Annotated in this window: 55 protein-coding genes and 1 riboswitch; all 55 genes read left to right on the plus strand. The window is 43.4% G+C overall.

Annotated features, from left to right (window positions below; genetic code table 11):
• The first annotated feature begins 374 nt into the window (after positions 1-374).
• A complete protein-coding gene (locus PHP87_RS01830) occupies positions 375-800 on the plus strand; it encodes a hypothetical protein (protein ID WP_299917772.1) in 426 nt (141 codons plus the stop codon).
• Between the two features lie 540 nt (positions 801-1,340).
• Positions 1,341-2,141, plus strand: a complete 801-nt coding sequence (gene dapB, locus PHP87_RS01835) for a 4-hydroxy-tetrahydrodipicolinate reductase (protein WP_299917774.1) — start codon at positions 1,341-1,343, stop codon at positions 2,139-2,141.
• 258 nt (positions 2,142-2,399) lie between these two features.
• Positions 2,400-3,314 (plus strand): dipicolinate synthase subunit DpsA, encoded by a 915-nt coding sequence (gene dpsA / locus PHP87_RS01840; protein ID WP_299917775.1) that lies wholly within the window; start codon positions 2,400-2,402, stop codon positions 3,312-3,314.
• A gap of 16 nt (positions 3,315-3,330) precedes the next feature.
• Positions 3,331-3,927 carry a dipicolinate synthase subunit B gene (locus PHP87_RS01845; RefSeq protein WP_299917778.1) on the plus strand — a complete coding sequence of 199 codons (597 nt, stop codon included), beginning with the start codon at positions 3,331-3,333 and terminating at the stop codon, positions 3,925-3,927.
• A 116-nt stretch (positions 3,928-4,043) separates the two neighbouring features.
• Entirely contained in the window at positions 4,044-5,060 is a 1,017-nt protein-coding gene (locus PHP87_RS01850) for an aspartate-semialdehyde dehydrogenase (RefSeq protein WP_299917779.1), read from the plus strand.
• A 19-nt stretch (positions 5,061-5,079) separates the two neighbouring features.
• Positions 5,080-5,958: a 4-hydroxy-tetrahydrodipicolinate synthase gene (gene dapA, locus PHP87_RS01855; RefSeq protein ID WP_299917781.1), complete on the plus strand. Its 879-nt coding sequence runs from the start codon at positions 5,080-5,082 to the stop codon at positions 5,956-5,958.
• A gap of 823 nt (positions 5,959-6,781) precedes the next feature.
• Entirely contained in the window at positions 6,782-8,443 is a 1,662-nt protein-coding gene (locus tag PHP87_RS01860) for a ribonuclease J (protein ID WP_299917783.1), read from the plus strand.
• Between the two features lie 137 nt (positions 8,444-8,580).
• Positions 8,581-9,279 carry a ClpP family protease gene (locus PHP87_RS01865; RefSeq protein WP_299917786.1) on the plus strand — a complete coding sequence of 233 codons (699 nt, stop codon included), beginning with the start codon at positions 8,581-8,583 and terminating at the stop codon, positions 9,277-9,279.
• Complete coding sequence (locus tag PHP87_RS01870; RefSeq protein WP_299917787.1) at positions 9,276-9,509, plus strand: YlzJ-like family protein; 234 nt, start codon at positions 9,276-9,278, stop codon at positions 9,507-9,509. Before PHP87_RS01865 ends, PHP87_RS01870 begins: the two co-directional genes overlap by 4 nt.
• Before the next feature lie 86 nt (positions 9,510-9,595).
• A complete protein-coding gene (gene uppP, locus PHP87_RS01875) occupies positions 9,596-10,381 on the plus strand; it encodes an undecaprenyl-diphosphatase UppP (protein WP_299917789.1) in 786 nt (261 codons plus the stop codon).
• 221 nt (positions 10,382-10,602) lie between these two features.
• A complete protein-coding gene (locus PHP87_RS01880) occupies positions 10,603-12,867 on the plus strand; it encodes a DNA translocase FtsK (RefSeq protein ID WP_299917791.1) in 2,265 nt (754 codons plus the stop codon).
• A 111-nt stretch (positions 12,868-12,978) separates the two neighbouring features.
• On the plus strand, positions 12,979-13,944 hold the full coding sequence (locus PHP87_RS01885; protein WP_299917793.1) for a PfkB family carbohydrate kinase: 966 nt from the start codon (positions 12,979-12,981) through the stop codon (positions 13,942-13,944).
• A gap of 214 nt (positions 13,945-14,158) precedes the next feature.
• Positions 14,159-14,896: a RodZ domain-containing protein gene (locus PHP87_RS01890; protein ID WP_299917795.1), complete on the plus strand. Its 738-nt coding sequence runs from the start codon at positions 14,159-14,161 to the stop codon at positions 14,894-14,896.
• A 6-nt stretch (positions 14,897-14,902) separates the two neighbouring features.
• The gene (gene rimO / locus PHP87_RS01895) at positions 14,903-16,222 is read left to right on the plus strand and encodes a 30S ribosomal protein S12 methylthiotransferase RimO (RefSeq protein WP_299917798.1); all 1,320 of its coding nucleotides are present in this window, start codon (positions 14,903-14,905) and stop codon (positions 16,220-16,222) included.
• Positions 16,219-16,755: a CDP-diacylglycerol--glycerol-3-phosphate 3-phosphatidyltransferase gene (gene pgsA / locus PHP87_RS01900; protein ID WP_299917800.1), complete on the plus strand. Its 537-nt coding sequence runs from the start codon at positions 16,219-16,221 to the stop codon at positions 16,753-16,755. The genes rimO and pgsA overlap by 4 nt, the downstream gene beginning before the upstream one ends.
• A 110-nt stretch (positions 16,756-16,865) precedes the next feature.
• Positions 16,866-17,408 carry a hypothetical protein gene (locus PHP87_RS01905; RefSeq protein ID WP_299917802.1) on the plus strand — a complete coding sequence of 181 codons (543 nt, stop codon included), beginning with the start codon at positions 16,866-16,868 and terminating at the stop codon, positions 17,406-17,408.
• A 2-nt stretch (positions 17,409-17,410) separates the two neighbouring features.
• Positions 17,411-18,892 (plus strand): AAA family ATPase, encoded by a 1,482-nt coding sequence (locus PHP87_RS01910; RefSeq protein ID WP_299917803.1) that lies wholly within the window; start codon positions 17,411-17,413, stop codon positions 18,890-18,892.
• Positions 18,893-19,175: 283 nt separating this feature from the next.
• Positions 19,176-20,429 carry a competence/damage-inducible protein A gene (locus PHP87_RS01915; RefSeq protein WP_299917805.1) on the plus strand — a complete coding sequence of 418 codons (1,254 nt, stop codon included), beginning with the start codon at positions 19,176-19,178 and terminating at the stop codon, positions 20,427-20,429.
• Positions 20,430-20,431: 2 nt separating this feature from the next.
• Entirely contained in the window at positions 20,432-20,992 is a 561-nt protein-coding gene (thpR, locus tag PHP87_RS01920) for an RNA 2',3'-cyclic phosphodiesterase (RefSeq protein ID WP_299917885.1), read from the plus strand.
• Positions 20,993-21,114: 122 nt separating this feature from the next.
• A complete protein-coding gene (gene recA / locus PHP87_RS01925) occupies positions 21,115-22,149 on the plus strand; it encodes a recombinase RecA (protein WP_299917808.1) in 1,035 nt (344 codons plus the stop codon).
• A 421-nt stretch (positions 22,150-22,570) separates the two neighbouring features.
• Positions 22,571-24,118 carry a ribonuclease Y gene (gene rny, locus PHP87_RS01930; RefSeq protein ID WP_299917887.1) on the plus strand — a complete coding sequence of 516 codons (1,548 nt, stop codon included), beginning with the start codon at positions 22,571-22,573 and terminating at the stop codon, positions 24,116-24,118.
• Positions 24,119-24,320: 202 nt separating this feature from the next.
• Complete coding sequence (locus tag PHP87_RS01935) at positions 24,321-24,812, plus strand: hypothetical protein (RefSeq protein ID WP_299917811.1); 492 nt, start codon at positions 24,321-24,323, stop codon at positions 24,810-24,812.
• 14 nt (positions 24,813-24,826) lie between these two features.
• Entirely contained in the window at positions 24,827-25,612 is a 786-nt protein-coding gene (locus tag PHP87_RS01940; protein ID WP_299917813.1) for a TIGR00282 family metallophosphoesterase, read from the plus strand.
• A gap of 381 nt (positions 25,613-25,993) precedes the next feature.
• Positions 25,994-26,254: a stage V sporulation protein S gene (locus PHP87_RS01945; RefSeq protein ID WP_011640662.1), complete on the plus strand. Its 261-nt coding sequence runs from the start codon at positions 25,994-25,996 to the stop codon at positions 26,252-26,254.
• Between the two features lie 77 nt (positions 26,255-26,331).
• Positions 26,332-27,264, plus strand: coding sequence for a dipeptidase (locus tag PHP87_RS01950; RefSeq protein ID WP_299917825.1), 933 nt, complete (start codon positions 26,332-26,334; stop codon positions 27,262-27,264).
• Positions 27,254-28,108 (plus strand): PHP domain-containing protein, encoded by an 855-nt coding sequence (locus PHP87_RS01955; RefSeq protein ID WP_299917828.1) that lies wholly within the window; start codon positions 27,254-27,256, stop codon positions 28,106-28,108. Before PHP87_RS01950 ends, PHP87_RS01955 begins: the two co-directional genes overlap by 11 nt.
• A gap of 122 nt (positions 28,109-28,230) precedes the next feature.
• A complete protein-coding gene (locus tag PHP87_RS01960; RefSeq protein ID WP_299917890.1) occupies positions 28,231-28,992 on the plus strand; it encodes a C40 family peptidase in 762 nt (253 codons plus the stop codon).
• A gap of 44 nt (positions 28,993-29,036) precedes the next feature.
• Positions 29,037-29,438 carry a hypothetical protein gene (locus PHP87_RS01965; RefSeq protein ID WP_299917830.1) on the plus strand — a complete coding sequence of 134 codons (402 nt, stop codon included), beginning with the start codon at positions 29,037-29,039 and terminating at the stop codon, positions 29,436-29,438.
• Positions 29,439-29,728: 290 nt separating this feature from the next.
• Complete coding sequence (locus PHP87_RS01970) at positions 29,729-30,385, plus strand: uracil-DNA glycosylase family protein (RefSeq protein WP_299917832.1); 657 nt, start codon at positions 29,729-29,731, stop codon at positions 30,383-30,385.
• A gap of 425 nt (positions 30,386-30,810) precedes the next feature.
• The gene (locus tag PHP87_RS01975) at positions 30,811-31,158 is read left to right on the plus strand and encodes a phasin family protein (RefSeq protein ID WP_299917833.1); all 348 of its coding nucleotides are present in this window, start codon (positions 30,811-30,813) and stop codon (positions 31,156-31,158) included.
• A 95-nt stretch (positions 31,159-31,253) separates the two neighbouring features.
• Positions 31,254-31,793 (plus strand): hypothetical protein, encoded by a 540-nt coding sequence (locus tag PHP87_RS01980; protein WP_299917835.1) that lies wholly within the window; start codon positions 31,254-31,256, stop codon positions 31,791-31,793.
• A gap of 270 nt (positions 31,794-32,063) precedes the next feature.
• Complete coding sequence (locus PHP87_RS01985; RefSeq protein ID WP_299917838.1) at positions 32,064-32,492, plus strand: MaoC family dehydratase; 429 nt, start codon at positions 32,064-32,066, stop codon at positions 32,490-32,492.
• A 33-nt stretch (positions 32,493-32,525) separates the two neighbouring features.
• Entirely contained in the window at positions 32,526-33,617 is a 1,092-nt protein-coding gene (locus tag PHP87_RS01990; protein ID WP_299917840.1) for an alpha/beta fold hydrolase, read from the plus strand.
• A gap of 126 nt (positions 33,618-33,743) precedes the next feature.
• A complete protein-coding gene (locus PHP87_RS01995; RefSeq protein ID WP_299917843.1) occupies positions 33,744-36,455 on the plus strand; it encodes a calcium-translocating P-type ATPase, SERCA-type in 2,712 nt (903 codons plus the stop codon).
• Between the two features lie 51 nt (positions 36,456-36,506).
• Entirely contained in the window at positions 36,507-37,385 is an 879-nt protein-coding gene (locus PHP87_RS02000; RefSeq protein ID WP_299917846.1) for a YicC/YloC family endoribonuclease, read from the plus strand.
• A gap of 32 nt (positions 37,386-37,417) precedes the next feature.
• Positions 37,418-37,678: an extracellular matrix/biofilm regulator RemA gene (remA, locus tag PHP87_RS02005; RefSeq protein ID WP_011640650.1), complete on the plus strand. Its 261-nt coding sequence runs from the start codon at positions 37,418-37,420 to the stop codon at positions 37,676-37,678.
• Positions 37,679-37,701: 23 nt separating this feature from the next.
• Complete coding sequence (gene gmk / locus PHP87_RS02010) at positions 37,702-38,289, plus strand: guanylate kinase (RefSeq protein ID WP_299917848.1); 588 nt, start codon at positions 37,702-37,704, stop codon at positions 38,287-38,289.
• A 6-nt stretch (positions 38,290-38,295) separates the two neighbouring features.
• On the plus strand, positions 38,296-38,511 hold the full coding sequence (locus tag PHP87_RS02015; protein ID WP_299917850.1) for a DNA-directed RNA polymerase subunit omega: 216 nt from the start codon (positions 38,296-38,298) through the stop codon (positions 38,509-38,511).
• A gap of 2 nt (positions 38,512-38,513) precedes the next feature.
• The gene (coaBC, locus tag PHP87_RS02020; RefSeq protein ID WP_299917852.1) at positions 38,514-39,710 is read left to right on the plus strand and encodes a bifunctional phosphopantothenoylcysteine decarboxylase/phosphopantothenate--cysteine ligase CoaBC; all 1,197 of its coding nucleotides are present in this window, start codon (positions 38,514-38,516) and stop codon (positions 39,708-39,710) included.
• 27 nt (positions 39,711-39,737) lie between these two features.
• Positions 39,738-40,928 carry a methionine adenosyltransferase gene (gene metK / locus PHP87_RS02025; RefSeq protein ID WP_299917854.1) on the plus strand — a complete coding sequence of 397 codons (1,191 nt, stop codon included), beginning with the start codon at positions 39,738-39,740 and terminating at the stop codon, positions 40,926-40,928.
• A 111-nt stretch (positions 40,929-41,039) separates the two neighbouring features.
• Positions 41,040-43,448: a primosomal protein N' gene (gene priA, locus PHP87_RS02030; RefSeq protein WP_299917856.1), complete on the plus strand. Its 2,409-nt coding sequence runs from the start codon at positions 41,040-41,042 to the stop codon at positions 43,446-43,448.
• Between the two features lie 11 nt (positions 43,449-43,459).
• The gene (gene def, locus PHP87_RS02035) at positions 43,460-43,912 is read left to right on the plus strand and encodes a peptide deformylase (protein WP_299917857.1); all 453 of its coding nucleotides are present in this window, start codon (positions 43,460-43,462) and stop codon (positions 43,910-43,912) included.
• A 39-nt stretch (positions 43,913-43,951) separates the two neighbouring features.
• Entirely contained in the window at positions 43,952-44,896 is a 945-nt protein-coding gene (gene fmt / locus PHP87_RS02040; RefSeq protein ID WP_299917860.1) for a methionyl-tRNA formyltransferase, read from the plus strand.
• A gap of 4 nt (positions 44,897-44,900) precedes the next feature.
• The gene (locus PHP87_RS02045) at positions 44,901-45,653 is read left to right on the plus strand and encodes a DUF116 domain-containing protein (RefSeq protein WP_299917864.1); all 753 of its coding nucleotides are present in this window, start codon (positions 44,901-44,903) and stop codon (positions 45,651-45,653) included.
• Positions 45,654-45,656: 3 nt separating this feature from the next.
• Entirely contained in the window at positions 45,657-46,334 is a 678-nt protein-coding gene (locus PHP87_RS02050; RefSeq protein WP_299917866.1) for a zinc metallopeptidase, read from the plus strand.
• A gap of 173 nt (positions 46,335-46,507) precedes the next feature.
• Complete coding sequence (gene rsmB / locus PHP87_RS02055) at positions 46,508-47,881, plus strand: 16S rRNA (cytosine(967)-C(5))-methyltransferase RsmB (RefSeq protein ID WP_299917893.1); 1,374 nt, start codon at positions 46,508-46,510, stop codon at positions 47,879-47,881.
• Positions 47,882-48,955, plus strand: coding sequence for a 23S rRNA (adenine(2503)-C(2))-methyltransferase RlmN (rlmN, locus tag PHP87_RS02060; protein WP_299917868.1), 1,074 nt, complete (start codon positions 47,882-47,884; stop codon positions 48,953-48,955).
• A gap of 60 nt (positions 48,956-49,015) precedes the next feature.
• The gene (locus tag PHP87_RS02065; RefSeq protein WP_299917870.1) at positions 49,016-49,726 is read left to right on the plus strand and encodes a Stp1/IreP family PP2C-type Ser/Thr phosphatase; all 711 of its coding nucleotides are present in this window, start codon (positions 49,016-49,018) and stop codon (positions 49,724-49,726) included.
• A gap of 16 nt (positions 49,727-49,742) precedes the next feature.
• The gene (gene pknB / locus PHP87_RS02070; RefSeq protein WP_299917873.1) at positions 49,743-51,581 is read left to right on the plus strand and encodes a Stk1 family PASTA domain-containing Ser/Thr kinase; all 1,839 of its coding nucleotides are present in this window, start codon (positions 49,743-49,745) and stop codon (positions 51,579-51,581) included.
• 253 nt (positions 51,582-51,834) lie between these two features.
• Positions 51,835-52,722 (plus strand): ribosome small subunit-dependent GTPase A, encoded by an 888-nt coding sequence (gene rsgA, locus PHP87_RS02075; RefSeq protein ID WP_299917875.1) that lies wholly within the window; start codon positions 51,835-51,837, stop codon positions 52,720-52,722.
• On the plus strand, positions 52,719-53,390 hold the full coding sequence (gene rpe / locus PHP87_RS02080) for a ribulose-phosphate 3-epimerase (protein WP_299917878.1): 672 nt from the start codon (positions 52,719-52,721) through the stop codon (positions 53,388-53,390). The genes rsgA and rpe overlap by 4 nt, the downstream gene beginning before the upstream one ends.
• 28 nt (positions 53,391-53,418) lie before the next feature.
• Positions 53,419-53,536, plus strand: a riboswitch (FMN riboswitch).
• 310 nt (positions 53,537-53,846) lie between these two features.
• Complete coding sequence (ribD, locus tag PHP87_RS02085) at positions 53,847-54,950, plus strand: bifunctional diaminohydroxyphosphoribosylaminopyrimidine deaminase/5-amino-6-(5-phosphoribosylamino)uracil reductase RibD (protein WP_299917880.1); 1,104 nt, start codon at positions 53,847-53,849, stop codon at positions 54,948-54,950.
• Between the two features lie 19 nt (positions 54,951-54,969).
• Entirely contained in the window at positions 54,970-55,629 is a 660-nt protein-coding gene (locus PHP87_RS02090; protein WP_366942873.1) for a riboflavin synthase, read from the plus strand.
• A gap of 14 nt (positions 55,630-55,643) precedes the next feature.
• Positions 55,644-56,840 carry a bifunctional 3,4-dihydroxy-2-butanone-4-phosphate synthase/GTP cyclohydrolase II gene (locus PHP87_RS02095; protein ID WP_299917882.1) on the plus strand — a complete coding sequence of 399 codons (1,197 nt, stop codon included), beginning with the start codon at positions 55,644-55,646 and terminating at the stop codon, positions 56,838-56,840.
• Positions 56,841-56,885: 45 nt separating this feature from the next.
• Positions 56,886-57,368 carry a 6,7-dimethyl-8-ribityllumazine synthase gene (ribE, locus tag PHP87_RS02100; RefSeq protein WP_299917897.1) on the plus strand — a complete coding sequence of 161 codons (483 nt, stop codon included), beginning with the start codon at positions 56,886-56,888 and terminating at the stop codon, positions 57,366-57,368.
• The last annotated feature ends 303 nt before the right edge of the window (positions 57,369-57,671 follow it).

Genomic DNA, 57,671 nt, shown 5'->3' on the forward strand with positions numbered 1-57,671 from the left:
GTCGCTTTTAATGTTGCACCCTGCGGGCACTTCTGATGCTCCCTTTGGTCGCTTTTAATGTTGCACCCTGCGGGCACTTCTGATGCTCCCTTTGGTCGCTTTTAATGTTGCTGAGCGGTATATTTTATGCAAACGAATGCATATTAATAAGTTTTTGCACTAAAGGAATAATTAACTTCAAGTCGAATTAAAACTATAACAATGACCTTATTAATATCCAGCGCAATTATAGTCCAGAACATTACCGGTAATATCTGTTAATCAGGTTAATATTACTATAGTTGCCAAAAAACACTGAGCTCGCCAAACAATCAAAGCTCTTACCAGTCTCAAACGATTGGGAGAGATTTTTGTTCCGGGGGAGGGACTTTACAATGAATGAATTGTTAAAAACCCTCTACAAAGATATATTGCAGCAGGTAATGGTACTGGAATCCTGCAAAAAGGAGCTTAGCATCCAAATCCTTTTAACCAGAGACTTAACAGGCCGACTGGACTTAATATTGCGATTTTTAGGCTACGACCTGGATAAACATGAACTTTTGGAACATGCAGCCGTACTTGCCATCTCCAACCAGGAAGAATCCATAGTTGAGGATCTGGAAAAACTCTATGCTTATATTGAAGGTAATGATTTAATCCAGAAAATTAGGGATGAAATCAAATTTATGCAAAGATTTATAAAAACTATCAATAAGGCTATAAAGCATCCTAATTTGAGAACTTTTTATGAAAGACGGATGGTTCAGGAAATCAGTAAATATGTTCTAGAGCAAGCCAGGCTATATAGTGCCATTTAATTTACATTTGATTCCCCTGCAAAAAACCCTTTTTGTTGCATAAGGGTTGCATGAATATAAAAAACGCTGGTGAAGGTGAAAGCGGGCGTTCGAAGACCGCCCTTACAATGCCTTGCAGTCGCTATTAAGGTTGTTGCGCCTGATTCGGAACGACACGGGGGTCGTTCCCTAAATACCCTGCGATCGCTATAATGGTTGCACCCTGCGGGCACTTCTGGTGCTCCCTTCGGTCGCTATTAAGGTTGCTTAGCGGTATAAATATGCACACTAATGCATATTTATTACTTTTTGCAGTGACATTAAATTTAAAACTAGAGAGCAATTGCTGGGGTACTCCGGTCGAGCTCAGCTTGACTATTGTGATAAATTATAACGAGGTGAAATATGTCCCCCGCTTCTTTAAGCGGTCGGGTTCCTATTAACAAAGCAGGCGGCGGGTTTTAATCCCCCACCTCGTTGCAGCGGTGTGTTGAAATTGCTCCGCAGTTTCTTCAGATGCTTAAATATAGGATTTTTGGATAGCATGCGGGAGGTTTTATTATGAAGCAAAAGGCCAGGGTAATAGTAGCGGGGGCTCTGGGGAAAATGGGCAAGGAAACACTTAAAGCTATTGCCGGGGACGAGGAACTTGAGCTGATAGCTGCGGTGGATCTTAAGGCCAAAGGAGAAAATATTGCCGACTTAATGGGCATGGTTGGATTGGATATAAACCTGGAAAACGACCTCGACCTGGTTTTGGAAAGGTTCAGGCCAGATGTAATGGTGGACTTTACCAATCCCCAGGCGGTCTTTAATAACGCTAGAAGCGCTTTGAAAAAAGGAGTGCGCTGTGTAATTGGAACAACGGGCTTAAACGAAATAGAAATCAAAGAACTGGAGAGGCTGGCAGGAGAAAAGCAGGTGGGGGCAGCCATTATCCCTAACTTTGCTATTGGGGCCGTATTGATGATGAAGTTTGCCAGTGAAGCGGCCAAGTACTTTCCTGAGGTGGAAATTATAGAGCTGCACCATGATCAAAAAATGGATGCCCCTTCTGGTACTGCCATAAAAACCGCCGAAATGATAAATCAGAATCGACCCTTGAGGCCGCCCAGAAATGTTCGGGAATTTGAGAAAATAGCTGGTTGCCGTGGGGGAGATCTGGGCCAGGTAAGGATTCATAGTGTACGCTTACCAGGTTTAATCGCTCACCAGGAAGTGATTTTCGGAGGCGCCGGCCAGGGCCTCAAAATCAGGCACGATTCATTTGATAGAGCTGGTTTTATGCCCGGTGTAGTGATGGTAGTCAAGAAAATACTCCACTGCAAGGAACTGGTCTATGGTATGGAGAATTTTCTCTAAGTTCAGTTCTTATATCTCAAATTGTATATTAAAGTGAGTTGCGAAAAGGCTATAGTCTGCTTAGCTCAGCTGTAGCCTTCTTTCGTTTTCTGACTCTACTGCAAAAAAACTAGTGGTTGTGTCCCCCGGGCATGGGAGGTTGTTAATTCAAATCCCCTTAAACAGCCCTGGCTTATTAAGACAAGCACCACTGTTATGGCAAATACATATAATGCTATTGATTGTGGCTACAGAATTATCCCAAAGGAGGACTTAAGGGTGAGTTCGCTGCTTTCGGGAAAAAGAATTGCTGTTCTGGGTGGAGATGACCGGGAGCTAATTCTGATATCTGAACTGGTAAAAAGGGGAGCCATTTTAAAAGTTGCTGGCTTTCCCAGTTCCAAATTATGCGATGGAGCTTCTGCTGTTAATAGCGTAGAAGACGCTTGCCGGGATGCAAAAGTCGTGATATTACCTCTGCCAGGAACCAGCTTGGAAGGAATTATTCGTGCTGTCTATGCCGGGGGCGAGCTTAAGCTTAGCGAAAAGGCGGTGGCCGTTTTAGCAGATAATGCTCTGCTTATTATTGGTTCAGCCCGTCCTTTTCTCAAGGAGTGGGTAAGAAAGTATAGTCTGCGGCTCATAGAAATTACCGAGATGGATGATATCGCCATAATGAATTCCATTCCAACTGCCGAGGGAGCCATTCAGATAGCCATGGAAGAAAGCAAGATTACGATCCACGGGAGCAGGAGTTTAATTATTGGTTTTGGTCGCATTGCGATTACTCTTGCACGCACCCTCCGGGCTCTGGGTTCAGATGTTACGGTGGTGGCAAGAAATGAAGGGCAAATGGCCAGGGCCTATGAAATGGGCTGTAAAAGAGCCCATTACTCAGAATTAACCACAGCTATAAGTAATAGTAATTTTGTTTTTAACACTGTTCCCAGCATGGTGCTAAGCAAAAGTGTCTTAAGACAGGCCAATTGCGATGCCTTAATCATTGACCTGGCTACCCAGCCCGGAGGGACTGACTTCGAAGCAGCGAATGAATATGGTTTTAAAGCAATTCTAGCCCCCGGGCTTCCGGGTAAGGTGGCACCGATTTCGGCGGGTAAGATTCTGGCCGAACTGGTTCCGCGTTTAATAATAAAAGAGCTAGGTAAAATGGGGCAGAACCTGGTTTTGGAGTAAAGAGGAGGTGGCAAAAGTGCAAAAGACCCGTTTAAGGGGAGTCAGAATAGGAGTGGTTCTGACCGGTTCCCATTGTACCACTGCCGAGGTGCTCCCTCAGATCAAGAATCTTAAAGAGGAAGGAGCCGATATTTATCCGGTGTTTTCCTACACAGTAAACGAGGTGGATAATCGTTTCTATAAAGTAAATGATTTAAAAAATGAAATAAAGGAAATAACTGATCGACCTTTAATTAATAGCATTGTTGGGGCTGAACCAATCGGACCGCAAAGGTTGTTGGATATTGTGGTAGTTATGCCGGCAACGGGTAACACCATCGCCAAGCTTGCCAATGGAATTGTTGACACCCCGGCTTTAATGGCAGTGAAAGGCCAGTTAAGGAACCAGAGACCGGTGGTAATTGCTCTATCAACTAATGATGCTTTAGGTATAAATGCAAAGAATATAGGGATGCTGATCAACATGAAAAACATATTCTTTGTTCCATTCCGGCAGGATAGCCCACTGGAAAAGGTTAATTCGCTGGTTGCTTGTATGGATAAGGTGGTTGATACGATTGTCTATGCTTTACAGGGTAAACAAATACAGCCAGTTCTCCTTGGCCCGATTTGATCTTTTATAAAAACCCGATTTGCTGGTTGGCTTTATTACAATCACCCCATTGTCCTTGAGAATAGAAGAGGTATTGTGCTAAAATACAGAATAACATTTAACGGGAGGCAGGATTTGTGGCAAAGGGAGTTAGACTTGCAATTGTAGGAGCAACAGGCGCCGTAGGACAGGAAATGATGAAGATTCTGGAAGAACGAGAGTTTAAAGTGGAGGAACTAATTTGCCTGGCTGACCCTCGTGAAGAAGGAAACAAAGTGAGATTCAGAGATGAAGTTCTTACGGTAAGAGCAGTTAATGCTGAAGCATTTAAGCAGGCAGATCTGGCGTTATTTGCTGTTAATACTGATATAAGTAAGGCTCTGGCTCCACTAGCCCGGGAGAATAATTGCCTGGTAATTGATAATAGTTATGCCTTTAGGTTGGAGGAAAATGTGCCTCTGGTGGTTCCTGAGGTAAACTCGGAAGATATTGCCAAGCATCAAGGGATTATTGCTAACCCTAATTGCTCTACCACAATAATGGTTGTGGCAATTAACCCTATTCATCAGGCAGCTCGGCTGAAAAGGGTTTTGGTTTCGACCTACCAGGCAGTTTCCGGAGCGGGAAAAGCTGGAATTGACGAGCTTGATCAGCATGTTCGGGACTATTTGGCTGGAGAAGACATGGTTCCAGAGGTTTTCCAGCATCCAATAGCCTTTAACCTTATACCTCATATTGATGATTTTATGCCGGATAATTATACCCGCGAAGAAATGAAACTAGTCTGGGAGACCCGCAAGATAATGCATGCTCCAGATCTGAAGATTGCTGCTACAGCAGTTAGAGTTCCGGTATTTAGAAGCCATTCCGAATCCATTAGTGTGGAGACGGAAACTCCACTTAAGGTGGAGGATGTTAAAATGATTTTCTCCCAGGCCCCCGGAATAGTTTTGCAGGATCAACCGGAAAATAAACTTTATCCTATGCCCCTTTATACTTCTAACAAGGATGAAGTTTATGTAGGTAGGATTAGGCAGGACTTGTCTTTAGATAATGGTATTCTTTTTTGGGTGGTGGCCGACCAGATTCGAAAAGGTGCAGCTACTAATGCCATACAAATAGCGGAAATAGTGGTTAGAGATAGTCTTTATTAAATTGGATGGTGGTGAAGAAATGTCAGCTCCCCGCTTAATGACAGCCATGATTACTCCCTATGGGGATAATTTGGAGGTAAACCTTTCTCGGGCGGTTAAACTGGCTGAATACCTTTATGAAAATGGTAGTGAAGGTATTGTTGTTTGCGGTACAACCGGAGAATCCCCGGTTCTCAGTGCTGATGAAAAACTGCAGCTATTTACCGCAGTAAAAGAAAAAATGGGGGATAAGATTCCAATATGGGCAGGTACCGGGTCAAATTATACTGATTATTCGATTGATCTTAGTCGTAAGGCGGAAAAGACTGGAGTAGACGGAATCATGCTGGTTACTCCTTATTATAATAAACCCAGCCAGGAAGGCCTTTACCAGCACTTCAAAGCCATTGCCGGCAGTGTTTCCTTGCCAGTGATGCTTTACAATGTCCCGGGACGCACGAGTTGCAACCTGCTTCCAGAGACGGTTAAGAGGCTGGCGGCTATTGATAATATTGTAGCTATCAAAGAAGCCAGCGGTAATATGGATCAGGTTTCTTTATTGAAGAATCTGCTTGGAGAAGATATCTTAATATACTCCGGAGATGACTCACTTACTCTTCCGATGCTGGCTTTGGGCGCTCATGGGGTGGTTAGCATTGCTTCCCATCTGGTGGGTAAGAGAATGAAGGAAATGATTGATGCTTTTATCTGTGGCGACAACAAAGCGGCAGCGTCGATTCATGGGCAGCTCTTTCCCTTATTCAAAGCTTTATTTGTTACTACCAATCCTATACCTCTCAAGGAAGCCTTGAACATGTTGGGAATGAGGGTTGGTGGCTTTAGATTGCCTCTGACAGCTGCCGGAGAAGATGAAAAGAAGTTAATAAAAGATGTATTGCTCCAGTACCATTTATTATAAGGCTGGAATAAATTATAATTGCAGGGGCATTTTGCACTATGGATGATTACATAAATTAGCCGGTTTAGGCCATCCAGCTTGGAGCAAGTGTTTTTATTTCATCAAAATAGATTTTCAGTTGCAAACAAGGGTAGATTAATATATCTACCCTTGTTTGCAACTTCTTTTCGTTAAAGAAATTGCTGGACAAGAATCAGGCGGTACTCCTTAATTTAAGTATTTATTGATGTCACTGCAAAAAGTAATAAATATGCCTTAGTGTGCATAAATATACTGCTCAGCAACCTTAAAAGCGACCGCAAAGCATTGTAAGGGCGGTCTTCGACCGCCCGCCTTTACCTTCGCCAACGCTCGTTTTGTATATTCACGCAACCCTTATGCAACAAAAAGGGTTTTTTGCAGTGGAGTCTTTATTGAGTTGTATCAGGCACTGTAAAAGGTTATAATTAAATTGAACGATTTGGACGGTATTTTAGGTAATCTGAGCATTAGTAAGAAAAGTGAGGAGTGAGGGGTTAAGTTTTTTTACTACATCTTACTATTCAATAGCCTAAAACTCACTTTTCATCAGTAGTTGTGGCCCCCGGCCATGGGGGGGGTTAATACGAATTATCTATGGTAAATGGCATTAGGTTCGGTGCTGTTAATGCTTTTGTTAATTACATAAGGATATTTGAAGGGGTTTTAGTTAAGCCTAATTAGCTTGACGGGTTTAGATAAGATCACAAAACATTTTTAGGAAATTAAGCGATTCTAATCCTTACTGTAATTGTGCGGCTGTTGCGGAACGATTTAAAAAGTTGAATATGAAGAGGGTGTTTTGATGTCTGAAGAGTCTCGTGTTAAAATTATTCCCCTGGGCGGATTGGGGGAAATTGGGAAGAACATGACTGCCATCAGATATCAGGATAGTATTTTAGTTATTGATGCCGGGCTTATGTTCCCTGAAGAAGAATTGCTGGGTATTGATATCGTAATTCCTGATATTACTTATCTGATGGAAAACAAAGATAAGGTTGAGGCCATATTGCTTACCCACGGACATGAGGATCATGTGGGAGGGCTTCCTTATGTATTGAAAGAAATAAATGTGCCCGTATATGGAAGCAGGCTAACCCTGGGAATTGTAGAGGAAAAGCTTAAAGAACACAACCTGGGAAGTGTCCAATTGCAGACTGTTCGTCCCCGTGATCTAATATCTATTGGTCCTTATGAAGTGGAATTCATAAGAGTTAGTCATAGTATTCCCGATGCTCTGGCCATAGCCCTGCACACCCCGCTCGGAATAATACTGCATACCGGAGATATCAAGCTGGACCAGACGCCAGTCGATGGAGAAGTGGTGGATTTTCGGAAATTAGCCGAACTGGGCGAAAAAGGCGTACTGGTTATGCTGGGTGATAGCACTAATGCTGACAAAGTGGGATTTACCATGTCGGAGAAGGTAGTGGGGAATACCTTTGATGAATTGTTTGGCAAATGTGAAGGTCGCATAATTGTTACTACCTTTGCCTCCAATGTTCATCGAATTCAGCAAGTAATCTCTACAGCCCAAAAATATGGGCGTAAAGTAGCAGTGGTAGGACGCAGTATGGTTAATAATGTGCGTATATCCAGTCAACTGGGCTATATGAATATTCCCGATGGAATATTGATTGAGATGGAGGATATTGGTAAGTATCCAACGGGTGAGATCGTTATCGTAACTACTGGTTCTCAGGGTGAGCCTATGTCTGCTCTTACCCGAATAGCCACGGCGGATCATCGCTGGGTGGCTATTGAACCAGGGGATACTGTCATTATATCAGCTACTCCTATCCCCGGAAATGAAAAATTGGTGGCAAAAACGGTTGACTTGCTATTTAGGCAGGGTGCAGAAGTGATATATGAAAAGGGGGCAGGAGTACATGTCTCTGGTCATGCCTCGCAGGAAGAATTGAAAATCCTGCTGAATCTTATCCGACCCAGGTATTTTATACCCGTGCATGGTGAATACCGGCATTTGATGAAGCATGCTAAACTCGCGGAAAGCCTGGGTATACCGAGATCACGCATTTTTGTTGCCGAAAATGGCCAGATAATCGAGGTGGGAAAAAAGAAAGCCGTTACCAGTGGGAAAGTAACAGCAGGAAAAGTACTGGTAGATGGACTGGGCGTAGGAGATGTGGGTAATATTGTACTTCGCGACCGCAAACAGCTTTCCCAGGATGGTATCATGATTGTAGTGGTTACAATAAACAAAGAATCCGGTGAAGTAGTAGCGGGGCCCGACATTGTTAGCCGTGGTTTTGTTTATGTCCGCGAATCCGAGAAGTTGATTGAGAATGCTAAAGAAAAGGTCAATGAGGCCCTGGAGGTATGCTCCAAAAGGAATATAAGCGAATGGGCCGTTATAAAAGCTCAGGTTCGCGAGAAGCTGGGTAAGCATCTGTATGAAAAAACAGGTCGTCGACCCATGATATTGCCAATCATAGTAGAGGTATAAATCTGAATTAAAAAGGGGCAGGCTGGACTCTGCTTCATTAGGTCCAGCCTGCCCCTTTTGTTATTTTCATGTATTATTTTCTCCCTTGGGGTGATGCTAAGAAAAAGGAAATATACTGAAGAAGGGAGCAAGGTGTTTTGCGGCAACCCCACCATACGTCAAGCAGTGAAACTGAGCAAAAAGTAGAAAACATCAAAGAACTGGGTCAGATTGAAGTACCCAGTTTCAAGAGCGATATCCATTGTATAACCATTTCTGGTCAGGTTGAAGGCCATATGGTACTTCCCCCGCAGAATAAGACCACTAAATACGAACACATTATACCCCAACTGGTAGCAGTGGAAGAAAATCCGCAGATTAAGGGCTTGTTGGTGGCGCTTAATACTGTGGGTGGAGATGTGGAAGCTGGCCTGGCACTGGCCGAAATGATAGCCAGTCTCTCTAAACCTACCGTTTCCATAGTATTAGGGGGCGGGCATTCTATAGGCTCTACCATTGCAGTCTGTACAAATTATTCGTTTATTGCCCCTTCAGCTACTATGACGATTCACCCAATACGTTTGACTGGTTTAGTAATCGGAGTACCCCAAACCTATGAATACCTGGATAAAATGCAGGATCGGGTGGTTCGTTTTGTAGTGGAGCATTCTAATATAAGTGAAGAAAAGTTCCGGGAATTAATGTTCAGAATGGGAGATCTGGCCCGTGATATTGGTACTGTACTGGTAGGTAAGGATGCGGTTGATTGCGGTTTAATTGACCAGTTGGGCGGCATCAAGGATGCCCTGGCCAAAATACATGAATTAAAAAATGCTCCCGGGGGAATGGTACAATGATATTTTATACACCTGATCCCATGGAATACCTTGCTTACGGTCAGGAGTTAGGAGAGCCTATAATTCTGAAGCTTCCGTCAGGGGGAGTGATTAATGCGGTGAAAGATGAATCCAGGCAATTAAGAATATTAAATATTGTGAGCACTGACCCCCTGGATTATTTAAATAGCCAATACCAACCGGGAACAATTATTGCTATGCAGCCGGATTGGGAAAAATTAAAAGCTTGATGGCAGCAGGCTCAAGCATTTTGCAGACATTTATCACAGGCAATGTGATATAATCTAAAAAGTGTTTTTCAAGGGGAGAGAGGATTTTGACTTTATTTCAGGCGATAGTTTTGGGTGCGGTACAAGGATTAACCGAATTCCTTCCCGTAAGCAGTTCTGGTCATTTGGTTATTTTCCAACATATTTTTGCTATTGAAGAAGCCCCCTTAACTTTTGATGTATTGGTTCATCTTGGCACTCTAATTGCGGTATTTATAGCCTTTTGGGACGATATTTTGGGTATATTGAAGAAGCCTTTTTGCCGTTTGACATATTTGCTTATTGTGGGATGTATTCCTGCTGGATTAGCTGGTTTTCTCCTGGCTCCGTATTTCGAAAAGGCCTTTGACTCTCTTTTAGTAGTAGGAATTGCCTTGATATTTACGGGAATACTCTTAAGCTTGTCTGAAAATTTAGCTCAAAGGCATTTTGGCCTGAAACAAGAGGAAGAGACCGCCTTTTCAGATGCATTATTTATTGGCATTCTTCAGGCCCTGGCCATTGTACCGGGTTTATCTCGCTCAGGTTCTACCATAGCTGCCGGTTTGATGGCCGGTCTGGATCGGGAATTTGCAGCTCGATTCTCTTTCTTGCTTTCCATTCCGGTAATAATCGGAGCCGGTATTTTTGAATTAAGTGATGTATTTGTTACCGGAATACCTGCCAGCAACATCTTACCTTACACTTTGGGGCCGTTGACAGCAGCTCTATTCGGCTTATTTGCCATTAAAGTAGTGTTGGGTCTGGTGCGAAAAGGGAAATTGGCATATTTTTCTTACTATTGTTGGATTTTAGCGGTCATTACCCTATGTTGGTATAATATAGGTAAATAGAATACAGAGTAAACGGGGGGTAAGCCCCTGTTTTTTCATTTATGAGGAAGGATTATACCAATAATTGGCGAACACATCTATAGTATTTACTCCACTAAAAAACCCCTTTTGTTGAATAAGAGTTGTATAAATATAACAAACGGTATTGGCGAAGCATGGATGCAACACCCCGGCTAAGGTGTGCAGGCGAAAGGGCGCGCGTGACAGGATGTCGCAAGCAAATGGCTTCTTTGTATCTGGGAACAAGAGGTGAAATAATCATTCAAGATAAGGGAAAAAAGCCTAAAGCCAAATCCGAAAAAACAAAAGACAAAAGTAAAATAAGCCGGGAGCGGATAAAAAGGGAAATAATAGCACTGGTTGTCTTCATGCTGGCTATTTTTGTCTATATTAGTGTGAGCCGATTTAGCGGCAGGGTTGAAAGCACACAATTTATTGGAGTTCTGGGCACCTATATTTTAAAGGGTTTAGAGCTTTTGCTGGGTAGTGGAGCATTGTTTTTCTCTTTTTATTTGTTGTTCTGGTCTATGGTTATTGGTATTGATAGGAAAATATGGTCTATTCGCATGTGGGGAGCCAGCCTTATATTTTTATCATGTTTACTCTGGCTCAGCCTTTATGATATACCAAGCGGATTAAGTGCCTGGGAAGCAGGAACTAAAGGTATGGGCGGCGGGATTTTGGGCGGTGTTCTGGTTACCGGGGTTATTACCTTGCTTGGGAAAGTAGGAGCAACAATAATTTTAATTTTAAATATGGCAGTTGCTATTTTGCTGATAGTGGGTAAACCCATTAAGGTTATTATTGACTTTATTATTAATTCCAGCCGTGTTTTAAAGAGCAGCCTGGACAAGATAATGTATTATGAGGCTGATGATGATTTGCCGCTACCGGGAGAAAGTCGAGATCAGGTAATAATTAACCATCCAGAATCGTCACCAGGGGAGATCGGGAATGAGTGGTCGCGGGTGGAAAATGCCCCCTTGTTGCCTGAATCGGCCATTAGTCTTGATAAATCAATTTCTTATACAGATAAGAACAAAATCCGGTCGATAAGTAGTCAGCTTGATTATCAGAAGCCCCCTTTGGATTTGCTGGGTGAAGTTAGCCGGGAAAGAATTATTGATAAAAAAAATATCAAGGAAAGTATTGGAGTTCTAGAAGATACCTTTGCAAATTTTGGCATCAAGGTGAAAGTCAACCAGGTTAGCTGTGGACCAGCTGTAACCCGTTATGAACTTACGCCGGCTCCGGGGGTTAAAGTTAGCAGGATTCTAAGTCTTACTGATGATTTGCAGTTGAACCTGGCTGCACCGGGAATAAGAATAGAGGCTCCTATTCCAGGGAAATCAGCAGTGGGCATAGAAGTTCCCAACAGTAAACTCTTAAGTGTAGGTTTACGCAACCTCCTTTCTTCGCCGGCTTTCAAGAATTTAAACACTCCTCTGGCCTTTGCTTTAGGGGAGGATATCAGTGGCAATACCGTGGTGGGAAAGTTGAACGATATGCCTCATCTTTTGATTGCCGGATCCACCGGATCGGGGAAAAGTGTCTGTATCAACAGTATGATAATGATCTTCCTGTTCAATTCGACACCGGATGAATTAAAATTTGTCTTTATAGATCCTAAAATGGTTGAGCTCGCTGCTTATAATGGTATTCCTCATTTAATGACTCCAGTAGTTACCGATCCCAAGAAGGCCTCGGTGGTACTGCGCTGGATGGTTTCAGAAATGGAAAAACGCTATAAAATGTTTGCTGATCGAGGGGTAAGAGATATTCAGAGATTTAATCAGCTTAGCGAAGAAAGCTTGCCTTATATCGTAATAATCATTGATGAACTGGCTGATTTGATGATGGTTTCGCCTGTTGAGGTGGAAGATTCCATTTGCCGACTGGCGCAAATGTCCCGGGCTGCTGGGATGCATCTGATTGTCGCCACCCAAAGACCTTCAGTAGATGTGGTTACTGGTATAATTAAGGCCAATATTCCCTCGCGTATAGCTTTTGCAGTTTCTTCCCAGGCTGATTCGCGGACCATCCTGGATTCTTCTGGAGCGGAAAAACTCTTGGGGAAAGGGGACATGCTTTTTTTGCCGGTAGGAGCAGCAAAACCTTACCGGGTACAAGGGGCTTATGTTAGCGATGGAGATATCGAGAAGGTGGTCAATTATGTCAAAGAACAGCTGCCCCAGTCCGAAGAAGCCGAGGTAGCCAGCGAGATAGATATGGCTCTGGATAGATTGGAAGAGGACTATGGCGATGAACTCTTTTGGGATGCGGTAAGCGTTTTTGTAGAGAATCGTAAGGCCTCAGTATCCTTGCTGCAGAGACGCTTACGCATAGGTTATGCCCGGGCGGCACGCCTGGTTGATTTGATGGAAGATAGGGGAATAGTATCGGAATTGGATAGCAGCAAAAAGCGCGAAGTTTTAATCGATAGAGAGCAATTGGATAAACTATGCAGCAACTCTAAACTGTGTTAATATGCAGGCAGTGTAAAGTCCAGGTTGCCATTTTACTATAGCCAGGATGGGGGCGAGGTTGTAACATTTTACCAGCTTTTGCCCTGAGCCATTTTAAAAGGGAGATTGAATATGAGGTTAACCTCTAGAGAAAAGGAAATTTTTGAAGTATTGAAGAAAGAACCTCTGATTTCTCAGGAGGAACTGGCACAACGCTTAGCTATAACTCGTTCGTCAATAGCGGTCCATATATCCAACCTGATGAAAAAAGGTGTAATTCTGGGAAAGGGATATGTTTTTAACGAACAGGTCTCAGTAGTTGTTATTGGAGAAAGCTACTATTACATCAAAACCAGTGGGGCAGAAGATGATTGTTCGATTAATATTGGCTTGGGAGGATTTGCTGTCGATACAGGAAGAATTTTTGCAAACTTTGGCTTAAATGTTAAACTAATAACTATAATAGGAAATGACAATGAAGGAACAAATATTTTAAATGAACTGCAAGGTAAAGGTATCGATACAGTAAATATATTTAGACATACCAAAAAAAGAAGCTGTCGTAAAATATTCTTAAACGATAATCGGATACTGGAAGAAAATTTTAGTATGCAGGAATATGAGAAGGCAATTGATGCTAGAGAATGGGTAGTTTTCAACTGTGAATGGTTGGCAGTTGAAAGCAAGTTTCAGGAGCTTTTGCATCTTAAATCAATTGGAAAGGATGAGGAGAAACTCCCCTTCTTCTGCACCTACCGTTACTTGGATTTAATAGAAGAAATGCCACCTTATTTGTCACGCTATGCTCTGTTGGTTTTAGGGGTACAAGATGATAGTATACTGGACTATTATTCAAGCCAGGCTCAGATGTTGAGTTCTGATGGAGTGCAAAGCATTGTTCTAAGTGACGGAAACACGAGGCTGCTTTATTTTCAGCAAGGAATCGCTTATGAGTTTCCCTTACTCCCCAACCAGAGTTTTGATAGTAGAGAGGGATTACCTGCTTTATTAGCAGGGATTGTTTATGGCCTATCCAGTGGTTATTCTTTGCGACAGGCAGTTAGAATAGCTATGGGTACAGCCTCGTCTAATGATTGAGGCTTTTGCATAATTCTTCCGCGAAAATGGTTTAAATATGCAGTGTGTGTAAAAGATAACAACACTATATATTGTAGTTTTTAAAAATATCCTCACTGATATTTTGATTCTCCTGCAAAAACCCCTTTTTGTTGCATAAGGGTTGCATAAATATACAAAGAGGCTTATAAATCGATAAAATTTAGGGTCAGGATCTAATTAGGAGTGAAGTAAATTGGCATGGGGAAAGACTCTCCGTGAGAGGCGAGAACAACTTGGTTATACTCTGGAATTTGTGGAAGAGGAAACCAAGATACGAAAATACTATTTGGAAGCCCTGGAAAATGACCATTTTTCTTTGCTTCCGCCGAAAATCTATGCCAGCGGTTTTGTAAAGCAATACGCTCGAATGTTGGAGTTGGATGAAAAGCAGATAGTGGGTGAGTTTAGACGATTGGCTTATGGGGATGGTGAGGATAATGATGACATCAACCTTAAACAAACGCTATCATCTGAACCGAAAAGCTGGTTTCGTTTCAAAAACCTCTTTTTTGCCCTGGCTTTTTTGGTACTGGCAGTATGGTTGGGCAATTATTTAGTAGACTATTTGGCGCAGGAGGGAACCCGGAATATGGGTTCGGGGATTTCGCGGCAAGAACAGCCAAATGAACAAGGGCACAACGATAAGCCAAAAAAGGAAGCTCCCGTGGCTAAAACTGCCCGGCTAGAAATCGAAGCCAAACAAAAGTGCTGGACGCTGGTAAAGGTGGATGATGAAATTATATATTCAGGTACTTTAAAAGCAGGTGAAAATAGAGTTTTCGAAGGAAAGCAGTCCATTTACATCAAAGCCGGAAATGCCGGGGGTATAGAGATAACTTTTAATGGTCATAAAGAGGGCACAATGGGTATGCCTGGGGAAGTGAAAGAAAGGGAATTCCTGGCCCCGGGGAAGCAAGTTAAACAGGAGTAATAACGGGTGAATATTGGTTTTATTAGTCTAGGCTGCTCCAAAAACCAGGTGGATACTGAGGTAATGATGGCGACCCTGAAGAAGGCGGGACATAAAATAGTGAATTCGCTGGAAAGAGCGGATTTGGTAATTGTGAATACCTGCGGTTTTATTACACCGGCAAAAGAAGAATCAATAGAGGCAATTATTGAAACTGGTGAATTAAAGAAAACGGGAAGCCTACAATATCTTATAGCTGCTGGTTGCCTATCCCAGCGATATGGTCGAGATTTATTAACAGAAATACCGGAACTCGATGGGGTTTTTGGCATATCCTCTCTATCCTCTATTGCCGGGGTTGTTGAACGGGTTGTTCAGGGAGAGAGAGTCTCCTTTATGGAAGCACCGCCGCTTATATATTCGGAAAAAGGGCCGCGAATGCTCAGCACACCCCCAGGGTCTGCCTATCTGAAAATTAGTGAAGGCTGTAATAATTCTTGTGCTTACTGTGTCATTCCCTCCATCCGCGGCAGATTGCGTTCCAGACCACTTGAGGAATTGCTGGATGAAACGGCCCAGTTGCTTAAGATGGGTGTTAAAGAATTGGTTCTCGTAGCCCAGGATACTTCCGCCTATGGCCATGATATTTCCCCCCGGACTACACTGCCGATGCTCTTGAGAGAGTTATCCAGCATTGACGGACTAGAATGGATTCGTTTAATGTACTTGCATCCTCTTTACTTGAGCGATGATATAATTGATACTATTGCGAAAGAAAGCAAGGTGCTTCCTTATCTCGACATTCCCATTCAACATGCTTCTTCTCGAATTCTAAAACAAATGCATCGCCAGCATGATAATAAACATTTGCGTATGATGATAAGCAAGTTGCGAGCAAGAATCCCCAATCTAGCCTTGCGCACCACAGTAATGCTTGGATTTCCCGGTGAAGAGCAAAAAGATTTTGCAGAGCTCTATGAATTTGTGGCTGAAAGTCAATTTGATTGGTTGGGAGCTTTTTGTTTTGTCCCAGAGGAAGGCAGTGAAGCTGCATTGATGCCCGAGCAAATTGAGGATAAAATCAAGGTAGAACGAAGGGATAAAATACTTAGACTCCAGCAAAAAATTACCCGACAAAAGAACCTGGCGCGAATTAATTCCCGGGAAAAGGTTTTAATTTCTTCGCAACTCAGCAAAAATTTATATGCCGGAAGAACATATTTTCAAGCTCCTGAGGTTGATGGCTTGACTCTGGTAAAAACAGAATCCAAGTTGGCCAAAGGTAGCTTTGTTGATGTACAATTAGTAGGTGTAAGGAACTATGATATGATTGGGGAATACCAATGAATGTGCCAAACAGCTTGACATTGATGCGGATTTTTTTAATCCCTGTTTTTGTACTGATTTTGTTAATCAAAATTCCTTATGGGGACTATTTTGCAGCTGCTGTTTTTATTACTGCTGCTTTGACGGATAGCCTGGATGGGTATTTGGCAAGAAAATGGAAACAGGTTACCAAACTGGGGATTATTCTCGACCCCATAGCTGATAAACTCTTAATTACGGCAGCATTGATCAGTCTGGTTGAATTGGGGAGAATTCAGGGTTGGATTGCCATAATAATTCTGGGACGGGAATTTGCCGTATCGGGATTGCGGGTGGTCAAGGCCGAAGAAGGAATTATTATTCCAGCCAGTAAACTGGGCAAAATTAAGACCATAAGTCAAATAGTGGCCGTTATTTTAATTATTCTGGAAAAAGCCTACCAACCCTATATTGATCTACCATTGGGACGATGGGTAATGTATTTTGCGGTAGTCATAACATTAATATCCGGCTTTGAGTACTTTTATCGCTTCAAGTTGCATTCCGATGGCTAGAACTTACCCTACCTCGCTACTCTTCTTTTTCTGCGTAATTACCAAATATTAATCAACTCTTTGCCAGCAGGGTCTATGTTATAATAAGCAGGTGAGGGGGGCAAAATTCGATGAAAAACAACGAATTTCGCGTATTTATTTCTATTGCCGCCTTGATTTTAAGTCTGGGTGTTTTCTTAGGTGCTTACAACCTATATGTTAAATGGGGAATAGAGAAACCCCTTAAAGCTGAGTTGTTGGTACAAGAAGGGGTAAAGAAAGTCGAAGTTAATAAAGGTGAAAAGGGATATGAAATTAAGGTGGAGCTAAAAAAGGTGGACAACATTCAGCAGAGCTATGTGGATATCAGCCGAGTTTTGAATAGCAGATTGAACGATGGAGACTATGAATTGAAGATTGGTGACCAGCGCAACCAGGATTTACAAGCGTTTTTTAATACCCTTCAACCTGCGATTTATGAAGCTCTTGCCGATAAGTGTTTTATTTGGCTGAATGAACTGTTAGCTGAGAAAGTTGCTGCCCAGGGAATGAAGCACGCTATGTATATCGATAAAGAGCGCCTCTATCTTCAGATTTGGGACGAGCAGAAATATCTTTATGAAGTAATTGAAAGAACTAGCAGTAGCAGCCCGGCAGAAACAGGGAGGAAGTAGTTGTGAGGGAGATTTTGGTAGGCTCAGCCGTAGGCCTGGTAGTATTTCTTGCTATCATCGGTGTTAATATCATCCCCTTTGTTTTAATTGCCCTGATAATGGGAGGGTTTTTCTTTTTTATGCAGACCCAGGGCTCAATTAAGTTCAATGAAGTGGGAGGGGCGCTAAAAAATTCTCGCCATGCCCGCTTCGAAGATATAGGGGGGCAGGATGCGGCCATTAAAGAATTGCAGGAAGCCCTGCAATTTATTTTAAGACCGGATGAAATAGGTAAGATGGGAATCAGGCCCATTAAAGGCATTCTACTGGTAGGGCCGCCAGGTACCGGCAAAACTTTACTGGCCAGGGCTGCTGCCAGCTTTACCAGTTCTATTTTCATTGCTGCTTCAGGTAGTGAGTTTATCGAAATGTATGCGGGAATTGGGGCCAAGAGGATTCGCCAGCTTTTCAAAGATGCCCGCGTCAAAGCTAGTAAGGCAAAAAAGAAGAGCGCAATCATTTTTATCGATGAGCTGGAAATACTGGGGGTTAAGAGAGGAAGTAACAGCAGCCACATGGAATACGACCAGACGCTAAACCAGTTGCTGGTGGAGATGGATGGTATCAGCCAAAACGAAGAAACCCGCTTATTAATAATAGCCGCAACCAATAGGGCGGACATGCTGGACCCGGCACTTTTGCGACCAGGCCGTTTTGACCGTCAGGTTCAGGTAGGCTTACCGGACAAACACGGTCGGACTAAAATTCTGAATATCCATACCCGTAACAAGCCTTTAGATGACGAATTGATACTGGAGGAGATTGCCCGAGCCACATTTGGATTTTCTGGCGCCCATTTAGAAAGCCTGGCGAATGAAGCGGCGATTCTGGCTATGCGGGAAAAATTGCCTAGAATCGAAGCCCGGCACTTTGAGGAAGCTATCGATAAAGTAATAATGGGAGAAAAAATGGATAGAAAACCATCCTCCAAGGAGATGGAACGGGTAAGTATACATGAAAGCGGTCATGCCCTGGTTAGTGAACTCCTGCAACCAGGATCGGTTTCAGCCCTGACTATTGTTCCGCGGGGTGGTGCTCTGGGTTTTATGCGTAAAGCTGCCCAGGAAGACCAGTATCTCTATACCCGCGATGAACTGGAAAAACAGATTATGGTTGCGCTGGCTGGAGCCCTGGCTGAGGAAATTATCTTTGGCAACCGCAGTACTGGCGCCCGCAATGATTTTGCCCAGGCCTGGGATCTGGTACGGGGAATTATAGATGCCGGTCTCTCATCACTGGGAATAGTAAAAGCTGAGGAAATACCTACTCCCACCTTTTATCGGGAATGTAAGGCCATAATAAAGGAGTTGGAAGAGCAAACCAGGGAACTATTGCAGGAAAATATCCTGGCCCTGGAAAAGATAGCTGCCGGCGTATTGGATGAAGAATCCCTTGATCGCAACCGGCTGTTAGCTTTGCTGCAGTTATCGGAAATAGCTTCATGAGAAAGAGACGATGCTTTTGTTTTAAAGATTGTTCTTGGGGACTAACGATTCCAGGCCAGGTTCTAGACCTGGCTGTTTTGTTTTTATCAATTTTATTAGCCCAGCGGATATTTTTTGCACCGCTATGGAATTTGTAATAGAATAAAAAGGGAAAATTGAAATTGAGCTTGCTTAAGTGAGTATATTTAAGTAACCAAAATAGGACTCTGCTGCAAAAACCCTTTTCTAGGCAAGCTTATAACTTTTTGCAATGACATCAAGATCATATAAGGAGATGCTGGGAATGAAAACAGCCTGTCTTATTTCCACTGGCACTGAATTGCTGCTCGGTACTACCAATGACAGCAATTCGACATATATTGCCGAAAGGCTATTTAATCGAGGAATCAGGGTGGTTGGAAAGGTAGTAGTGGGGGACAATCATAATACGATAAAAAAGGCCTTTGAGAATGCCCTGGACCTGGCAGATATTGTTGTTTCCAGTGGCGGTCTAGGACCCACCAGAGATGACTTGACAAAAGAAGTAGCTTGCGAAGTAATGGGATGTGATATGCTGATAAACATGGTGGAAGTACAAAGGCTGAAAGATTATTTTGCCCGCCGCCAGAGGTCCATGCCTGAATCCAACCTGAAGCAAGCACTGTTTCCACCAGAAGCAGAGATAATATATAACTCGCTGGGAACTGCTCCTGGTATGTACCTCAAAAAGGATAATAAAGTTCTAGTACTGCTTCCGGGCCCGCCACGGGAGATGGAACCGATGTTTAAACAGGAAATTGAACCCAGGCTGGAAAGAGACTTCCCCCAGGCGGTAAACCGGGTGATACGAAGGACCATAAAAATCCTGGGTCCCGGGGAGTCACAGCTGGAAAAGATGTTGGATAGTGTAATGGACGCTTATCCTGAGCTTGCTATGGCCCTGCTGGCAGTAGATGGTGAAATACACATAAAGCTTACGGTTGAGGGTCAAGATATTAATCACAGTCAAGAGCTTATGGAGAAAGTAAGCCAAAGCATCAAAGAATCTGTGGGTCGTCATATAGTGGGCTATGATGATGATAGCCTGGTTTCGGTTGTGGCCCGCTGCCTGGTAGAAACGGAGAAAAAACTAGCCGTTGCTGAATCCTGTACTGGGGGATTATTAGCCAAGATGATAACTGACTTGCCCGGAAGTTCTGAGTACTTCTGGGGCTCAGTCACTTCTTATAGCAATGAAGCCAAGATGCTTTACCTGGATGTTAAGCGGGAGACTTTAGAAAAACATGGTGCAGTTAGCCCGGAAGTAGCCCGGGAGATGGCTCAGGGTATGCAAAAAAAATCTGGCGCAGAACTGGCCCTTTCCATTACTGGAATTGCGGGACCCAATAGTGATGCGAAAGAGAAGCCGGTGGGTTTGGTCTACATTTGCCTGGCTGCCGGAGATCTTTTGCAAGTTAAAGAAATGCACTTTGTGGGAAACCGAGAGTCCATTCGTATACTGGCCGCTAAAACAGCGCTTGATCTTCTGCGCAGGCATTTAATAAATGGAGGGCGATAATTCTGCGAGCCTTTTTAGCTATTACAGTACCTGACTATTTGAAAGACTATGCCTTTAGCATAAAAAAACAGCTGGTTTCGACAGCGGCAGATGTAAAATGGGTGGAAAGAGAGAATTACCACTTGACCCTGAAGTTTCTGGGCGAAATCAAGCCGGAACTCACGGAAAAAATCAAGCAAGATATGGAGTCCGTAGCTGACTCTTGTCCCATCCTCCAGCTGCGAGTAAATAAACTGGGAGTATTCCCCAACCAAAAGCGACCGCGGGTAATCTGGCTGGGGATTGAAGGGGAAATGGAAAAGCTCAATTTCCTGGGTGAAAGGGTTGATGCTCATTTATACATATTGGGTTTCGAACCCGAGAAAAGACGCAGTTTCCATCTTACTTTGGGCAGGATACGTTCGGAGAGCAATAAAGAGCTTTTGCTGCAACAGCTGGCTCTCATCAATCGGGAAGTTGAAAATATCTCTTTTCCCGTCCACGAATTTCAATTGATGGAAAGCCAGCTGTCGTCCCGGGGACCCACTTATCTTCTTCATAAGAGATTTATGCTCAGGGGCTAGTAAACGGCGTGAGCAATGTAGGGGCAGGCCCATCCCCTTGACAACCCAGAAATAATTTGACATTTTTAGATAATTCATATATTCTTAATTAGAAACGAACAAATGTTTGAGGAGGGTTTTGGGTGGAGATTAACGAGTTAAATAAAGGTAAATTGGAGGCCCTTAATAGCACTATTAAGAATATTGAAAAACAGTATGGCAAGGGATCAATAATGAAACTGGGTGATGCTGTCAGTATGAATGTTGAGGTTATTTCTACGGGATGCATTTCCCTGGACCTGGCACTGGGTGTGGGAGGGATACCACGGGGTCGGGTAATTGAAATATTTGGACCGGAGTCATCGGGAAAAACCACGGTAGCTTTACATGCTATCGCTCAAGCTCAAAAAGAAGGCGGTATGGCAGCTTTTATTGATGCTGAACACGCGCTGGATCCACTTTATGCAAAGAAACTGGGAGTTGACATCAACAACCTACTGGTGTCTCAACCTGATTCTGGCGAACAGGCTCTGGAAATTGCTGAGGCTTTGGTCAGGAGCGGTGCGATTGACATTATAGTTATCGACTCGGTAGCGGCTCTGGTTCCCCGTGCTGAGCTGGATGGAGAAATGGGAGACATTCATGTGGGTTTGCAGGCACGCTTGATGTCACAGGCATTAAGAAAGCTCACAGCTCACATAGGTAAGTCCAACGCCTGTGTTTTGTTTATCAACCAAATACGGGAGAAGGTAGGAGTAGTCTACGGCAATCCAGAGACAACCACCGGTGGCCGGGCCCTGAAGTTTTATTCTTCCGTAAGAATAGAGGTAAGAAAGGGTGAGACGATAAAGCAGGGTGCAGATCCGATAGGTAATAAAACCAAAGCCAAGGTAGTAAAGAATAAGGTGGCTCCCCCCTTCAAAACTGCGGAATTTGATATTATGTATGGGATAGGTATTTCGCGGGAAGGCGATTTCCTGGATATCGCTGTTGCCATGGATATAATTCAGAAAAGTGGTTCCTGGTATGCCTATCAGGGCGAACGATTGGGACAAGGACGGGAAAATGCCAAGGAATATCTTAAAAATCACTCTGAATTCATGGTTTTATTGGAAAGCCGGATAAAAGAAATGAAGCAGGAAAAGAATATAGCAAGCAACCCGGCAGAGGAAGCTTGACAGCCATAGGGAAACTAACTAATATTTATATAAAGCTCTGGTTGGAAGTCTTACCTGAAAAGCTTGACCATATAGACTGCTTATTTATATAGATGTTGTCCATTGGCTATGAAGGAAACCTATATCTTTCCGATATACGGCATACTGCCAGGAAGTGTTAGCTTGTCTGTTAAGGTTAAAGTGAGTTGTTGTAATGCTCACCATTATATTATGGGATAAGTATGGGGTGTTCCATTCTTGCCTTAGTATCTTGTGGTGCAAATAACAATATTAGGTACTTAAAGGCTTCTCTATGAACCGAGTTTCAACTCGGTTTTTTGCTTTCCAGGCTAGATTTTCCTTAAACCGGATTGGCCGGCAGTGATCAAAGCCAGCAGATTAAAGGCATGAATACTATTTATTGAAAAATAAAAAAAAGGAGGTGATAGAGATAGACCTAACTAGTTTTGTTATAATTACCCTTTCTTTGGCCGTGGGATTAATCGGGGGTTATTATGGGAGACGCTTTCTGGCGGAAAGCAGAATAGGTACTGCTGAAGAAGAAGTAGCCAAAATGCTGGATGAGGCTACCAAGGAAGTTGAAGCAAAAAAGAAGGAAATTTTGCTGGAAGCCAGGGATGAGATCCATCGCAACCGACAGGATGCCGAAAAGGACATCCGTGAGCGGCGGCGTGAGCTGGATCGAGTCGAAAGACGCATAATACAAAAGGAAGAAATGATTGACAAGAAGACGGAAAACATGGAAAAGAAAGAACAAGTTCTTCTGGACAAAGAGAAAGAAACCGAGAAAACCCAGCAAGACTTGCAGATGATTCTTAGTCAACAACTAAAGGAATTGGAGCGTCTTTCCGGATTAAGTTCTGAAGAAGCCAAAGAATTACTCTTATATAATACTGCACAACAAATTAGACAGGAAACGGCCTTATTGATAAGGAGCATTGAGAGCGAGGCCAAGGAAGAAGCTAATAAGAAGGCTAAAAATATTGTATCACTGGCCATTCAAAGGTGTGCCGCCGATGTTGTTTCAGAAAGCACCGTATCGGTGGTTCCTTTGCCCAATGATGAAATGAAAGGTCGAATCATAGGTAGGGAAGGGCGAAATATTCGTACTTTTGAGGCTTTATCGGGAGTTGATTTGATAATCGATGATACCCCGGAAGCGGTTATTTTGTCATCCTTTGACCCGATTAGAAGAGAGGTTGCCCGGGTTGCCCTGGGTAATTTGGTATCTGATGGGCGAATCCATCCGGCTCGTATTGAAGAAATGGTGGAGAAAGCCCGGAAAGAGATAGACCAGGAAATTCGTGAAGTAGGTGAACAAGCCGCCTTTGAGGTGGGAGTTCATGGTTTGCATCCAGAGCTGATCAACTTGTTGGGGAGGCTAAAATACCGTACCAGCTACGGACAAAATGTTCTTCGGCATTCAGTGGAAGTGGCCCATCTGGCTGGGATTATGGCAGCCGAATTGGATGTTGACATAATGCTGGCTAAACGTTCCGGCCTATTGCATGATATAGGGAAGGCTGTTGATCATGAGGTTGCTGGTCCTCATGTCGAAATAGGGGTTGATCTGGCTAAGAAATATCGGGAAAACAAGGATGTTGTTCACGGTATAGCAGCTCATCATGGAGATGTAGACCCAGAAACGGTAGAGGCCGTTTTAGTACAGGCCGCCGATGCCATATCAGCATCTCGTCCGGGAGCCAGAAGAGAAACGCTGGAAACCTATATAAAACGATTGGAAAAACTGGAAAATGTGGCCGAATCTTTTTCTGGAGTCGACCGTACTTTTGCCATTCAGGCGGGTAGGGAGATTAGGATAATTGTCAAACCAGAAGAAATTGATGACCTGCATTCGCTTAATCTGGCTCGGGATATAGCCGCCAAGATTGAACAGGATCTTGATTATCCCGGTCAAATTAAAGTTGTTGTTATTAGGGAGACCAGATCAGTAGAATATGCCAAGTAATTCAAGGAATAGAAGCTACATAAAAGAAGTAATTTCTTCTTCCTGGGTTCTGGCAATCATAAAAAAGGGCTTATTTCGAGCCCTTTTTTTATGCTCTTGCGTAATGGAAAGCCTGCTATTTTTTACAAGTCCTAAATTAAAGGACTTTACTATTTCCCTGAAGAAATGGTTTATAATTAGTTTTTTAAGGAGAAGATGGGTAATGGACAGAGATTTGGGACTGGATGTTTTTTTAACAGTTTCGCTTAATCATCCGGAAATAAATGCAGTGAAATACCTGGCCGATAAAGAGCAGCTGATATTGGAAGTGGCTCTTAACGGTACAATCGGAATCGCCAGGCGGGAGTCCTTCTTGAAAAAAACCAGGGATTGCCTGAATTTGTTTCACCAGCTTTTAGGACAAAAGCCAGGGTTAATGGAAGTTGAATTGATTGATAAATCAGAACTTTCCTTTTTGCGATTTTACCGAGATGTGGGAACCTTGTCTCAGGATGAGATAGGTATGTTAATCTTGCTATTGCGAGAGGAATTTGATAATTTACTAGTAAAGGATAATAATGATATAGTGGCTAAAGATGCATTTAAGAGAAAGCTCAAACGAAGTCTCATGCAAAAAATAAACCGGGATAGCTCCAATTCCACCGATTTCCTGGCCTATCGCAAGGAAGGTCGGGTATTTGTATTTAACCGGTAGACGGAGGTTGTTTTTTGAATATTCTTGTTATTGGTGATATTGTTGGCAGACCTGGTAGAAGAGCTATTCGAACCTTATTACCCCAAATCCAAAAAGACCATAATATTATGTTTACCATAGCCAATGCTGAAAATGCGGCTGGAGGAAGGGGTTTGAGCCGTGAGGTAATGAAGGAACTGCTTTCCCTTAATATTGATGTTTTAACCATGGGTAATCATGTTTGGGATAACAAAGAAATATTTGGCTTCGTTGATGATGAACACCGTCTGATAAGACCAGCCAATTATCCTCCTTATTGCCCCGGACAGGGGTATCATGTATATTCCGCCGCTTTTAACCAGAAGATCGCGGTGGTCAATGCTTCAGGGAGAGTTTTTCTGCCGTCTCTGGATTGTCCTTTTCGAGTTGTAGATGATATTGTTGCCGAGCTGCAAGAAAAATCCGATTTAATTATTGTAGACTTTCATGCTGAAGCCACCAGTGAAAAGCTGGCCTTTGCCCATTATTTTGATGGGAGAGTTGCTGCCGTTCTAGGTACTCATACCCATGTTCAAACTGCCGATGAAAAGATATTACCCAGGGGGACAGCCTATATCACCGACCTGGGGATGACCGGACCGGTTGATTCCATTCTGGGTATGCAAAAAGAGCAGGTTATTCAAAAGATAATTACCCAGAGACCGGTGCGGCTTGAGGTGGCGAAGGGAGCCTGCCAGATTCAGGCTGTAGCATTAACCTTCGACGAGGCTAGCCATAACTGCATCAGCATTGCGCGAATTTCACAGAAATTACCGGCCTAAGTCATAAATTCTCTCTTTACTTCAATGTAACAAGGGGAAGGTTCTCTTGTTACATCCCGCACTCCTTATTTTCGTATAACCCCCGATGGCCGGGGCCGCAACCACCGATGAAAATAGGGGCAACAAGAATAAGAATATTTTTTGATACAACCTTAACAGTCACACCCGCAGGGTCTGCGCCCTTCTGCATCAAAACTCTATTTTCTAATCAAATCCTTATGATCCTATATCAGAAGAACCGGCCCCATGATAAATTACGGGTTCATGAAAATTTAACCAAAACAATTATGGAAAAAAGAAGGAATTACCAGATAAGTTTAGAATATAGATAAATATAGAGCAACTTATCTGTTTTTATAATTTTTGAAGGGGGTTATATTAGTGGAGGTATTAAAAGTCTCAGCTAAATCCAGTCCTAATTCGGTTGCAGGGGCTCTGGCAGGAGTTTTACGAGAAAAAGGAGCTGCTGAAATACAAGCTATAGGTGCAGGAGCCATCAACCAGGCTGTGAAAGCAATAGCTATTGCACGTGGATTTGTTGCTCCCAGTGGCATGGATCTGATATGTATCCCTGCTTTTACCGATATAAAAATTGATGGAGAGGAAAGAACCGCCATTAAGCTAATTATTGAGCCCAGATAATATGATATTAAAATTTGCCGTTATAGAATATTAACCTGCCATGAAGGCAGGTTTTTTCTGTAGAAGGGAGGATAATTATGCAGATTGTAGATTTGCATTGTGATACTATTTCAGAAATTACTGTACGGAATGAAGCGTTGCTAAATAATAGGCGGCATTTTGATCTGGAAAGGGCAAAAAAAGCTGGTATTTGTTTGCAAATATTTGCTTTATTCAGCTCCAGTCGGGAAGCTGATAGCTCTCTGCGAGAAATCCTTATACAGATAGACAAGTTCTATCATGAACTAGAGCAAAATTATTTGCGTGTTTTTCAGATTCTGGGTTCCAATGAACTGCAAAAAGTGGGACAAACGGATAAAATAGCCTGTCTGCTGCACCTTGAAGGTGCGGAAGCAATTGGGACCGACCTGGCTGTTTTTAGACAACTATGCCGGATGGGCTTGCGTAGTATCGGTCTGACCTGGAATTATTCCAATCAACTGGCCGGGGGCATTGCTGAGGGAGGAAATGCCGGGGGCTTGACTCGGTATGGGAAAGATATTATTAAGGAAATTGAGCGAAGCGGAATTCTGCTGGATCTCTCCCATATATCTGAGCAGGCCTTTTTTGAGGCCTTGGATTATTATAATTTGCCTGTAATGGTGACTCATGCCAATGCCCGAGCTATATGTAATCATCCGCGGAATCTGAGTGATGAACAATTAAAGGTATTGGCTGAAAATGGAGCTGTGATAGGTCTGAATCAGGTAGCTCATTTCGTAAAAGAGGGAAAAGCAACACTTGAGGACTTTTTGAATCATGCAGTTTATATTTCCGACTTAATAGGAGTTAAACACCTGGCTCTCGGTTCTGACTTCGATGGAACAGATAGTTTGGTTTTACCTGGAGTTGAGGCTTATGCTACACTGGAACAAGGGCTTCATGACAGAGGGTTCCTCCCGCAAGAAGTGGAGATGATTCTTCAGCGGAATGCCTTAAGAGTAATGAAGAGGGTTTTAAATGCTATATGACTTACACACTCATACTACTGCTTCAGATGGTCTATTAAGTCCAACTGAACTGCTGGGCAAAGCCAGTGAGATGAGATTGCCAGGATTGGCAATAACTGACCATGACACGATAGATGGTCTGGAAGAGGCCCGCCGTTTTATAGCGGAGAATAGTCTGGCTCTGGATTTCGTTCCCGGAATAGAATTGAATACTGAACTGACTGAAAAAGAAATTCATATTCTAGGCTACTTTATCGATTATCATGATCATCGACTATTGGGGCGTTTACAGGAAATTAAAGAAGCGCGTTTAGAACGAGCCCGTAAGATGATAAATCGCCTGGTTGTTATGGGCTTAAATATTGATTTAGACCAGGTGAAAAGACTAGCTCAGGGTGATTTGATTGCCCGACCACATATTGCCCAGGCGTTGATGGAGAATTCTTATGTATTTTCTGTAAAGGAAGCTTTCGATAAATATATCGGCAAAGGAAGACCAGCTTATGTTAATCGTTATAAATTCTTGCCTGAAGAGGCCATTGCTCTAATAAATGAAGCCGGAGGTATAGCTGTCCTTGCTCATCCAGGTCTCATTAGAAACGATAGTTTAGTTGAGGATATTATTGCTTTGGGCATTGAAGGAATTGAAGTTTTTTATCCAGAGCACAATCATAAACAGATTCTCAAATATAGCGCTTTCTGCCAGCAGCACCAGCTACTAATTACTGGAGGCTCTGATTTTCATGGATATGGGAAAGAGGAAGGCCGGGGAAAATTCGGTTCTTTTGGTGTTAGTAGGGAAAAAATGCAAAATATTTTTGACTATCAGCAAAATAGGAGTAAAAAACAAGCAAGAAGAACATGAGTTTGGGAGGATTTCCCCTACCCCTGTAGAAAATTATCAAGTGGGAAATTTTTTTTGGGAAAGGTAGGGGAATAATGAGAAGTATTTGGGCTGTTATATTTTTGCTTCCAATATTTTTACTTATGGGTGGGACAAGCCTCGAAGCCAGTGAATCTGTTTACATAGTAAAATCCGGTGATAGCCTGTGGAAGATATCCGCGCAACAGGGAATTAGTATTAAGGAGATAAAGGAAATAAACCATTTGAGTTCTGATTCTCTCAAGATAGGGCAAAAGCTGTTACTTGGAGGAAATAGAGAGGCCGAGGCGGGAAAAGATATAACTGCTGTAGGACAAGAGAGTTACACAGTACAAGCGGGAGATAATTTAGGGCTTATTGCCCAAAAATTTGGTATGACTGTTGCACGACTAAAGGAATTGAACAATTTGAACAGTGATATACTGAACGAAGGGCATCAACTTAGGGTCGAGAATCGTAATTTAGCCAATCCGTCCCGATCGGGTGTTCCTCTTGATGGTAGGTTCATTATTGAAAAAGCAGCACAATATTTAGGAACAGCATACCGCTATGGGGGAGAAGGCCCAGCTGGATTTGATTGTTCCGGCTTTGTAAGATATATCTTTTCAAACTTTGGTTATGACTTGCCTCATAATGCCGCCGCTCAGTTTAAAACCGGCGCCGAGCTTGATGGAAGTGAAATGAAGATCGGCGATCTGGTGTTCTTTGCCTGCGGAGGCCGGGGAATTGATCATGTGGGAATTTATTCCGGCGATATGAAATTCATTCATTCCAGTTCTCCACGAAGCGGTGGGGTTATTTATTCTTCATTGAGCGAAGGTTATTATGCGGGTAAATATGTTGGTGCCCGCCGGATATTTCATTAAATAATTGGCAAATTAGAATCAAGGAATTTTTAGGAGGTAAATCGATGGAGGAAAACGAGAACATCTTGGAAAAATTTGGCCTTCCCCCTACGATCTTTGGCACCAAGGAATGGCAGGATATAGAAAGAAAAGAAAATACTCTAGGGGCAGACTTATTGTTGACAGAGATAATAGATAAGAAAATATGGTCCAATGAAGAAATTCTTTGGGTTATGAAAAGATTGATCTTCTTCTATGGTAAAAAGGACGCTTTGCTAAAAAAAGCCCCGGTTGAGCGTTTGTTTACGAACATGGTTGATATACTAAGAGCATTTTATGTTATTCTAGACATAAGTAATCCCGAAATCGATGATAATATGCGAAGTTACATCTCTACAAAACTGGCGGATGCTACCTGGGGGGTAAACCTGCGTACCCGGGAATACCTGGAAAAACTAAAGGATTAAAGAAATGTTGCTGAGCGGTATATGGTTCCACTGCAAAAAATCCTTTTGATGCAGAAGGGTTGCATAAATATAATTATTATAATATATATCAGAAGGACCAACCCCAGGATATACTTTTAGAGGTTTTTCAAGTATTACCGACTTTGGTGTTTAGCGATAGGATTTGGCACTTCAAAGCACTATTCATAATTCCTCTATGCTATTTTTATTCCAGATATATTAAGCAGTTATTAATAGATTTAGAACAATGGCCTTTTCATTGCGCCCAATATTATTTCGGGGAGGACGAAATGCCATCAAGCAGGGAAGAAATTATCCGGCAAATCATTGTGCTTGAGGACAGGATTTTACGATGCTGTCGCTGTAATTCTTTGATTAAATGTACTGGAAAACCCGCTCTGGGCAAGGGCGAATTGCAGCCCGAGCTTATGATGGTTTTTGAGTCCAATAACAAGCTGACCCATGACTCTAAAAAGCTAATTGAGCTAAGAAGTTTTATCCAACTTGAATTTAAGCTTAAAGATATTTACCATACTTTTCTGGTAAGATGCTCTCCCAAAGCCTGTACTATGCGAAACGCTATTGACCCATATACTCAATACCAGTCCTCTTCAGAACGCTATTTGGATAATTACAATATATGCTTGTTGAAACAAGAGCCGTGTAACGGTATATTAGTAAGGCCACGAAATGAAGAGATAGTGTATTGCCTGCCTTTTTTAATAGAAGAAATTACTATATTGCAACCCCGATTTATTATTCTTTTTGGACAAAGAACCGCAGAATTCGTTTTAAAATCCTTTGGGTTTCATGGTGAATTTGTAAGCTACAGACAATATAAGAAAGACGGCATGGTCTTTTTATTTGTTAATTACCCCCAGGAAGATTTGGCCTTGCCAGACCTTAAAGTTTTAAAGAGCGTATTTCTGAAAACTTCATCTAGTTAATAAATTCTTGATGTCACTGCAAAAAGTAATAAATACATAATAGCGACCGCAGGGTGTGTAGGGAACGACCCCCGTGTCGTTCCGAATCAGGCGCAACAACTAGCGACCGCAAGGCATTGTAGGGGCGGTCATCGCCCGCCCGCTTTCGCCTTCACCAACGCTCGTTTTGTATATTCATGCAACCCTTATGCAACAAAAAGGGTTTTTGCAGTGGAGTCGTTCAGTTAATTTTATGCTTCGAGAATTATTCCCCTCTACTACAAAGGCTTGATTTGTGTTAGAATAAAATTTAGGAAATAGAGGACATCTTACCCATTTTAGCATACAAATTATGATAATCGGTCTTTCATGTGCTAGTTAAGGAGGTGGTAAGAGGTAGTCGTCATTGAAAAAGAGAGCCTATTTTTGAGAGGAGGAAGTTATAAATGGCAAATAAAGAAAACCTGAAAAAGGCATTTGTAATTAGTGAAAGTTCTGCTGAAAAACTATGGGATATGTGGTTGGTTACTCTTGGGAGCATGTCATGGACACAAGAACAGATCGAAAACATGATAAGGAAATATCTGGATCAAAGAAAAGTGGCCAGAGAAGAAACAACCAAATTGGTTGAGGAATTGATGAACCAGGCTAAAAAGAATCAACAACAGATGCAAAAGATGATGCAAGAGGCAGTAAATGCCACCATGGAGAATGTTGATTTCCCAAATTTTAATTATTTTGATGAATTGAATAAAAAGGTTGACGACCTATCCAAAAAGGTGGAAAACCTTTAATCCTATAATTGCTTAACGAAACAGCGGTTATGGCTTGATGCCATAACCGCATTGTCTCTTAGTCAAGAATCCAGGTGAAAGGAGCCAGGAGTTATATGTCCCAGGAGGGTGACAAAGCAAAAACTGATATTCAAATCCCGGATCTGGCCGAATTGTGGAAACAAATGTATTTTAGCACTGAGGGCGATTGGTCCAAGACTATGAAGGGTTTTATTAGTACTGAAACCTTTGTTGCTATGTTGGACAAGACTCTGGAACAGTACCTGGCTATGTCCAAGATAAGTCACCAGCAGATGGACAAGTTCTCGGAAAAGGGGATTGTACCCAGCAAAAAAGATGTGGCCCGGGTAGCTGAACTGGTTATTTCGCTGGAAGAAAAAGTGGACATGATGGAGTTCCAGTTTATTGATAATTTTCGTAAGATGACTGATAGTCTTATGAAAATGGCGGATTTTCAGGATCTTTTTAAACAAGAATTATCTTCATTAAAAACTGAGTTACAAGAGATAAATCGAAATATTCAGAGCCTGAAGGTCAATCAGAAAACCGAGCAGATAGAAGCGGCGGCAGAAGCGCCTAAAAGCAAAAAAGGAAGCCGGAAGAAAGCCGCAGAAAAAACCACTGTGTCAGATTAATATTAGCCTTGTAAGATAGTGAGGACTATGAGCTTTAGTAATGATCTGGGAAGGTCTAATATCTGTGATTATTAGCTTTAGCAAGCTAATAATGTCGGAGCAGAGCCTCGCCACAGTTCCGCAGTATTAGAAAGCGCTATTAATGCGGAGCGCTTTGCTCATAGGTTCCTGTAAACAGGAATCTGGGATCATCACTTTACTTAAGAACTTGTAGTTTATTAGGGAATAGAATGGTACTGGAACTTGGATGAGGGGGAGGAGTTTTGCCGGATGATTGAACATATTTACGATGAATTAAATATCGGTGATATGGACTATGTAGAAAAAACCATCACTGAAACGGATGTTTACCAGTACGCAGGTATCACTGGTGATTTCAGTTGGCTGCATGTTAATGAAGTGCGCTCGCGCCAGGGGCATTTTAAGAAGCGGGTGGTTCATGGTATGTTGCTGGTGGGATTGATATCCAATGTCATCGGTAATCGTATGCCGGGAGCTGGAACCATATATGAGACCCAGGATATCCGCTTTCTAAAACCTTGTTTTATCAATGATACTATTAGAGCTCAAACTGAAGTATTGGAAAAGCTGCCTCGGGGAAGAGTTAAGCTAAGAACCTCCTGTTTCAACCAGTTCGGCGAGTTGATTCTGGATGGAGTCGCTGTGGCCATACCGCCGCGCGACCACATCATCAAATAAGAACAGCGAATTCAGTGAAGGAGAAGAGGAAGAATGAAAAAACCTTTTTTACACAATGAATCCGCAGCAGATGTAGGAATGGAACTGCAACAAAGCTATGACCGCTTGCTGGATACCACTCGCAAATGGGTGGATATAATCAATTTTGACCCTCTTCCCGAGACCGGCATGACCCCCAAGGATATTGTCTGGAGAAAGAACAAGAGCCGTCTCTATCGTTATGTCAACCATAAAGGATATAAATATCGCACCCCTTTATTGATGATCTATGCCCTCATTAATAAGGCATATATACTTGATTTAAGACCAGGTATGAGCCTGGTTGAATACTTGGTAGACCAGGGTTTTGATGTTTACCTCCTGGATTGGGGAGAGTTTGACTGGGAAGACCGGGATTTAAGCTTTAACCAGATAATTGCAGATTATGTTTACCGGGCAGTATACAAGGTTTGCCAGTTTTCCAATGTAAATGAATTGAGCATTCTGGGCTATTGCATGGGTGGTACTATAGCCACTATGTATGCAGCTCTGTATTCCCAACCACAGATTAAAAATATGATTTATGTAGCGGCCCCCATTGATTTTGGAGATGCGGGGTTGTCCAGTATATGGTTGAAAGCATCCGTTTTTGATGTGGACAAGGTTACTGACACATTTTCTCTTATCCCCAAGGATTTTATTGATCTCGGGCTTAAGATGTTAAATCCCGTTAATAATTTTGTAGCCACTTATACTCGTCTATGGAAATCTATTGACGAAGGCGTGTCAGTCGAAGCGTGGAAAGCATTGAATAAATGGGTGGATGACAATATTCACTTTCCTGGTAAAGCCTACCGGGAGTGGGTAAAGTATCTTTACCAGGATAATGCCCTGGTTAAAGACGAATTCATTATTCAGGGCCGCCGGGTAGTTCTATCCAATATAGATGCCTCTTTGTTGGTGCTCACCGGGAAAACTGATCATATCGTATTACCGCAGCAGAGCACCCCTATTCTTGACCTTAGCTCTTCCCAGGACAAGACTAGTTTACAGTATCCGGTAGGTCATGGGGGATTGGTATTCGGAAGCAGAGCCAGGAATGAGGTATATCCTACCATTGCGGAATGGCTAGCTCAGCGCTCATAAGTTTGGGCTTTATGCAATGACATCATATTTTGAATATAGAGGATAGGCTTTAAGGCCTGTCCTTTGTTCTTTTATAAGCCTTCATTGAATAAGAATTTGTCAAAATGATTCAATGGAGGCTAAATTATGCCAAATTGTTCCTGGCACAGTGCTGGCCTGGATGAAGTATTGCTATTATTGGATACAAATCGAAAAGAGGGATTAAGTCTGGCTGAGGTAAGCCAACGACAGAAGATTTATTCCAATTCCTTGGAAGAAGACAAAAGGCTTAATCCCTTGATTCTATTTATAAATCAATTTACAGATACCATGGTACTGGTTCTTCTAGGAGCTACAGTTATATCAGGCCTTATTGGAGCCATGGCTGATGCTATTACTATTATGGCTATAGTGGTATTAAATGCTTCCCTGGGTTTTATCCAGGAATACCGGGCGGAACGCTCCCTGGAAGAAATAAAAAAGCTAGCATCACCATTTGCTCTGGTTTTGCGGGCAGGAAGGCGGATTAAGGTGTCCGCTTCTGAACTGGTGCCAGGTGATATTGTGTTTCTGGAAACGGGAGACAAAGTACCTGCCGACCTCCGGCTTTTGGAAAGTTTCAGCCTGGAAATAGATGAAGCGATTTTGACCGGGGAGTCCCTGCCGGTTAATAAAAACCACTCTAGCATTATCCCGGAGTCCACTCCTCTGGCTGAAAGAAAAAATATGGCTTTTATGGGAACCGTTATAACTCGAGGCCGGGCGCGAGCAGTTATAGTCACAACCGGTATGCACACAGTAGTGGGTCAAATAGCAAAAATGATGAAGGATACGGAACGACCGCAAACACCACTGCAGATGAGGCTGGACCAACTGGGGAAAACTCTCATTGTGATTTGCTTGCTGCTTTGTACTTTAGTTACCCTCTTGGGTATTTATCGTGGTGAAAATGTAATGGTTATGCTTATGGCTGGAATTAGTCTGGCTGTCGCTGCTATTCCTGAAGGCCTTCCGGCGATTGTGACGGTGGTATTGGCTCTTGGAGTACAGAAAATGGCCCGGAGAAACGCCATAATTAGGAAGCTGCCAGCAGTTGAGACCCTGGGTTGCACTACGGTGATCTGCTCCGACAAGACTGGAACTTTAACCCAGAATCAGATGACGGTGGGAAGACTGGCCACTATAGATAGAGTAATGGAGATAACGGGAAACGGCTATGAATCACGAGGAAGCTTCCACCACCAAGGCAATGAAGTCAACCCTCTTTCTGATATGAATAGTCGGTTAATAATGCAGGTTGCTCTAAACTGCAATAATGCAACCCTGGAAAAGATTAAGGGCAGTTATCAGATTCAAGGCGACCCGACCGAAGCTTCCTTACTGGTAATGGCAGAAAAAGCAGGTATGACTGCGGTGTATAAGCGCCTCAAAGAAATACCCTTTGATTCCAGCAGAAAAAAGATGAGTATAGTAGTCGAAGCAGATGGAGATTATTTTGTTTTTGCCAAGGGCGCCCTGGAAGTTCTTATGCCCTCTTGTAGTCGGGTAATTAAACAGGGTCAAGCTCAGCCGCTGCTGGAGAAGGATAGGCGATACTTCTCCTGTTTACAGGAACAATGGGCAGAGGAAGCCTTAAGGATTTTAGGCTTTGCCGCCAAAAAAATAAGCGTTGGAGAAATTATTTTGGCGGATGATCTTTTGGAGTCAAACTTGACTCTATTGGGGATTTGCGGAATGAGTGACCCACCCCGCAACGGGGTGGAGAAATCTGTTGCCGCCTGCTTAAATGCTGGAATTGTACCGATAATGATTACGGGGGATCATCCAGCTACCGCCCGTGCTATTGCGAGGAAGATAGGAATTAGTGAAAGTGATGAGGTTATCAGCGGAAGTGAATTAGAACATTTGACTGAGCAGGATTTATACCGAAAATCCTTGACCACCCGTGTCTTTGCGCGGGTTGCTCCCGAACAGAAAAACCGCATTGTAGAAGTTTTGAAGAAACATAGGGAAGTTGTAGCCATGACTGGTGATGGAGTAAACGATGCCCCGGCCCTGAAATCCGCTGATATTGGGATTGCCATGGGTATAAGTGGAACAGAAGTGAGCCGGGAGGCATCATCGATGATTTTAGCTGATGATGATTTTTCCACCATTATTTCGGCAGTTTATGAAGGCCGGGCTATTTATGATAACATCAGGAAGTTTATTCGCTATCTGTTAGGTTGTAATATTGGTGAGGTACTGGTCATGTTTCTAGCTTCAGTTTTGGGCATGCCTCTGCCCTTGATTCCTATTCAAATCCTCTGGGTTAATCTGGTAACCGATGGCTTGCCGGCCATGGCTTTGGGTCTTGAACCACCTGAACCGGAAATAATGAAGCGTAAACCCCGAGCAGCAGACGAAGGGATATTTGCCCGCCGTCTGGGATGGATGGTTCTTTCACGCGGCTTCTATATTAGTATCGTTACCCTCCTGGCTTTTACGATAGCTTTATTATATTCCCGTCTTAATGGAATAGATCCACTACCGCTGTCCCGCAGCATGGCTTTTACTACCCTGGTTGTAGCTCAGCTATTTTATGTATTTGAATGCCGGTCGGAAAAATACAGCGCCTTTGAACTGGGTTTTTTCAAAAACAAATTTCTGCTGTTAGCTGTATTTTGTTCCATCAGCATGCATTTGATGGTGCTTTATATACCCTGGATGCAGGGAGTCTTTAATTCCGTGGGCCTGAATTGCTGGCAATGGGCCGTGATTCTGTTGCTTACTGGATGGAAATTTATCTTAAGATTAATTCTTCATCTATGGAAAAGGGTTTTTGCTTTCAAATGGGATTATGTTAAAATTAATGCTTAGCAGAATATTTTTACAGTGGAGTAATTCGTGGCGAAAGGTTGATTTTTTACAATGATAAAAAGTATGACTGGTTTTGGACATAGTCAGGTTACTAATGAGGGCTACAAGATTAGCCTGGAGATTAAGTCAGTAAATCATCGTTTTCTTGACCCGCATATAAGAATTTCCCGGCGCTATACCCTGCTCGAAGATCGTATCCGGGAAGAGCTTAAAAATTTTGTAAACCGGGGGCGACTGGATGTCAACATAAATATCGAGAAAATAGATGATTCACTGCGTGATATCAAGCTTGACAAAGATTTGGCGATAGCTTATTATTACTACTTGAAGGATTTAGCAGAAAAACTAAATATTTCGCAAGAAATCAGAGTTATTGACGTTTTCCGCTTGCCCGAAGTTTTTTCTCTGGAAGAGAAGGAAGAGAATTGGGAAAACCTGTGGGAGGTTCTTAAAGAGGCCATAACAATAGCTATGAAAGAACTCCTGACCATGCGGATAAATGAAGGACAAAACCTGGCCCGCGACATAATGCAAAGGAACCAGTTGATTCTTTCCCGGGTAGAAAAGTTGGAATGTAAATCTCCAGAGATAGCAGAGGAGAATATGGAAAGGCTGCGAAAACGCATAAGCGAACTCGTATCTCAGCAAATGCTTGATGAAGCCAGGATTGTTCAGGAAGCAGCTATTTTTGCTGATAAATCCAGTATCACTGAGGAAATTGTCAGGCTCAAAAGCCATAGCGATTATCTTTCGAATTTTTTGAACAGTGATGATCCCATCGGTCGAAAAGCTGATTTTTTGGTTCAGGAAATGTTCCGGGAAATTAATACCATTGCGTCCAAAGCAAATGACCTGGAAATGAGCCAAATAGTGGTCGAGGTCAAAGCCGAACTGGAAAAAATCAGAGAACAGTTGCAGAATATTGAATAACAGGAGGTGGATCCGGTTAATCCGGGATAGTTATGGACATAAAATTAGTAAATATTGGCTTTGGAAATATTGTGGCTGCTAATAGGATAGTAGCTATAGTAAGCCCTGAATCAGCCCCAATAAAAAGGATTATCCAGGAAGCAAGGGAAAAAGGAATTTTGATTGATGCCACTTATGGCCGCAGAACCAGAGCAGTTATTATAGCAGACAGTGCACATGTTATTTTATCTGCGGTTCAACCGGAAACTGTTGCTAATCGTCTTTCATCCAAGGACGTGAATGAAGAGTCTTAATTTTCACTGGAAGTGTAATAAAAATGAATAAAAAAGGTATTTTATTTGTAATATCAGGTCCTTCAGGTGTGGGAAAGGGAACTCTTAAAAAGGCTTTACTGGACCAAACCAAGGACCTGAATCTATCAATATCGGCAACTACTCGCCCGGCGAGAACTGGAGAAGTTAACGGCCAACATTATTTTTTTATTGATCAGGCCAGATTTCGGGAGATGATTGAGCAGGATGCCTTTCTAGAATGGGCTCAGGTATATTCCAATATGTATGGAACTCCGCGGGATTTTGTATTAAATCATCTACACCAAGGCCGAGATGTTCTCTTAGAGATTGACATTCAAGGAGCTCTACAGGTTAAGGAGAAGATGCCATCAGGAGTTTTTATATTTATCTACCCGCCCAACCTGGAAGAACTAGCTTATCGCCTGCTTTCACGGGGACAAGATTCCCAGGATAGCATAGAAGCACGCCTGGCTGCCTGCGAGAATGAATTAAAGCATATCGATTATTATGATTATCTTGTGGTTAATGATAAAATTGACCGCGCTCTCCAAAAAGTTACTGCGATTATTATTGCTGAAAGGTGTAAAATAAATAATTTGAATATGGGGTGATAATGGGTGATTCCATCTTCCACCAGAGAATTACTCAACATAGCTAATAGTAAATATGCAGTGGTAGTTGCGGTTGCCAAAAGAGCCAGATCTCTTTCCGCGAAGTGTAAAAATGATGAAAACTACCGCCTTTCTACGATGGTAACCCGGGCTTTGGATGATGTCGTGAATGGTAGAGTAATAATTGTGCCATCAAAAAACGACGGTTCCAAGGAGGTATAGTTATGGTAAAGACAGTTGGACTGGGGATAACTGGCGGTATAGCGGTATACAAGCTGGCAGAATTGGTAAGCCTGCTCAAGAAAGAAAATATCGATGTTATCGTAATGATGACCGAATCAGCAAGTAAATTTGTAACACCCCTAACTTTTAAGACCCTGTCTGGGCGAGAAGTAATTACCAGCCTATGGCAGGATAGCCAGGAGTGGAAAGTCCAGCATATTGGAATAGCAGAAGAATTGGACTTGCTGGTAATTGCTCCGGCAACAGCCAACTTTATAGCCAAAATGGCCCATGGCCTGGCTGATGATTTGCTTTCAACTGTAGTTCTGGCCAACACTGCTCCGGTATTAGTTGTTCCTGCCATGAACAGCAATATGTTTATCAACCCGGTAGTACAGGATAATCTGAAAAAATTGCATGACTATGGCTTCAGCGTGATGCAACCGGGTACTGGGCAACTAGCTTGTGGTAGCAGTGGTCCGGGAAGGCTTCCAGCAGCCCCGGAAATTCTGGCTGAAATCAAGCGAATGTTGTTTCCCAAAAAAGATTTATTGGGAAAGCGTTTGATGGTTAATGCCGGAACAACCTGTGAGGATATTGATCCAGTCAGGTTTATTGCTAATAGGGGTACTGGGAAAATGGGCTATTGTATAGCGCGGGAAGCAGTATCAAGGGGCGCTGAAGTTGTTTTGGTAAGTGGAAAATCTCATCTGGAGCCCCCGGCTGGAGTTGAGATGGTTTCAGTCTGGGGAGCGGAAGAGATGTGTGCAGCGATGCTGAAATATCAGGCGGCATGTGACATAATAATTGGTGCGGCAGCAGTAGGCGACTTTAAAATTGCCCAGGTAGCCGACCAAAAGCTTAAGAAAACAGAACAACACACCGAAAAACTGGTATTAGAGCTGATAGGGACTCCCGATATTTTGAAGGAACTAGGCAAGAACAAGCTGGATCATCAGATTATGGTAGGATTTGCAGCAGAAACAGAGAATGTACTGGAGAATGCCCGTAAGAAATTGGAGAGCAAGAAGCTGGACATCATTGTGGCCAATGATGTCACCATGGAGGGAGCCGGTTTTGCTACGGACACCAATATCGTTACTATCATAAGTAATGATGGACGGGTTTCTTCCCTGCCCAAAATGAGTAAAGAGGAAGTAGCTGGGGCCATACTGGATGAAGTAGTAAAATTAATTTAGAATACATGACTTAAGGAGATGATTAATTTGACAAGAACGCTATTTACTTCTGAGTCGGTTACCGAAGGGCATCCGGATAAAGTGGCAGACCAGATTTCCGATGCAGTATTAGATGCTATTATGGCTCTTGATCCCTATGGGCGTGTTGCGGCTGAGACCATGGTTACCACCGGCCTGGTTCTGGTGGCCGGTGAGATTACCACCAACTGCTATGTGGATATTCCGCGCCTGGTTCGCAGCACTATCGAGGATATCGGGTATACCCGGGCTAAATATGGTTTCGATGCGGAGACCTGTGCAGTTCTAACCTCCCTTGATGAGCAGTCCAGCGATATTGCTATGGGTGTAGATCGGGCCTTTGAGGCTAAAAAAGGTGAAATGAGCGATGAAGAACTGGATGCTATTGGGGCTGGAGACCAGGGTATGATGTTCGGCTATGCCAGTAATGAAACTGCTGTTCTTATGCCCATGCCTATCTATCTGGCCAGCAAGATGGCTGAACGACTGGCCAAAGTTCGCAAGGAAGGGATTCTTCCCTATTTGAGACCAGATGGAAAGACTCAGGTTACGGTAGAGTACGAAGACGACAAACCGCTAAGGGTCAATACAGTAGTGGTTTCGGCGCAACACCATCCCGAAGTATCCAGTGCTACCATCGAAAAAGACATAATTGAAAATGTTATTAAAGTGGTTGTTCCGCCCGAAATGATTGATGCCAATACGCTTTTTTATGTCAATCCCACCGGGCGTTTTGTAATCGGAGGTCCCCAGGGTGACAGTGGCTTAACCGGAAGAAAGATAATAGTGGATACATATGGCGGCATGGCCCGGCATGGTGGTGGTGCTTTTTCCGGCAAGGACCCGACCAAAGTTGACCGTTCCGCTTCATACATGTTAAGATATGTGGCTAAGAATATTGTTGCTGCCGGGTTGGCAGAGCGTTGCGAAATTCAAGTTGCCTATGCCATTGGGGTGGCCAACCCTCTGTCCATAAATGTGAATTGCTTTGGAACTGGCAAAATAAGCGATGATAAGATAATAGAGCTAATAAAGAAGAATTTTGATTTGCGACCAGCTGCTATAATCAGGGACTTGAATCTAAGGAGACCAATTTATCGGAAAACTGCGGCTTACGGTCATTTTGGCCGGGAAGATGCAGACTTCACCTGGGAGAGAATAGACAAGGCAGAAACCCTCCGGGAGCAGTCCGGTTTGTAAGAGCTTTAAGCCGGTTCTATTACCCAATGAGAATCATGAACAGCTGGAAGATTAAGGCGGGCTATCCCGCCTTAATTTGATTAGTACCAGCTTTAAAGGAGAGCTTTAATTATGCTCCGAGTAAGGGTCTTGATAAACCTCCCGGCAATTAGCCTGGATCACTCTTATACCTATATGGTACCCCAACCATTGAGAGAAGATATAGAGGTGGGGAAAAGAGTACTGGTGGAGCTGGGAAATAGAAAAGTGGAAGCTTTCGTCAGCGAAATCCTGGGTGAGGAAGAAAGCTCCGTCAATGATGTTACTACAATAAAACCAGTGCTAAAAGTACTTGACCGGGAAGCGATTTTTGACCATAATCTTTTTTTGCTGGCGGAGTGGATGGCAGAAAGCTATCTTTGCCCGATAAGCCTGGTATTGAAGTTGATGACCCCCCGCCTATTACGCAAGAAAAAGGGAGTCATAGTCACCCCGGCGTTAAAGCGCGAAGAAATAGAGCTATGGAGTTCCCGACTGATGGCCCAAAGGGAAAGTGATTTCCTGGATTTATTGCTTAAGCGGGGAAATTTGTCTCTCTATGAAGCTAAAAAATATTTAAGTAATGAAGAGATTAAAGCCTTGGTGGATGAGAATGTAATTAAACTCTCCGGTCATTATTCGGCACAGAGAGTAGAGAAAATTGGCTATGTTTATGTCCTAAAAGATTTTGATTTGGAGCAGGATTTGCCTTTACTGGAGAAAGCAGCACCCAGGCAGGCCGAAGCTGTCCGGATAATTGCTAAAGAGCAAGAAGTTGATTGTATTTTACTGGAGCAATTAATCCCTGCTCGCAGCATAAAATCCTTGCTGGAGAAGAGTTTTATTGAAAGGCAAAAAAAGAAATCCATTCTAAGCGATAGAATCCTGCAGCTAAACCGGGAACAAGAGACAGCCTATAGAAGTATAAAAAAAGCCTTAATTAATGATAGTGGAGAAGAATTTCTACTTTTTGGGGTAACCGGAAGTGGTAAGACGGAAATATATATACGCAGTGTGGAAAAGGCGATTCAGCAGGGGAGAACAGCCATAGTACTGGTTCCGGAGATAGCCCTGACCCGGCATTTGCTGGCTGATTTTTCTTCACGCATCAAGAATATGGCCGTGATGCATAGTGCCATGGCCGATGGAGAAAGGCATGCTGAATGGAAAAGAATTCGCCAGGGAGAGGTTGATTTGGTTTTAGGAACCAGGTCGGCGATTTTTGCTCCTCTGCACCGGCTGGGTCTGATTATTATCGATGAAGAGCAAGAGAGCAGCTATAAGCAGGAGGATACTCCCAAATACCGTGTTCATGAGGTGGCGCGGAAGCGGGCGGAATTGGATAGAGCCGTTCTGCTGATGGGCAGCGCTACGCCTTCCCTGGACACACTATACCGAGCGGTAAAAGGGGAAATGAAACTGCTCAGTTTGAAGCAGAGAGTTGCTGAGGCTAGAATGCCCATCATTCGGGTAGAAAATATGAAGGCAGCAGCTTTATCCCGGCAAAGCCGGGTGATATCACCTTTCTTGTCGGAAAAGCTTGCCACGACCCTGCAGCGAGGAGAGCAGAGCATCCTTTTTATTAATCGCCGGGGCTATTCACCCTTAAGCCTGTGCCGGAGTTGTGGTAATATCTTATTATGCCCCTCCTGTTCGGTAGGTTTGACCTACCACCAGGATACAGCTAAAAACCTGTGTCATTATTGCAATTATCAGGCCAGTCCGCCAGTGAACTGTCCATTTTGTGGAAGCCGCCACATGAGTTATCTGGGCCTGGGAACGCAAAGAGTGGAAGAAGAAAGCCAAAAACTTTTCCCCACCGCCCGTATTCAGCGTCTAGATATGGATAGCAGCAGAAGAGTGGGCTTCCAGGAAAGTATTTTAGAAAGAATGGAAAAAAGAGAAATCGATATTCTGATTGGTACCCAGATGGTGGCCAAAGGCTTGAACTTTCCCCATGTATCCCTGGTAGGGATAGTTGATGCCGATAGCATGTTGAATCTACCTGATTTTCGTGCTGCTGAAAGGTGTATTCAACTCTTGCTCCAGGTTGCAGGCCGCTCCGGTCGCGGCAGTTTACCCGGAGAAGTGATAATACAAACCTTTAATCCTGCTAATCCCTTGTTTTCGATACTACAGAATCAAGACTATCTAGCCTTTTTCTACCAGGAAATCAAACAGCGTCGTTTATTGAATTATCCCCCCTTTACTCAGCTTTTAAGGATAGTGTGTTCGGCCGAAAGCCCGGAAATGGCTCAGATGGTGGCAGATGTTTTAAGTAGAGAAATTAATGATATAATTGATGCCAAAGAGGAAGACATTGAAATATTGGGACCAGCACCTTGCCCATTGCTGAAAATACGCAACCGCTATCGCTGGCAATTAACCCTGAAATGCGAAAATATGTTATTATTGAAAAGCATTGCTCGCTATATAATAGATTATAAGGATTTCAAAAACACCCAGGTTGAATGGGACTTGAATCCAGTCATGACCATGTGAGGAGGATGGCAATGTCGGTTTACCAGGTTCTAACCGTACCCAATGAGATCTTGCGCGGCAAAGCCTTGCCGGTAAAGGAGATAAATGCCGGGGTCTTAAGGGTACTGGATAACATGCGCGATACTATGTATGCCGCTGACGGAGTAGGTCTTGCTGCACCACAGATAGGGATATCCAAGCGTATCATTGTAGTGGATATAGGAGACAATTTACTTGAGCTAATTAATCCGGAAATATTAATGCAAGAGGACAGTCAACTGGGCTCAGAAGGATGTTTGAGCGTTCCCGGGATTGTCGGAAGAGTAAACCGGGCTAAAAAGGTTCAAGTCAAAGGACTGGATAGGAATGGACAGGAGCTTAATCTTGAAGCAGTAGATTTGTTAGCCAAAGTATTGCAACATGAAATAGACCACCTTGAAGGGGTCTTATTTATAGACAAGGCGACTGAGACCAGAACGGAATAACCATAATCATAGGGTTAGAAATCAGGTGATATATTAATTATGAGAATCGTTTTTATGGGCACCTCCCATTTTGCCCTACCCTCCTTGAAAGCTTTAATTGCATCCGAACATGAGATAGCCGGGGTAGTAAGCCAACCGGATAAACCACGGGGGCGGGGCCGCAAAGTTGCACCTACTCCAGTTAAGGAAATAGCAGATCTAAATGAACTGGAGTTGTACCAGACCCTTAATATAAAAACTCAGGATTCCATTGTACGAATTAAGCTGTGGAAACCCGAATTGATTGTAGTAGTTTCCTATGGCCAGATTATACCTCTGCCTATTCTGGAGTATCCCCGCTATGGCTGCATCAATGTACATGCCTCTCTCTTACCCCGTTATCGGGGAGCAGCACCAGTACAAAGGGCCTTGATGGATGGAGAGAAGAATAGCGGTGTGAGCATTATGTATATGGATGAGGGTTTGGATACCGGGGATATTATTATGCAAAAAGCAATAGCCGTAGATGATAATATCAATCACGGAGAACTGGAAAAAATCCTGGCGGAAAAAGGAGCTGATTTGCTGTTGCAGGTGGTAAATCGCCTGGCGCAAGAAGGAAAAGTACCACGGGTGGTTCAGGATGATAACCAGGCCAATTATGCTGCCCGAATTAGCAAAGAAGATGAGATAATTAACTGGTCCGAATCAGCCAGCGCCATTCATAATCGTATAAGAGCATTAAATCCAGAACCGGGGGCATATTCTTATATTAATGGAACAAAAGTTAAAATATTTGCCAGTAAGGTGAGAAGTGAAGCAGGAAGTGGGGTGATTGCAGAAGTTATTGAGGTTGATAAAAGCACTTTTAAGGTGCAAACTGGCGAAGGTATTTTAGAAGTATTGGAAATTCAAAAAGAAGGCAAAAAGAGAATGCCTACTTCCGAATTTTTAAAAGGTTTTACACTGCACCCCGGGGTCTTGTTGGGATCGAAGGAGGGGTAGGGCGATGGAAGCCAAGAAACGAATATACATAGGCTTACTGGCAGCAAGTCTTTTTTTTGCCATATTCGCTCTTTTTCTGCTATGGTATCTAGTAAGTAAACGGGAGTTTATAGTAAGCCAGTTTCTTTTGCTGCTTATTCTAGCCCTGGTAATTCTATTCTTTCTGATTCTGGCTACCGGTATAGTAGCAATAATATTCATGATATTGAGGTCAAAAAGCATTCCTTCCCTGGAAAATATAACCCAGCTGGCCAATGAAATGCTTTTCCCCCTTACTCTTATTATTGGCCGGCTCATAGGCATAGAAAAGGAAAAGATACTGCGTTCCTTTATTGCAGTAAACAATTACCTGGTTCGCTGTAAAAAGCTCATACTGAAAAAGGAACAAATCATGTTATTGGTTCCCCATTGTTTGCAGAATTCAGACTGTCCCCACAAAATAACGGTTGATGTCAATAACTGCAAAGAATGCGGGAAGTGTAAAGTAGGGGAGCTCAAGAAGCTGGCCCGTGAGCATGGAGCCCTGCTAAAGGTAGCTACCGGTGGTACCTTGGCCAGAAAGTTTATTGAAGAAAATAAACCCCGGGGAGTTATAGCGGTGGCTTGCGAAAGGGATCTTTCATCTGGAATCCACGATATGGGTTTTTTGCCAGTTATGGGAGTGCTCAACTGTCGGCCCAACGGTCCTTGCTTTAATACTGATGTGGAACTGGAAAAAGTGAAAATGGCTCTTAATACCATGTGCAAAGGAGGATAAAACATGATCTATCTGATTTTCATTCTTCCCGCTTTAATCTTGTCGTTTTATGCCCAGTTTAAAGTCAAATCAACCTTTAGCAAGTACTCGAAAGTGCGGTCGGCTCGCGCTTACACTGGGGCTGACGTAGCCACTGCCATATTGAGGAGAAATGGTATGAGCGGACAGGTTGCGGTAGAAGCAGTAGCAGGCAGCCTCTCTGACCATTATGATCCTAGCGCTAGAACCGTAAGATTATCCGAAGATGTTTATGGTAGTAATTCTATTGCCGCCATCGGAGTAGCCGCCCATGAGGTAGGCCATGCCATACAGCATAACCTGCAATATGGACCCCTGGAGCTTAGACACAAAATGGTTCCGGTTACCAATTTTGCATCCTCGGCCTCATTTCCCATCTTATTATTAGGTTTCTTTCTGCAGATAAGTGATTTGATTTTCGTAGGAATCATTCTTTTTTCATCAGTTGTTTTGTTTCATGTGGTCACCTTGCCGGTAGAGTTCAATGCTTCCAGAAGAGCCGTGGTTCAACTTGCGGAGACCGGTCTGGTAAGCGATGAAGAGGTGCCCATGGTTAAAAAGGTACTGGGAGCAGCAGCACTAACATATGTAGCAGCAGCCCTTTCGGCTATAGCCAATCTGCTCTATTATCTGTTGATTTTCATGGGCAGTGGGGACGACTAATATTTTGCCTGGAATCCCGCGATGAAATATTGATGTCACAGCAAAAAGTAATAAATACTATTTTGCTTCTATAATAATACAAGCTGTAGGTAACATAAAGAGTTTTTGCAGTGGAGAAAATACAACGCGCTTATGTAGTTTAAAGATCCATGAGGTGAGAAAAAGAATTGACAGTGAAAAAAAGCCCCCCGGCGAATAAAGCCCGAATAATGGCCGTGGAAATAGTTTATGAGGTAATGGAAAAGGGTGCCTTTGCCAACCTGACCCTGGCTAAAATGCTTCGTAACTCAAGTTTTTCAGCAGCAGATCGGCACCTGCTTACAGATATTGTAAACGGGACTGTTCGTATGATTAAGCACCTTGATTGGGTGCTTGAATTTTTTTTACGCGGTTCCATAGAGAAGCAGAATCCCTGGTTGTTGAGTATCCTCAGGACCGCTCTATACCAGTTAATGTTTTTGGACAGGGTACCTGATTATGCCCTGGTCAATGATGCTGTAGAAATAAGTCGCCAGAAGATGGGGGCGAAAATGGCCGGGGTAAGCAATGCAGTCTTGCGAAATATAAGCAGGAACCTGGATAAAATCAAGTATCCGGATGAACCCCTTGGCTTCTATTCCATATATTATTCCCACCCAAAATGGATGGTTAAGTTATGGCTGGATACATTTGGACCGCAGGCCAGTGAAACTCTTCTAGCCTATAACAACAGTCGTCCACAGGTGGTTTTACGCTGCAACTTTTTAAAGTGCAACCGGGAGGAGCTTATAGAAAAATTATGGGAAGAAGGCTTTAAAGCCCAGACCAGTCCATTAACTACATGGGGAATAGTGCTGGAAGACAGCCCGCAAGCAATAAGCGAAACGGCATCCTTTAAGAAAGGTTGTTTCTATATACAAAATGATGCTTCCATGCTGGCGACAGCCATTTTAAATCCACCAGCAGGGGCGCGAGTGCTTGACCTTTGCTGTGGAGTGGGAGGAAAGACTACTCACCTGGCAGAATACATGAAAAACCAGGGAGAAGTGCTGGCAGTCGAGTTATATTCCCAAAAGCTAGAACTCCTGCGGCAAAATTGCCAGCGTTTGGGTATAAGCATCGTCAAAAGCCTGGAGCAGGACATAAAAACCCTGGACAACAAAAATGTGATGACTAGCTATCTGCTTCTGGATGCCCCCTGTTCGGGATGGGGAGTTCTTAATAGAAGAGCAGATGCCCGTTGGCGCAAGAATCAGGAGGAAATAAACGAACTGACCCAGCTTCAGTCCCAGCTTCTTCGCTGTGCGTCCACAATGGTGGAAAAGCAAGGCTGTTTACTCTATGCCACTTGTACCATTAATCGGGCGGAAAACGAAGAAATCATAGAAAGATTTTTAGAGAAAAATCAGCATTTTGCCTTGGAGGGTTTCCAGCAAAAGCTTTCATTTTTTCCTCTGGACCAGCAGGATAAAACTAATGCGGCCCAAGGAATGCTGACCTTGATGTCTGGTAAATATGGAACTGATGGTATGTTCTATGCTTTGATGAGGAGGAAGAATTTTAAATAGATGAACTCAGGAGATAAAAAACAGCTTTTAGGTTTGGATCTCAATCAAATGGAAGAATTCATGCTCTGCCTGGAGGAAGCCCGTTTTCGAGGGCGACAGGTACATAAATGGATATATCAGAAAGAATGCAGCTCTTTTTATGAAATGAGTGATATCCCGCGCAATCTGAGAAAAAAACTGGACGAGAAAGCACGGATTTCCATCCCGCGGGTTCTTAAACAGAGGGTGAGTAATGATGGCAGTCGTAAATTCCTCATGGAACTAGATGATAAGAAAAAGATTGAGTGCGTTCTTCTACCCCAGAGCAAAGATAAAAAGTCCAGCTATACCTTATGCCTTTCCACCCAGATTGGATGTCCGATAGCGTGCAGCTTTTGTGCTACCGGCCAATCCGGCTTTCAAAGGAATTTGAAAGCCTTTGAAATAATAGGTCAGTATTTGGGCTCTAAAAAGGAATTGAGCAAGAGACTGAAATCTGCAAACGGTGAGTTGATAAGTAATGTTGTATATATGGGCATGGGTGAGCCCCTTCTAAATTACGATGAGGTTCTAATATCAGTTCATATGCTTAATGACCCTAAAGGAATTAACCTGGGTCAGAGGCGGATAACTGTTTCTACCTCCGGTGAGGTAGCAGGAATAAAAAAGCTGGCTCAGGAGAATATACAGCTTACCCTGGCTATTTCCTTGCATGCCTGTGACAACTCCTTACGGGATCAATTAATTCCTTTAAACCGCAAATACCCCCTCGAAGTGCTGTTCCCAGCGGTGGAGGATTATATCGCTATCACCGGGCGCCGGGTAACTTTTGAATACCTCCTGCTGGATGAAGTAAATATGAGCCGTAAAGATGCTCAGAAAATGATAAAATTACTAAAACCTTTGCTAGCAAATGTTAACTTGATTCCTTATAATGAAATCGAAGGCATTCCCTATAAAAAACCCGAAACAGCGAAAATATGGCAGTTTTGCCAGTGGCTGCAGGATGGCGGTTTGAATGTCAGTATCCGGGAAGAAAGAGGTAGCGATATAAATGCAGCCTGTGGACAATTGCGTTCAGAATACTGCAGGTGATAGTCTTATGGCGTTTGCATCGGTTCTTATTTGTCAATTCGGGCTTTATTGAGGTTAATTATGAAAGTTGTTGGATTATCGGATCGGGGTTTAAAGCGAAGTAAAAACGAAGATGCTTATTTGATTAAGGAATCCTGGGGACTTTATGTCATTTGTGATGGCATGGGTGGTCACCGGGGTGGCGATGTAGCATCTCGATTAGCAATTAAAACAATTAATAGCTGCTTTGAAGATGATTCATCGGAAAAGAATATTAGTCTTCTCAATCATGGTATTCATCAAGCAAATAAAGTGATTTGGGAGCAGGGATGCATTAATCCGGAATGGCATGAAATGGGAACCACTATAACTGCGGCCTTAATTAATGGTCTAAAGTTGGAGATTGCCCATGTTGGAGACAGCGGTTGTTACCACTTTCGCGCTGGCTTGATAAGCAAAATAACCAGAGACCACACCCTGGCCCAAAAAATGGTAGATCAGGGCATTATTAAGACCTGGGAAAAACGCCAATCTTCCTATAACCATATTCTGACCCGGGCTTTGGGAGTAGATGAGCATGTGTTGGTGGATAATTATGAACACGAACTCTTGAAGGGGGATCTCTTGCTGCTATGTAGTGACGGTCTAAGCGATATGCTGGAAGAGGCTGAGATACTGAAGATTGCCTCCAATTTCGATGGTGATTTGAATGAAACAGCTTCCAAGCTCTTACAGCAAACCCTTGATCGAGGTGGTTATGATAATATAAGCCTTATATTGATCAGAATTTAACCGGGAGGTAAATTGATTGAAGACCACGGTTTTAGGTGATCGTTATGAATTGATGGAAAAAATTGGCGAAGGGGGAATGGCCACAGTCTATCGAGCCCGCTGCCGTACCCTGGATCGCATAGTGGCAGTCAAGATTCTCAAGGAAGAGTTTTTAAACGATCAAAGTTTTGTGGAAAAATTCAATACCGAGGCCCTATCCGCAGCCCAGCTGTCCCATCCCAATATCGTCAATGTTTACGATGTAGGTCAGCAGGAACAAATCTATTATATTGTAATGGAGTATGTTGAAGGCAAGAGTCTGAATGAATTATTGGACGAAGAAGCTCCTCTGGCGGTAGAAATGGCAGTTGATATTGCTATAGGCATATGCGATGGAATTCATCATGCCCACAGCAAAGGGATTATCCACCGGGATATTAAGCCACATAATATCTTGATCACCTCTGATGGAATCGTTAAAGTGGCCGATTTTGGGATAGCTCAAGCTATATCCAGGAAAACCGTTACTTTCGGAGGAAATGTCGTAGGTTCAGTACATTACATTTCGCCCGAGCAAGCCAAGGGAGAAGCTGTGGGCCCGGCCAGCGATATTTATTCTCTGGGCTGTGTACTATATGAAATGCTTACTGCCCAGCTTCCCTTTGATGCTGATAGCCCCATTACCGTAGCTTTGAAACATATGTATGATGAAGCCGTAAGCCCTCGGAGCATTAACCCGGAGATTCCCCCTACCCTGGAAGGCATAATAATGAAAGCCATGGAAAAAATGCCGGTAGAGCGATTTGCCAGTGCTGAAGCTATGCGTAACGCCCTCCTGGATTCGGAGGGCGATTCCCTGGCTGGCTATAAAAGATCCAATAGAAATGGGAAGACCATGGTATTGCCTGCATGGAAAGATCAGGAGATGAATGAAGTAGTGAAAAAGAAAAAACTGCGTACCCCGTTTCTGGTGGGGATAATCATTGCTGTTTTGGGTCTCCTGGGCGGCTTTCTCAGTACTATGGGTGCTCAGTTATTCCCGGATGAGGTAGCGGTCCCGAATATTGTGGGAAAGGATATCAAAGAGGCGGAGAAAGAGCTCTCCAAGGTTAAATTAACCATGAATGTAATTAAGGAGTTTAATGATGAATACGACAAGGATAAAGTCTTTTTCCAGAATCCCGGCCCCGGGCAAAAGGTTAAGGAGGGACGGGAAATTAAAGTTAAGATGAGCAAGGGCGCGGAACTACAGAAAGTACCTTATCTGGAAGGACTAAAGCTCATTGACGCCGAAATAAAGCTAAGGAATGAAGGTTTGGAACTTGGAAAAACAGACAGGATATATGATGACAAATATGAAGCAGATCTAGTGATATCACAGGATCCAGAAGCTGGGAGCCGAAGCAAGAAAGGAACTAAGGTCGATCTTATGGTCAGTAAAGGCAAAACTCCAGAAAAGGTAGCTATGCCTAAACTGCTGGGTTTAAGCCTCAAGGAAGCTAACAACAAACTGCAGGAAAACAAACTCTTGCCCGGTGAGGTAAAATATCAGCCAAACAGCGAATATTATTCTGATCAGGTTTGCAGCCAGGAAGTTGAAACAGGTGTTCTGGTAGATGAGGATAGCAGTATAGCATTAACCGTCAGTCAGGGACCGGGACCAGTTGCCCGGGTCAAGGAGATTGAGTTTTCGCTTCCCCTGGAACAGGATTATTATAAAGTTCTTATTATCGTAAAAGATAGCCAGGGAAAACGGCAAGTCTATGATGAATTGCACCGGGCCGGGGATACGGTATATTCAGCCGTCAAATATTATGGAAGTGGAGAGCTGGAAATTCGCTTAAATGGTAAATTCTATAAAACTATGAAGATTTAGCAGGCTTTTGCTAAACCTCCAATGTTCTTGTAAAATACTCTGTAGCGAAAGCTGTAGTCGTAATGTTGTAGTCGTAATATGGAGGAAAAGAGATAAAGGCGAGGGAAATGCGCAACATAACACCACATAGAATCCTTACAAGAACAGAACCACCTATGTTAGACCTCGACCAAAAGACCGGGCTCTTTCGGAATATACGACCACAGCTCTCATTTATTCCCAGCCGCTCAACCCGCTCCCATGGAGGAGATTTATGACCACTAATAAAGTTGAAGGATTGGTTTTAAAAAGATACAGCGGCTTTTACTATGTGCAGGACGAGCAATACCAGATATATGAGTGCAAACTCAGAGGCAAGATAAAAGTAGCTGTTTTGACTGGAGATAGGGTTGGCTTTACTCCTCTAGAGGCGGGGAAGGGCATCTTAGAAAGCATACTTCCACGAAAAAATGAACTTTACCGGCCCAGAATAGCTAATGTTAACCTCCTGTTAATAATAATGGCCTGTAAACAACCGGCGCCCAGCCTCATTCTTCTGGACAAGCTATTGTTGATGGCCAGCTTTTATCGACTCACCCCGCAAATCCTACTTAATAAATCCGATTTGCCCCCGGACTCTAAATCCGTCTTTATTGAGGACTATTATCCCCGGATTTGCCTTCCTCCTATTAAGACTTCCGCCAAAGAAAAGACGGGTATAGACCTTTTGCGAAAAGTTATAGAGAAGAAGATTGCAGTTTTTGCCGGACCCTCTGGGGCAGGTAAATCAAGCCTGCTAAATACATTGATAGATGGTGTTTCAGTGAAAACCCAGGAGCTAAGCAAAAAAGTAGCACGGGGTAAACATACCACTCGTCATGTCGAACTATACCCGCTAAGATCTGGGGGCTGGATAGCTGATACCCCGGGTTTTAGCCTGATAGAGACGCCAGCCGCAATTAAAAGTTCTGAACTGTCCGGGCATTTTAGTGAATTGGGCTCAGTAGCTGGGGGATGTAGATTCAATGATTGTCTTCATCGTGGAGAAAAACATTGTGCGGTGAAAGAGGCCGTAAATGAGGGCTTAATTGCCCCGAGCCGTTATAAGAATTACCTTTACATACTAGAGGAAATCTTGGCAAAGGAGAGAAGCTACAAGTGATATTAGTTGCTCCGTCAATATTATCCGCTAATTTTGCTCATCTGGGGGAAGACATCAGAAAGGTAGAAGAAGCTGGAGCTGATTGGCTGCATGTAGATGTAATGGACGGCCATTTCGTACCTAACCTTACTATTGGCCCTCAGGTAGTAGCTGATATTCGCTCCCAATCAGGGCTATTCTTTGATGTTCACCTGATGGTGGAGAACCCGGAATTATTGATACCCGCTTTTGTAGACGCCGGTGCCGACCTTTTAACGGTACATTATGAAAGCTGTCCCCACTTGCACCGGGTTATACATATGATAAAAGACGCAGGAATTAAAGCAGGAGTAGCCCTTAATCCTGCTTCGCCGATAATCTTGCTGGACAATATAATCTCTGAACTGGATTTGCTTTTACTGATGAGCGTGAATCCTGGCTTTGGGGGACAAGGTTTTATTCCCGGGGTATTGGATAAAATCGAAAAAGCGAAGAAGCTGATGGAGATGACTGGCTCATCGGCCTATCTTGAAGTGGACGGAGGAATAAACCTGGAAACGGGAAGACAGGTGGTAGAGGCAGGTTGCAATGTACTGGTTTCCGGCTCCTATGTGTTCAGATCCCCGGAACCCGGGAAAGCATTAAAGGACTTAAAAGACCTCGCTGCTCTTGACCATTGGAGATGGTGATGCTACTATAAGTTAAAATTAATAAGCAAGCTTTCTTCGGGGATGGGTGCAATTCCCTATCGACGGTAAAGCCCGTGAGCCTTATGGGGCAGGAATCGGTGAAACTCCGATGCCGACAGTAAAAGTCTGGATGAGAGGAGAAGGTTGAACCGAGCATGTTTAAATGCTCCGGTTTGGCTATGCCTATTTTACCCGATGATTATCGGGTTTTTTGTTTTTTAAGTATTAATCCCCTATGCCCCTAACCTTAATAGTGACGCCCGAAGGGTGGAACACCAGGAGTACCCGGCACTCAGTCAATATTTGCTCAAGTCTGTTATCAATCATTGTAGCTGAGTGCCGGGTGGAGAACAAAACCCGAATGAAAAGTGAGGGAGTAGGCGCTTGTACCGTAAGATGTAGTAGGAAATAACTTTGACCCCTCACTCCCCACAAATTAATCGATTTGAGGTGCCTATGACCAATAATGATGACCAGAGATTTATGCAAAGAGCCCTGGAACTCGCCGCAAGAGCCCGCGGCCGAACCAGTCCTAACCCGCTGGTGGGGGCCGTGCTGGTTAAGGACGGCCAAATACAAGGGGAAGGATACCATCAGAAGGCAGGAAGCCCTCACGCTGAGATTCATGCCCTGAATGCTGCTGGTCCAGAAAGGGCTAAAGGAGCAAGCATCTATGTCAGCCTGGAGCCTTGCAGTCATTATGGCCGTACACCTCCCTGTGCTCTGGCGCTGGTAGAGGCCGGTATTGCCGAAGTGGTTATGGCTACCCTGGATCCCAATCCTCAAGTTAGCGGCAGGGGTCTGCATATTCTCCGGGAAGCAGGGATAAAGACCAGAGTAGGAGTACTGGCTGATGAAGCTAGGAAGCTAAATGAATTCTTTTTTAAATACATACAGAGCGGCCGACCTTTTGTAAGCCTGAAATTAGCTATGACCCTGGATGGAAAAATCGCCACCAGCACTGGAGACTCCAGGTGGATTACCGGAGCAGCATCGCGCGAATATGTGCATCATTTGAGGAATACCTATGATGGCATAATGCTTGGGATTGGTACTGTACTAAAGGATGATCCCCGCTTAAATACGCGATTGGAGCTGGAAGGAAAAAGAGACCCGGTGAGAATAATAATTGATGGCAGGCTGGAATTGCCCCTGAACAGTGTTATCGCTTTGACCAGCCATCAACAACGAACAATTATATTTGCAGCCGAAGATTCCGACCAAGAAAAGGCCAAAGCGTTGCGGGATTGTGGTCTGGAAATCATTAAGGTGGGGGGCAAAGCGGACTGCTTAGATTTAAAAGAAGTCCTGGACATTCTGGGGAAAATGGAGATATTAAGCCTCTTGCTGGAAGGAGGCGCTGAAATAAACAGCAATATGATAGAAAATAAACTGGTGGACAAGCTATACTGGTTTATTGCCCCCAAAATTATCGGCGGCAGGTCTGCGCCTTCTCCTCTGGGTGGGGAAGGCATAAAAACCATGAACCAGGCTCTTAAGCTGAATTCCATTGAAACCCGGTACTTTGAAGAGGACATATTAATAAGCGCCTATCTTTAAAGAACGGTAAGATTAGGGGGTGAGTTCGATTTTTACAGGTCTTATTGAAGAAGTGGGAAACATAAAGCAGATTATACGAGGAAAACAATCCATTCAACTCAAGATCGAAGCGGAAAAAGTTTTATCCGATGTTAAAATTGGCGATAGTATCGCTGTCAATGGAGTTTGTCTGACAGTTACTGACTTTATCAGTACTGATTTTACCTGTGATCTTATGCCTGAGACCATGGATAAGACCAGTTTAAAATTCCTGCAAAGTGGTAGTCCGGTAAATCTGGAAAGGGCTTTACGGCTCTGCGACCGCCTGGGTGGCCACCTGCTACAAGGACATGTAGATGCGATTGGGAGAATAAAACAGAAAGAGCATTTGGACATAGCTGTAATCTTTCGCATCGAGGCCCCGTCCAGTGTTTTGAAATACACGGTTCCCAAAGGCTCAATCGCCATCGATGGCATTAGCCTTACCATAATTGATGTATTCCCGGACAGCTTTAGCGTTTCTTTAATTCCTCACAGTGCTAAAAACACCACCCTGGCTAAAAAAAGCATCGGAGATAAGGTGAACCTGGAGAGCGATATTATTGGTCGTTATGTAGAGAAATTGCTAAATTTTGCGGAAAGCGAAGCGAAATCATCCGATCTTAATCTAAGCTTTTTGGTCGAAAATGGTTTTGTATAGAGGAGGTAATATATGTGTTCAGCAGCATAGAAGAGGTAATCCAGGATATTAAAGAAGGGAAAATGATTGTTCTGGTTGATGATGAAGACCGGGAAAACGAAGGGGATGTAATCATAGCAGCGGAAAAGGCCAGCCCTGAAGCCATTAACTTTATGGCTACCCATGCCAAGGGACTGATTTGCATGCCGGTTACCGGACAGAGATTGGACGAACTGGAAATTCAGGCTATGGTTACAGAAAATACGGATAATCATGAGACCGCCTTTACGGTTACGGTTGATTTCCGGGGAACCACCACCGGTATTTCCGCTTTTGAAAGGGCCGCAACGGTAAAAGCCTTAATTGATCCTGACAGTAAGCCCAGTGATTTCCGCAAACCCGGGCATATCTTCCCCTTGCGCTACCGAGAAGGGGGCGTCCTGAGAAGAGCCGGGCATACAGAAGGTTCCATCGACCTTACCCGTCTGGCTGGGCTTTATCCGGCAGCGGTTATCTGTGAAGTAATGAATGAAGATGGCACTATGGCCCGCCTGCCCCAATTGCTGGAATTTGCCCATCAACATAACTTTAAACTGGCCAGCATTGCTGATTTGATTGAGTACCGGCGGCGGAAGGAAAAATTAGTAGTAAGGGTAACCGATGCCCAGCTTCCCACCAGATACGGAGATTTTGTGGCTGTAGCTTATGAATCCCTCCTGGATAATAAAGGCCATATAGCCCTGGTTCAAGGGGAATGGGAAGAAGATGAACCCATATTGGTCAGGGTACATTCCGAATGCCTTACCGGTGATGTGTTTGGCTCCCGGCGCTGTGATTGTGGAGAGCAATTGGAAACAGCTATGAGTATGATTGCCGGCGAGGGTAAAGGAGTTTTGCTCTATATGCGACAGGAAGGCCGGGGAATAGGTCTGTTAAACAAAATAAAGGCTTACAAACTCCAAGATCATGGCCGGGATACGGTCGAAGCCAATTTGGAATTGGGTTTCCCTGCTGACCTGAGGGATTATGGTATTGGAGCGCAGATTCTGGTAGACCTGGGGGTACGCAAAATGCGTCTTATGACCAACAACCCCAAGAAAATAAGGGGTTTAGAGGGTTATGGTCTGGAAGTTGTGGAAAGAGTACCTATTGAAATGGCCAGGAAACCAGAAAATACCCGTTACCTGAGAACCAAAAAAGAAAAAATGGGGCACCTGCTGGCCAGTCTATAAGAGGCCGGGGGAAAACATTTGGTTTATACCAGACGCATTAACTTTATGTTTAGGGAGGTATTAGTTTTGGGCAGAGTTATTGAAGGAAAACTAATTGGTAATGGACAGAGGATGGCAATTATTGTTTCCCGCTTCAACGAGTTTATCACCAACAAACTCTTATCAGGCTGTTTAGATGCCCTGACCCGGCACGAAGTGAAACAGGATGATATTGATATTGTTTGGGTACCAGGGGCATTTGAAATGCCTTTGGCGGCACAGAAGATGGCGCAAAAGGCTTATGATGCAGTAATCTGCCTGGGGGCGGTAATACGGGGTGCTACGCCACATTTCGAGTATGTGTCGGCGGAAGTAACCAAAGGAATAGCCCAGGTGGGGCTTAACTCTGGCATTCCAGTGGTTTATGGAGTTATAACTGCTGATACAATTGAACAGGCTATCGAGCGCGCAGGTACCAAGGCCGGCAATAAAGGGGTTGATGCGGCCATCACCGCCATCGAGATGGTTAATCTTCTAAAGAATATCTAGTAAGAGAAGTGAGGGGTGAGGAGTTAATGCCACGGGCGTCACCATTAAGCTCGCGGCCATGAAGGTTTACTTGGAGCTGATGACTTTACCCCAGATTCCCTGAAAGCTTATCAATAGCCGTGACCCACGGAATGCTAGTTGCCGGATATTCAACAAGAAAGACAAGAACTGCCCAGTTCATACGACAGTTCTTGTCTTTTTTACTTATGAGAAAATATAGTATCATTACCCTCTTATTTTTCGTGTAAGTTAATTATGCAAAGTGATACCACTGTAATAGGTGTTGCGTCCATGCTTCGCCAA

The sequence above is a fragment of the Syntrophomonas sp. genome, assembly GCF_028707975.1.
Taxonomy (GTDB): Bacteria; Bacillota; Syntrophomonadia; order Syntrophomonadales; family Syntrophomonadaceae; genus Syntrophomonas.

What these genes read in the sequence shown, in the direction of transcription:
- rlmN (WP_299917868.1), top strand. Translation starts at nt 47,882, where the DNA reads ATGAACTCAGGAGATAAAAAACAGCTTTTAGGTTTGGATCTCAATCAA.
- remA (WP_011640650.1), top strand. Translation starts at nt 37,418, where the DNA reads ATGGACATAAAATTAGTAAATATTGGCTTTGGAAATATTGTGGCTGCT.
- gmk (WP_299917848.1), top strand. Translation starts at nt 37,702, where the DNA reads ATGAATAAAAAAGGTATTTTATTTGTAATATCAGGTCCTTCAGGTGTG.
- ribD (WP_299917880.1), top strand. Translation starts at nt 53,847, where the DNA reads ATGACCAATAATGATGACCAGAGATTTATGCAAAGAGCCCTGGAACTC.
- PHP87_RS01970 (WP_299917832.1), top strand. Translation starts at nt 29,729, where the DNA reads ATGCCATCAAGCAGGGAAGAAATTATCCGGCAAATCATTGTGCTTGAG.
- rsgA (WP_299917875.1), top strand. Translation starts at nt 51,835, where the DNA reads ATGACCACTAATAAAGTTGAAGGATTGGTTTTAAAAAGATACAGCGGC.
- PHP87_RS01955 (WP_299917828.1), top strand. Translation starts at nt 27,254, where the DNA reads ATGCTATATGACTTACACACTCATACTACTGCTTCAGATGGTCTATTA.
- PHP87_RS02045 (WP_299917864.1), top strand. Translation starts at nt 44,901, where the DNA reads ATGGAAGCCAAGAAACGAATATACATAGGCTTACTGGCAGCAAGTCTT.
- PHP87_RS01975 (WP_299917833.1), top strand. Translation starts at nt 30,811, where the DNA reads ATGGCAAATAAAGAAAACCTGAAAAAGGCATTTGTAATTAGTGAAAGT.
- PHP87_RS01880 (WP_299917791.1), top strand. Translation starts at nt 10,603, where the DNA reads ATGGCTTCTTTGTATCTGGGAACAAGAGGTGAAATAATCATTCAAGAT.
- pgsA (WP_299917800.1), top strand. Translation starts at nt 16,219, where the DNA reads ATGAATGTGCCAAACAGCTTGACATTGATGCGGATTTTTTTAATCCCT.
- PHP87_RS01985 (WP_299917838.1), top strand. Translation starts at nt 32,064, where the DNA reads ATGATTGAACATATTTACGATGAATTAAATATCGGTGATATGGACTAT.
- PHP87_RS02000 (WP_299917846.1), top strand. Translation starts at nt 36,507, where the DNA reads ATGATAAAAAGTATGACTGGTTTTGGACATAGTCAGGTTACTAATGAG.
- PHP87_RS01915 (WP_299917805.1), top strand. Translation starts at nt 19,176, where the DNA reads ATGAAAACAGCCTGTCTTATTTCCACTGGCACTGAATTGCTGCTCGGT.
- PHP87_RS01990 (WP_299917840.1), top strand. Translation starts at nt 32,526, where the DNA reads ATGAAAAAACCTTTTTTACACAATGAATCCGCAGCAGATGTAGGAATG.
- dapA (WP_299917781.1), top strand. Translation starts at nt 5,080, where the DNA reads ATGTCAGCTCCCCGCTTAATGACAGCCATGATTACTCCCTATGGGGAT.
- fmt (WP_299917860.1), top strand. Translation starts at nt 43,952, where the DNA reads ATGAGAATCGTTTTTATGGGCACCTCCCATTTTGCCCTACCCTCCTTG.
- ribE (WP_299917897.1), top strand. Translation starts at nt 56,886, where the DNA reads ATGTTTAGGGAGGTATTAGTTTTGGGCAGAGTTATTGAAGGAAAACTA.
- PHP87_RS01995 (WP_299917843.1), top strand. Translation starts at nt 33,744, where the DNA reads ATGCCAAATTGTTCCTGGCACAGTGCTGGCCTGGATGAAGTATTGCTA.
- PHP87_RS01950 (WP_299917825.1), top strand. Translation starts at nt 26,332, where the DNA reads ATGCAGATTGTAGATTTGCATTGTGATACTATTTCAGAAATTACTGTA.
- PHP87_RS01870 (WP_299917787.1), top strand. Translation starts at nt 9,276, where the DNA reads ATGATATTTTATACACCTGATCCCATGGAATACCTTGCTTACGGTCAG.
- priA (WP_299917856.1), top strand. Translation starts at nt 41,040, where the DNA reads ATGCTCCGAGTAAGGGTCTTGATAAACCTCCCGGCAATTAGCCTGGAT.
- PHP87_RS01885 (WP_299917793.1), top strand. Translation starts at nt 12,979, where the DNA reads ATGAGGTTAACCTCTAGAGAAAAGGAAATTTTTGAAGTATTGAAGAAA.
- PHP87_RS01980 (WP_299917835.1), top strand. Translation starts at nt 31,254, where the DNA reads ATGTCCCAGGAGGGTGACAAAGCAAAAACTGATATTCAAATCCCGGAT.
- def (WP_299917857.1), top strand. Translation starts at nt 43,460, where the DNA reads ATGTCGGTTTACCAGGTTCTAACCGTACCCAATGAGATCTTGCGCGGC.
- coaBC (WP_299917852.1), top strand. Translation starts at nt 38,514, where the DNA reads ATGGTAAAGACAGTTGGACTGGGGATAACTGGCGGTATAGCGGTATAC.
- PHP87_RS01830 (WP_299917772.1), top strand. Translation starts at nt 375, where the DNA reads ATGAATGAATTGTTAAAAACCCTCTACAAAGATATATTGCAGCAGGTA.
- dapB (WP_299917774.1), top strand. Translation starts at nt 1,341, where the DNA reads ATGAAGCAAAAGGCCAGGGTAATAGTAGCGGGGGCTCTGGGGAAAATG.
- PHP87_RS02065 (WP_299917870.1), top strand. Translation starts at nt 49,016, where the DNA reads ATGAAAGTTGTTGGATTATCGGATCGGGGTTTAAAGCGAAGTAAAAAC.
- PHP87_RS01965 (WP_299917830.1), top strand. Translation starts at nt 29,037, where the DNA reads ATGGAGGAAAACGAGAACATCTTGGAAAAATTTGGCCTTCCCCCTACG.
- PHP87_RS01960 (WP_299917890.1), top strand. Translation starts at nt 28,231, where the DNA reads ATGGGTGGGACAAGCCTCGAAGCCAGTGAATCTGTTTACATAGTAAAA.
- PHP87_RS01935 (WP_299917811.1), top strand. Translation starts at nt 24,321, where the DNA reads ATGGACAGAGATTTGGGACTGGATGTTTTTTTAACAGTTTCGCTTAAT.
- PHP87_RS02050 (WP_299917866.1), top strand. Translation starts at nt 45,657, where the DNA reads ATGATCTATCTGATTTTCATTCTTCCCGCTTTAATCTTGTCGTTTTAT.
- PHP87_RS01905 (WP_299917802.1), top strand. Translation starts at nt 16,866, where the DNA reads ATGAAAAACAACGAATTTCGCGTATTTATTTCTATTGCCGCCTTGATT.
- PHP87_RS01860 (WP_299917783.1), top strand. Translation starts at nt 6,782, where the DNA reads ATGTCTGAAGAGTCTCGTGTTAAAATTATTCCCCTGGGCGGATTGGGG.